The sequence below is a fragment of the Gemmatimonadaceae bacterium genome (assembly GCA_020851035.1).
Taxonomy (GTDB): Bacteria; Gemmatimonadota; Gemmatimonadetes; order Gemmatimonadales; family Gemmatimonadaceae; genus JACMLX01.
Genome location: JADZDM010000003.1, coordinates 1 through 57,671, shown reverse-complemented (window position 1 = coordinate 57,671; position 57,671 = coordinate 1). Strand labels below are relative to the sequence as shown.

The following is a 57,671-nucleotide window of genomic DNA, read 5'->3' as shown; positions in this document are numbered from 1 at the left end:
CCGGTTGATCGCCGTCTCCGGCCGGATCAGGTTGCTGCGGTACTTCTCCGCCCAGACGCTCAGGAACCCGTCGGCCAGCGCCACCGACGTCATCGCGTACACCTCGGCCGAGCGCACGATGTCGGCCTTCGCCTTGTGCGAGGCCAGCCGGGCGATGCCAAGCCAGTGCCCGCCGGGCGACATCTTCTTGGTGGCGAACATGGTGTGCCCCTGCACGTGCATCACGAACGGGTTGCAGTCCCAGAACGCCGCGATGGCCCGCTGCTCCTCGGTGAGCGTGCGGCCCACGTCGTACACCTCCTTCATCTCACGGTAGAAGGGGCTCGACTTCGTGGTGTCGAACGGGTGCGGCGGGGCCGGCTTGAACTGGTTCGAGGTGTCCATCACGAACGGCCGCAGCGTGCCCCAGTTCGGCTCCACCGCATCCATGTAGGCCGGCGGCGTCGGGATCCAGCGAGCGGCATCGCGGAGCACGCTGTACTTCGGCAGCCCGCTGCGCTGCTTGAACCCGTCGCGGCCGGCCCAGGCCAGCACATGTGCCGCCACGCTGTCGCCATAGGCAATGGACAGGGCGAACACGTCGTCGGGCACGCCGGAAGCCAGCCGCGTGTCCATTGCCTTGCGCAGCGAATCCATGCGCGCCTGCGAGAAGGTCAGCGCACGCCCCACCACCATGTACGCGTGCACGCCAGCCACCGGCAGCGACACGCCCTGTGGCGCAGCCGGCACGGCAGCCAGCCCGTTGAGCTGGCCCGCCATGGTGTGATAGCTCGTGTCGGACTGCCGCAGCACTTCATAGGCGGCCACGCCCGCATAGGCGTACACGCGGGCGGCCTGCGGCGGGCTGAAGATGTCGTAGACGATCACGTCGTTCACCTGCGACACCGCGTCATGCAGCGGCGTGGCGTCGGCGCCGGTGGCGGAGATCGTGGCCACGGCCACGGCCTTCGGTGCCGCCGGCGTGCAGCCGGCAAGGGCGATCATCCCGGACAGGAGCGCGAGACCCGCGGCTCGTCGTGCCATGGAGGTCATCATGGGTTGCGTCGGTTGGTGCGGAACAGCAGGGGTGTGTCGTTGTTGCGGGCCACGAACAGGATGTCGCCATCACGCGACCGGAGGCGCAGCACCTCGCGGGCCTGCCCCGGCACGAAGAAGCCGCTGGCCGGCCGCCGCACGGTGCTGTACGTGCCGCCGGTGCCACCACGCAGGAACACGCCGTACGAATCGCTGGTGCGCGCGATGTCGGGCTTGAAGCCGTCGAAGTTGCCGGCCAGCAGGAGGTCGCTCCGCCCGTCACCGTCCACGTCACCGGCGCTGATGCCGTACATCGGCGCCAGCTGCGCCTCGTCGGGCAGCGCGGTGAGCGTGAACGAGCCGTCGCCGTTGTTGCGCACCACCGACGACGCGAACCACTCGGCCCGCTTCTGCACCGCGCCCTCGAGGTCCGCCGGCGTGAAGATGTCGGTCACGCTGGCCTTCGCGTACTCGGTGTAGCTGAGGAAGCGCACCTTGAGCGGCGGCAGCGCGCGGATCATCTCGTCGCGCAGCACGACCGGGAAGCTGCGGCCCTGGTCGTAGCAGGCCAGCACCTGGTCGGTCCAGCCGTTGCCATCGAAGTCCTTCACGTACATCGTCGCCGGCTCGGCCGGCGTGCCGCGCAGCCGGCTGTTCAGCCCGAGGTTGCCGGCCACGAAGTCCATCCGCCCGTCGCCATCGACATCGGTGGCGATGATGCGGTTCCACCACCCGGCGCTCTTCTCGAGGCCGCGCGCGGCACCCTTCACGAGCCGGCCACCGCCCGCGTTCCGGAAGACCGTGATCGGCATCCACTCGCCCACCACCACCAGGTCCGGGCGGCGATCGCCGTCCACGTCCTGCCACACGCCGTCGGTGACCATCCCGATGTTCAGCAGGCCCGGGGCGAGTGTCGCCGTGACGTTCGTGAAGTGTCCCGTGCCATCGTTGCGCAACAGCATGCTGCTGGCATCCACGCCATAGCGCCACGGAATGCTGCGGCTGCCGACGAACAGGTCCAGGTCACCGTCGCCATCGTAGTCCGCCGCGGCGGCGCGTGACCCGCTGTTCGCCTCCGCGGGCAGCGCATCGGTGGCCTTGTGGAAGCGGCCGTTGCCGTCGTTCAGGTACAGCCTGTCCTGCAGCGCCGTGGAGCCATCCGAGTACTCGTTGCTGCCGCTCACCACGTAGAGGTCCGGGCGCCGGTCCCCATTGGCGTCGAAGAAGAGTGCGCCGACGTCCTCGGCCACCGCATCGGGGGCGAAGAGGGCGGCGTCGCCCGCCGTGAACGACCCGTCCGGCCGCTGGAGGAGGAGCGTGCCCGCCTGGTCCTTCGCGCCGCCGATGAAGACGTCGTCCAGGCCATCGCCGTTCACGTCGGCGCTGGCCGCGGCCGGCCCCTCCATCGAGAGCATCCGGGGACTGAGCCGCTCGCGATCGAAGTCCACGAACTCGTCCTCGCGATGCGCCCAGGCGATCGCGCCCTGTGCGGACACGTCACGCAGCACCGTGGCAGGCGCCGTCGCCGGACGGACAGCACCCGGCACCGCGTCCGCGGCCTTCAGCACGATCTTCGTGTTCACCGTCGTGGATGCGTGTGCCGAGTGGCGCCCGTCGGGCCAGTCCACCGTCACCGAGTCCACGGCCGCCAGCGCACCGAGCCCGAAGGTGAGCGTGTAGTCCACGCTCGACTGGAACCCGCGCACCGGGAACAGCTCCTGCACGTACTGCTGCGCACCGCCCCACACCACCACCCGCGCGCCGACGGCGAAGCGATTCAGCCCCGTGCCCTCGAGCTGCACCTGCAGGAAGTGGTTGGCGGGCGTGAGCGTGCGCGCGTTGTTGCGATAGACGAACGCCTCGAGGTTGGCGTTGTTCACCACCAGGTCCAGCGCACCGTCGCCATCGAGGTCGCCGTACGCCGTGCCGCTGGAGATGTTCGGCTGCGCCAGGCCCCAGGCGGCCGCCTGGTTGCTGAAGTGCAGGCCGCCGTCGTTGCGGAAGGCGTAGTCGGGGATCGGCGTGGTGGACATGGCGTTGGTCAGTGCCATGAAGTCCACCGTGCCGCCGCTGGTCATGTTCTTCGCCGTCTCGGTGTTGTTGGCGATGAACGACAGGTACTCCTGCGACGTCACGTCACGCATCAGGCCATTGGTGACGTAGATGTCCTTGCGGCCATCGAGGTCGAGGTCCGCGATCAGCGCGCTCCAGCTCCAGTCGGTGCGCGAGACACCAGCCATCTGTCCCACGTCGCTGAAGGTGCCGTCGGCGTTGTTGCGCTGCAGCATGTTGCGCATGAACTGGTGGCCATAGTCGTTGCGCAGCTTGGCCTGGTACACGTCCCAGCCGTCGAACGAGCTGGTGGTCCGGAGCCGGTACTGATCCTCGGGCAGCATGTCGGTGGTGTAGATGTCCGGCTGCCCGTCGTTGTCGGCATCGGCGATGTCCATGCCCATCGAGAAGTAGCTGCCGTTCGCCACCCGCTGGAGCATCTGCTCGCTGAACGTGCCGTCGTGCCGGTTGACGTAGAGGTAGTCGTGCTCGAAGAAGTCGTTGGAGACGTAGATGTCGGGCCAGCCGTCGCCGGTGAGGTCCGAGGTGCCGAGGCCGAGGGCGAACCCCACCTCGCTGCCGTAGATGCCGGCCTTCACGCTCACGTCGGTGAACCGGCCACCGTCGTTGCGGTAGAGCCGGTCACCGCCGTCGTGGTTGCGCTCCGCGCGCGTGTTGCGCAGGCCGAAGCTGGCAGCGGGGCGCGGCGAGTTGTTGACGACCATCAGGTCCAGGTCGCCGTCGCGGTCGTAGTCGAGGAACGCCGCCTGGGTCGTGTACCCGTCGTCGTCCAGGCCGTACTCGCGGGCATGCTCGCTGAAGTGCGGGAGGCTGTCGGCGCCGACCCCGTCGTTGATCCAGAGCTCGTTGCGCCGCGCATCGGCGTCCACCTTGCCGGCATGGCTCACGTACACGTCCAGGCGGCCGTCGCCGTTCACGTCGGCGATGGCGATGCCAGTGGTCCAGGGCTTCGTGGTGACCAGGCCGGACGCGGTGGTGATGTCGCGGAACCGGAACCCGCCCTCGTTGAGGAAGGTGCGCGGCCCCTGCTGGTTGCTGCCGAGGATCACCTCGGGCCGGCCGTCGCCGTTCAGGTCCCCGATGCCGACGCCGCCGCCGTTGTAGAAGTTGCGGTAGACGAAGACGTTCATCGCATTCGTCTCGACGATGCGGTTCTCGAACCGGATGCCGGTGAAGCCCGCAGGCATCGTCGTGAACAGCGTGGTGCCGACCCCAGGGGCGGCAGCCGTGCGCGGGGCGTCGGGCGTGGCGGCGGGAGCAGTCTCCTTCCCGCAGGCGGCGGCGAGGCAGCCCATCGCCACCAGGAGGGTGCGCAGGACGGTCGATCCGGAGCTCATGCCACGATCTTCGCTTCGGGAATGATGAATGCCGCGCGGGCGTCAGCGGCAGCAGCGTGCTGAAAGCAGTCAGGGCCTGCATCGATGCTCCGATGCAGGCCCTGCAAAGTTACACCCGAAACCGGGCTGAGGCAGTCCTCAGTAACCGGGGTTCTGCACCAGCTTCGAGTTCGTGTTCAGCTGCGCCTGCGGGATCGGCATCACGACCTTGTGGGCCGGGGTGGGATCGTGGGCGAACCAGGTGCCGGAGGTGTAGGTGCCCTCGCGGATCTGGTCCTGGCGACGCTTGCCCTCGCCGGTGAGCTCGAACACGCGCTCGGCGAAGATGGCGGCGCGCATCTGCGCCTGGGTCAGGCCGGACGGGATCAACTTGGCGTTGTCCCCCGGGAAGGCACGGGCCCGGACCACGTTGAGCGCCGTGCGGGCCGCCTCGACGTTGTTCAGTTCGTTCTGCGCTTCGGCCTTGATCAGGTACATCTCGGCGAGGCGGTAGAGCGTGAAGTCGTTGCCGCTGGCGTTGCCGGCGCGACCCGGGTCGAGCGGGAACTTGTACAGGCGCACACCCTCGCCCTCGTTGGCCGCGAGCACGTCTGCGATCGTGGCCGTGAAGATCAGGCGCGAACCCTGGCGGTTGTTGACCGGCGCGCCGGTGAACAGGTCCACCTGCGGGCCGGCGAGGATCGTCGTCCGGCGCGGGTCATCCGCCTCGAACATGTTGTACGTCTGCTCGACGATCGCCCAGCCGTTCCAGCCGCCGCCACCTGCGAACGAGTTGTAGTGCAGGGCGTTGTACTGGCGGTTGAAGCCGAGGCCGTCAACTGCCTTGCCGCGCACGACGAACACGTTCTCCGGCGACGTCTGGTTGTCGTAGCAGAAGTTCGCCTTGAAGCCCGAGCCGCACGAGTTCGTGTACGACGCGGTCGCCAGCGAGTAGCTGCCGTTGTTGATCACGCTGTCGGCGAAGGCCGAGGCCTCCGTCCACTTGGCCGTCCCGAGCGTGATGCCCGAGGCGGTCGGCGTGCCGCCCCAGACGCGGGCGTTCAGGTACAGGCTGGCGAGCATGGCATCCGCCGCGCCGCGCGTGAGCCGGCCCTGCTGGTCCGGCCAGGTCTTCGGCAGGTCGGCCCGGGCTGCCTTCAGCTCGGTCTCGACGAACGTGAACACCTCGGCACGGGTCTTCGGGGCGCGCTCCTCGACCTTGGTGTCGGTCGCGATCGGCACACCGCCGTAGACGTCCATGAGCTGCATGTAGTACAGCGCACGGAGGGCACGCACCTCGGCGCGGATCGCGGCCTCGCCGGCGACGTCGACGGCATCGAGCGCCTCGAGCAGGATGTTGGCACGCGCGACGCCGGTGTACTGCTGGTTCCAGATCCCGGAGCCTTCGCGCAGGCCGACGACGCTGTTCGGCGTCCAGCCCTGACGGTGCAGCTCGAGCCAGGCACCGTTGTCGAACCAGTCACCACCACGCACCGGCACCACGCCCTCGGCGGACGAGACCGAGTTCAGGGCGTAGTAGTCCTCCATGTTGTTGCGGAGGTTGGCATACACCGACGCGAGGCCGGCGAACACCTCGTTCGAGTTCTTGTAGAACGTGTCCTTCGTGATCAGGCTCGTCGGGGTCTCCTTCAGGTCGGTACAACCGACCATCAGGCCGACAGGGACCAGCAGCAGCGCGCCAAGGCGCGCCGTGCGGACCGGGTTTCGAAACAGAGACATTCGCATTCGCCTCAAAGAGACAGGTAGGAATTCACGATCAACTCAGAAACACCGGGGACCGACTCAGAACGCAATGCGCAGACCGGTGGTAAAGGTCCGGGCGCGGGGATACGACAGGTAGTCGATGCCGCGCGATGCCAGGCCGGAGTCAATGAACACTTCCGGGTCATAGCCCGAGTACGGGGTGAACAGGAGCAGGTTGTCGCCCGAGACGTAGACGCGCGTGCTCTTGCTGCCACCGCCGAACGGCAGGTTGAACGTGTACCCGATGGTGACGTTCTGGAGGCGGACGAACGAGCCGTCCTCGATCCAGCGCGAGGAGTACAGGGCCGGCTCCGAGATCGGCTCCGGGGTGTCCAGCGCGGACGACAGCAGGTTGCGCTGGGCGGTGATCGCCTGCTTGGTGGCGTAGACCAGGCCCGTGTTGTTGAACACGTCACGGCCCTGCTCGGCGCGCCACAGCCAGCTGGCATCGAAGCCGTGCCAGGTCAGGTTGCTGCGGAGGCCAAGGCTGAAGTTCGGGTTGGCGTTCCCGATGATGACCTTGTCATCCGCGCCGACGCTGGTGGTCGTGCCGGCCAGCACACGCGACGTCTCGTTGCCGGCGGCATCGCGGGTCACGGTGTACTTGTTGAACAGCTGGTTGCCGGCGGTGTTGTAGCCGGCGAACTCCGCGCCATAGAACGTGCCGATGGGCTGGCCCGGGATGATGCGCTGCGAGTTCACGCCCGTCTGGCCCTGGCCCGAGACGCCACCGGTCTCGATGAAGTCGGCGGCACCGAGGTCGAGGACCTTGTTGCGCTCGATCGAGGCGACGAGGCCGACGGTCAGGTTCATGCCGCGGCCGGAGCGCTCGATCATGCGACCGTCGAGTGAGAACTCGAGGCCGCGGTTCTGCACCGAGCCCACGTTCTGCAGCTGCGTGGAGACGAAGGCCGAGCCGCTCTGCGAGATCGGCACGGTCAGCAGCAGGTCGGTGGTCTTCTTGCTGTAGAACTCGAGCGAGCCGCTGTACTTGCCGTCGGAGAGGCCGTAATCGATGGCGAAGTTCGCCTGCGTCGACTGCTCCCACTTCAGGTTCGGGTTCGCGTTCACGTTCGGCACGATGCCCGTGAAGACCGTGCTGCCGAAGACGTAGCGTGCGCCGCCGTCCGGGGCCAGCGACGGGAGCGAGGCGTACGGCTGCACGGCCTGGTTGCCCTGGAGGCCGTAGCCGGCGCGGAGCTTGAGCTGCGAGAACGGCAGGCCCTTGGCGAACGACTCGTCGGAGACGAGCCACGAACCGGAGATGGCCGGGAACACCGCCCACTTGTTGGCATCGCCGAAGCGCGACGAACCGTCGCGGCGCAGCACGCCGGTCAGGAAGTACTTGTTCTTGTAGCCGAAGTTCGCGCGGCTGAAGAACGACACCAGCCGGCTCTGCTCCTGGTACGACTGCGGGATCTGCGGGTTCGCGCCGGCGCCGAGGTTGTTGAACGTGAAGGCGTCGGTCGTGAAGTTCCGGCTCTGGGCCGAGAAGTCCGTGTTGTCGAAGTCGGTGTACTCGTAGCCGCCGACGATGTCGAAGTCGATCTCATGGCCGACCGTCGGGGACCAGGTGAGCAGCGACTGCAGCGTCTGGTTGGACAGGGCGCGCTGCGACTGCTGCGCCAGGCCGCCGAACTCCGAACCCACCGAACCGGCGCGCGGCAGGTAGATGTTGCGCTGGCCGTTCGAGCGGTCGGTGCCGACGTTCAGCTGTGCGATGAGGCTCGGGAAGATCGAGAACGACGTGGTGACGTTCGCCAGCGTGCGCATGGTCTGGCCTTCGTCGAGCACCGTGTTCGCGAGCGCCACCGGGTTGCGCTTCTCCTGGCGGCCGAGGCCGGTCTCGTAGTACGACTGCGCCTGCGTGGTGGTGTTCGTCACGAACACCGGGTTCGTCGGCAGGTAGATGACGGAGTTCTGGAACACGCCGCCCTCGAAGCCGCCGGTGTTCTCGAACGGGAGGTAGTCGTTCTCGATGCGCGAGGAGCTCAGGTTGAGCCCGATGCGGAGGCGGCCGTTCAGGGCCTCATGGCTGCCGTTGAGGCGGGCCTGGAGGCGCTTGAAGCCGTTCGAGATCACGACGCCCTGCTGGTCCGCGAAGTTGAGCGAGGCGCGGAACGTGGTGGTCTGGTTGCCACCGGCGAACGACACGTTGTGGTTCTGGGTCAGCGCCGTGCGCTGCAGCTCCGACTCCCAGTTCGTGTTCGCCGTGCCGAGGCCGGCGAGCTGGGTCGAGAGCGCCGTGCGGGTCGCGGCCGGGTTGTTCGTGTTCGCGATTTCCTTGGTCAGGAGCGCGCGGTACTGCGCGGCCGAGAGCGGCTCGAGGGCGTTGGCGGCCTGCCCGAAGGCGGCGTACGTCTCGTACTCCATCGTCGCGGCGCCGGAGCGCCCCTTCTTGGTCTCGATCAGCACCACGCCGTTCGCACCGCGCGATCCGTAGATGGCGGTGGCCGCCGCGTCCTTCAGCACCGTCACCGACGAGATGTCGGACGGGTTGATGGCGTTGAGCGGGTTGCGGCCGAGGGCCGCCGAGCCGCCGATGCCGTAGCCGCGGGCCTCGGACTCGTTGTTCTGGAGCGGCACACCATCGACCACGTAGAGCGGGTCGTTGCTGGCGCTGATGGACGTGCCGCCACGGATGCGGATCTGTGCACCGGCACCCGGCTCACCGCTGTTCAGCGTGACGTTCACGCCCGGGGCACGCGCCGCGAGCAGCTGGGTCGGGTTGGCCACGACGCCGACGTTCGCCTCTTCGGCGTTGATCGTGGCGACCGAGCCGGTCACCGCTTCCTTGCGCTGCGAGCCGTAGCCCGTCACGACGACGGCACCGAGGTTCGCGGCCACAGCCTGCATGACGAACCGGACCGTCGCGGTCTGGCCCGGGATCACTGCAACATCCTTGACCTGCGGGGTGTATCCGATGCGGGTCACACGCAGGCGTGCCGTGCCGGCCGGCAGGTCGGCGAGCGTGAAACCACCATCCACCCGCGTAATGGCACCACGCTGGGTGCCCTCGATCGTCACCGTGACACTCTGCATCGGCAACTGGCTGGTCGAGTCGATGACTCGACCGGAAATCGCACCGCGGGCACCCTGTGCCTGCAGCGGATTTGCCAGAATCAGGCCGCCTACTGCCGCGGCCATCAGACCTCGGATCAACTTCATTCGTCTGCTCTCCTGAATCATGCGGAGGGTTTTGTCATACGGACGCGCCTGCGATGCACTCACCGCCACGCACCCGCCGAGACAGCACCTGCAACTGCTGACCGGACCAGCGGTCACCCTATTCCAGACTCCATACCGCGCATCAACTGCGCACCCACCAGGGGCCTTCCGTCCCCTGCGCGATGCCCCGCTGTCGGCATCGCCAGTCCCGCTTGCACTCCGACTCGCCGGGGTCATCGCGGGCCACGCCGCACGCGGAGACTCCCTCTCCCACTGCGCATCCGCCGGCCATCGCGCGGAACGCCGCGCGGGGCGTTACAGATCGCCGTGCTTCGTAGCCGCGCCGCGCGCGCTGCGCGCGTCCTCACCTCGGGGAAGGAGAAACCGTATGGCAAGCGGCACCCGGCCGGATCCTGCCGGCCAGACGCCAGTGTGCCCGGGAATTGTTGGGGCTATGCTCGCCGCCGGCACGAACCGTGTCAAGAGATCGTACCAAACCGGACCGTTGGCGCGTAAAGCCTGTCCCCTGAACGGCTTGCACGTCCGGGAGATTGTCGGCAAATCTCGGCAGGAGTCGGCAGTCGTCCGGGGCAAAGCGTGCACATTCCCCGCACCGGTCACCGGTTCCGGCACCGAGTCGTAGCATTCAGGAAGCCGGACGACACCGCCACCGCGCGTGCGCGGAGACCCACCGGCCAGCGCGCCCCGATTCCACGCCCCGGACCGCCAGGTCCGCGGAAACCGGCCCCGATTCCCCTTCCTGACACATCACCGTGCTCGCCCTCGCCCTGCTCGCACAACTCGCCGTCGCCCAGGCGCCGGTCCTGCCCGTCCTCTCCTTCCCGGACCCGGCGCTCGATGACACCAGCGCCTATCGCGGGTACCAGACGCGCCTCTTCCGCGACGCCGCACGCAACACACTGCAGCTCTACATCGATCAGCGCAGCGCACGCGTCGTGCACCTGCTCGCCGATGCCGACAATGCGAGCATCGGCTACACGGTCCGGGCACCGGATGGCACCGTCCCCGCCATCACCTGGGCGGCCGCTCCGTCCCGGGCGGGACGCAGTGGTCGCACGCGACACTTCACGCACACGCTCACCGCCGCCGGCAGCACCGTCAGCATCGGCTGGTTCCTGCTCGGCTCCATGCGCGTGGAACGTGACTTCCAGTATGACCAGCGCGCCCGCACGGCGTTCGCCGCGGCGCCGTACCGGCTCCCCGACCTCGACCGGCTGTTCGCCGCACTGGAGCGCCTGCCGGCCGGGGTCCGCACGCAGCACCTCGCGCGACTCAACGCACGGTCGGTGGCCCAGCTCCGCGCGCGCCTCCATCCGCACCCCACCCTCACCACCACGCCCACCACCTGGCGCGCCCGCGTGGTGCAGGCCACGCTCGACGGCCGCGACACCCTCACCGTCGAGCTGACGGGCCGCACCGCCGACGTGCTGCCGGCCCTTGGCGGCGACTCGGTCACGCTGCAGGCGCGGCGCGGTGATGCAGTGACCTTCACGAGCCGCATCACCACAACCGCCCGGACGCTCACGCCGCTCTCGCGGGAGCAGATCTTCACCCCCGACTTCCTCGCCTTCCTCGCCGAGACCGCCGCGCGCGGCGCGCGCGTGCCGGCGACCGACTCCGCGGCCATCCGCGCGCGACGGATGGAGCGGCAGGTGCGCGGCGTGGAGCTGCTCGTCTCGCGGGAGAAGCTGATGGCCGGCCTGCCGACGTACGCGACGTACTTCGGCCGCGACATGCTGATGACCGCGCTCATGATGCGGCCGATCTGGCGCCACGAGACGCTCGAGGCCGTCATATCGACCGCCCTCGGCAAGCTTGGCCCCGGTGGCGAGGTCTCGCACGAGGAGGCGCTCGGTGACCAGGCCGTGCGCGAATCGGCGGGGGCCTACGCGACCCTCGTCGAGGCGGCGCTGGGCGGGGGGAACGCCGCCGGCGCTGAACCGCCCGCGGTGCTGCTGGCCCGCGCCGACTCCGTCCTGCGCGCCCTCCGCACCACGCGCGAGAACTACCACATGATCGACGACGAGTACCAGTTGCCGATCGTCGTGGCGCGGTGGATCACCGACCCGGCCGTGCCCGCGTCGGCGAAGCGCGCATTCCTGAACACGCGCGGCGCCGGTGGTGCCACGCATGCACAGCAGCTCGTGCGCGAGCTGGACCTCGTGACCCGGCTCACGGCGGCCTATGCCGAGGACCCGGTCACGGCGAACCTCATCGCCTTCGCGCCACGCGCGCCCGCGGGGTGGGAGACGGCGAGCTGGCGCGACAGCGGCGCCGGGTACGCCGGTGGCCGCTACGCGATGGACATCAACGCCATCTGGGTGCCACACGCACTGGAGTCGGTGGGCCGCATCCTCGACGCGATGCGCGACCTCGGCATCGCGACCGGTGCGGCGACCGCGGGGGACACGCCGCTGGCGCGCTACGCCCGCGAGCCCGCCCGGCTCCAACAGGCGATCGCCACATGGAAGGGGGCGTCACGACACTTTCTCGTGCGCCGTGATGCGGCCCAGGCGCAGGCTGCGGTGACGGCACGGCTGGCCGCGATGCCCGCGGAGGAACGCGGATGGTGGCAGGCGCAGGCCGGCGCGCTGCCGACGGACGGCCTCGAGTTCCTGGCCGTCGCACTCGACGCCACCGGCGCGCCGATCCCGGTGATGAACACCGATGCCGCGACGCGCATCTTCCTCGGCGATGGCGACGGCCGCACCACGCCGCCGAGCGAGGCGGAACTCGCGCAGCTCGACCGCGATGCGCGCCTCTTCGCCCTGCCCTACCCGACCGGCCTGTTCGTGGCACGCATCGGCCCGGTCGTGGCCAACGACGCGTATGCGCCGCCGGCGGTGTGGTCTGCCTTCGTGAAGGACCCGTACCACGGACCGCGCGTGGTCTGGGGCCGCGAGGTGAACCTCTTCCTGCTCGGGGTCGCACAGCACCTCGCGCTGCGGACACCCGACGGCGCGCGCGACGCGGCGCGACGGTCGGCACTCGGTGCGATGCTCGAACAGGTGCGCCTGGCCGTGGAGCAGTCGGGCTTCCACGCGGAGCTGTGGAGCTACGGCGTGGAACGCGGGCGGCTGGGCGCGCAGCGATACGGGAGCGGTGGTGACATCCAGCTGTGGAGCACCACGGACCTCGCCGTGCAGTACGTGCTCGCGCGCCACGCCATCGCACGCTGACGCCGGAATCGGGACAGGATTCGCAAACGCTTGTTTGCAAGCACGATGCGCCCGTGTTGGCGTGCTGTGCTTTGGCACGCGGCGGCGTAGGTTGCGTCCCGACCCGGCACGATTGCCGGGCGGGACGTACGCCGCACCGGTTCCGCTTCACTGATGCCTTTCGAGACCCGCCTGTCGCAGGAGTCGCACACCGAGCGCGCGATGCTCGGTGCCATCATCGACACCGCCGGCAACATCATCCTCGGCCTGCGCCCGGATCATGCGATCTTCGCCTGGAATGCGGCGGCGGAGCGGCTGTACCAGACGCCGCGGCACAAGGCGATCGGCATGGATTACGTGACGACGTTCGTCGCGCCGGAGTCCCGTGACGCGGTGGCGATCGACATCGCCGAGGTGCTGGCCGGCAAGCGGACCCTGAACTATGAGAACGGCCTGCTGCTGCCCGATGGCACGCGGCGCACGCTGCTCTGGAACGTGGCGCGGCTGGTGGACGAACAGGGGACCGCGACCGGCATCGTGGCGACGGGACAGGACATCACGGCGCGCAAGGAGGCGGAGGAGCGGTTCCGCCTGGTGTTCGAGCATGCGCTGGACGGGTTGCTGCTGACCGACACCACCGGTGCGGTGATCGACTGCAACCCGGCGGCACTGCGCATGCTCGGACTGCGGTTCAAGGCCGAGCTGATCGGGCGCCGGCCGGCTGAGTTCTCGCCGGCCCGGCAGCCGGATGGCACGCCGTCGGAGCAGAAGTCCCGCGAGTTCGGCGCGATCACCCTCGAGCGCGGCGCGCACACCTTCGAGTGGCTCCACCAGCGTGCCGATGGCACGCCGGTGCCGGTGGAGGTGAGCGTGCGGCACGCCACGCTGTCGGGCCGCCGCGTGTCGGTGGTGTCGTGGCGCGACCACTCGCGGCGCGAGGAGCTCGCACGCGAGCGCAGCGAAATGGAGCAGCGGCTGAACCTGGCGCAGAAGATGGAGGCGGTGGGGCAGCTCGCCGGCGGTGTGGCGCACGACTTCAACAACCTGCTGGCGGCGATCCGCAACTCGATCCAACTGGCCGTGAACGAGATGCCGCCCGAGTTCTCGCTGCGCGGCGACCTGGAGCTCGCGCTGCAGACCACCGAGCGGGCAGCGGGCCTGACCGGCCAGTTGCTCGCGTTCAGCCGCCGCCAGACGCGGCCCACGGAGCCGGTGGACGTGGTGCGACTGGTGGCGGAGGTGCTGCCGCTGCTGCGGACGTCGCTGCCGCCCAGCATCGACGTGCAGGTGCATGCGGCCTCCACGCCCGCCATCGTGCTGGCCGACCGCAGCCAGCTGGAACAGGTGGTGCTGAACCTCGTGCTCAATGCGCGTGACGCGATGCCGGGCGGCGGCACGCTCTCGCTGGCGGTGACGCTGGACGCCGCCACCGCGCAGGTGCATCTGTCCGTCGCCGACACCGGGGTCGGCATGGACGCTGCCGTCTGTGCGCGGGTGTTCGAGCCGTTCTTCACCACCAAGCCGGTCGGCACGGGCACGGGGCTCGGGCTGGCGGTGGTGTATGGCGTGGTGACGCAGTCGGGCGGCACGGTGCGGGTGGAGAGTGCCCCCGGCCAGGGCACGACGTTTCACATCACCTTGCCGGCACGGCCTGGTGCAGCGGCGCCGACAGCACCCCCCGCGGCCATCGATGCCGGCCCGCTGCCCGCCACCGTGCTGCTGGTGGACGACGACACGGCGGTGCGCAGCACCACCCGGCGGCTGCTCTCGCGCCAGGAGTTCACGGTGATCGAGGCGCAGAACGGGCACGATGCGCTGGAGCGCTTCCGCGCCGAGGGCGAGCACATCGCGGTGGTGCTCACCGACATCCGCATGCCGGTGATGGACGGCGTGACGCTGGCGCAGGAGATCCGCCGCCTCTCGCCGGGGTTCCCGGTACTGTTCATCTCCGGATTCGACGAGATCGGCCCCTCCGACGTGCCGGGCCTGGAGGACATCCAGCTGCTGGCGAAGCCGTTCTCGGCGGCGAACCTGTTCGCGGCGTTGCGGGCGGCGATCAACGCGCGTCGGCCCCTCGCGTGATGGGCGCGCGGGAGGTCACCACCGTGTACCGCGGGCCGGTCAGCGCGGGCGGCGGGCCGGGAGGCGTGCGAGGCGCGCGGTGAGGTCGGCCACCATGCGGCCGGCGAGCACGTCGCGCGGATCGGCGCGCTGCAGCGAGTCGGCGATCGCGAGCGCGGGGGCATAGCTGCGGCGTGCCTCCTCCACCTGCCCGAGGCTCGCGAGCTGCGTGCCTTCATCGCGCATGGCCGAGGCGAGCTCGCGCAGGAGGATGCGGTCCGGGCGACCAGCGGTTGCCAGCGAGGCACGCATGCCCAGTGCGCGGCGACTGCTCGACAGCGCATCGCGGCGGTCGCCAGCAGCGGCCTGCAGCCTGGCGAGCTCCTGGTAGGCCACGGCGTAGCGACGTCGCACGGCCGGCGTGGCCTGCTGCGCCGGCGTGAGTGAGTCGAGCGCCGCGATTTCCGCGATGAATCGGCGGCGCGCACCAGTGTCACCGATCGGCACGTTGCCGACGGGTGTCGTCGCCGTCGGGCGGTTCGATGGCGCCGCACGCGAAACGGCACGCGGCGACACGGGCGCCGCGATGGCCCTGGGCCGGGACGCCGCCGCGGCTGACGGTGCGGAGTCCGGCGCACTGGCCACCGGTGCTGCGGCAGCCGGCGTCATGGCAGCCCCCGTCACGGCAGCGGGCGTCGCGGTGGCCGGCGTCGCGGTGGCCGGCGTCGCGGTGGCCGGCGTCACGGCGCCCGACTCGGGCACCGGCGGTGCGACCGTGTCGGGCAGCGCGGCCAGTGGGCGCACCGCGTGCGGCGCCGCCGGTGCAGCCTCCCGGGGACGATCGGCGGCAGGAATGGCCTCGGCGGCCCTGCCGCGCCGCGCCGCGACGACGATCGCCGCAATGGCGAGGGCGGCACCGATCGTGGCGGCGAAGACCATCGGTGCGTTCCGGGCAGCGGCGCGTCCCATCCGTCGTGGCAGGCCGAGTGGTCGCACCTGCACGGGAAACCCCGCAGCGTGCCGACGCAGGTCGTCGGCGAGGGCTTCGACGGTGGGGTAGCCGCCACCATCGCCAGGGGCGACGGCGGTGTGCACGATGGCATCGAGATCCCCCTCCAGGCGGTCCTCCCAGAGGCGCGCCTCGTTGCGCGCGGACCGGCGCATGCGCGGGGTTCCGCCGGGGTATGCCTCACAGGTGAGGAGCTCGAAGAGCACGATGCCGAGTGCCCTGATGTCGTCGCGGACAGTGGGCGCGGGCGCCGCGGCATCGAGCAGTGGAGCCGTGCCGATGTCGACGACACGCAGCTGCCGCTGTGGGTCCACGAGCAGTGTCTGCGACGTCAGCGCACCATGCGCGAGGAAGTGCCGGTGCGCGTGGGTGACCGCATCACAGCACTCGAGGAACAGCGACAGGCGGCTGTTGAGTTCCAGCGACTGCTGCGTGGCGGCGACGGTGATGGGTGCACCGACGGCGTGCTCGGTCACGACGAAGGGGCAGCCATCGGGGGTGACGCCGGCGTCGAGCAGGCGCGTGATCGCGGGATGCACCAGCGCGGCGGGGGCGTCCCGGCGGTCGCGGAGCAGGCGGCGCGCCGCGTCACCGGGCACCGGGGTGTCAGCCACCCGCACGACCACGCGGCGGCTGGCCGGATCTGGATCATCGTGGAACGGGTCGACGCGGGTCGCGAGATAGGCGACCGTGCGGGAATCGCGGGCGAGTTCGTGGTCGAGCCAGAAGGGGCCGAGCTGGTCCCCGATGCGGGAACGCGGCTGCGGTCGTGGCGGCGCCACCGGCATCGATGCTGCAGACGTGTGGTGCCGGTGCAGCGCCTCCCCGGTCGCCTGCACGGGGTGCCGCTCCAGCAAACGGTCGATTTCCGCGCGGAGATCGACATCGCCGGCCGTGGCGCCCTCGAGGTAGGCGGCGCGCTCGTCGGCGGGCAGCATGAGCGCGAGCGTGTAGATGGGCTCGATATCGTGCCAGCGGACGGGACTGTTGGGCACGAGGTCGTCGTGCGGGCTGGGACTGACTCGAGTCACCCCGGCTCCCGGTGCCTGCGGCACGCGCTGCTGCTGGTCCCTCCTCCGCTGCGCGGCGTCGCGCAACCCGCTCCGAACAGGCTCTCTGCCACCCACCTGCAGCAAGTGCCGTGCTCGTGAGTACGGCGGGGTCAGCCCGGGGGGCACTCCTGCAGTGCGCGGCGCTGCAGCCTGGCGATCTCATCGATTCTGAGCGAGTCGGGATGGCTGGCCTGACGCCGACGGAGCATGTCGCCGAGCACCGAGTCGGCGCGGGCCAGCTGCCTTCCGGCCGCCGTGCAGTCGCTGGCCGGCCCGCCGAGCGCCAGCCAGGAGGCACCCAGTCCAGTCCACGTCTCGGCGAAGAAGCTCCGGATGGTGGCATCGGCGGTGTCTACGACCGTGTGCAGCATGGCGGCCTCCACGGCCTGCAGGCGGGGCAGCGCGGCGCGCCGGTCGCGCAAACGGGCGTACCCCGCCGCGCCCTTGGCCTGCGCCTCGATCATGGCGGCCCGCTTCCAGATGTTGGTGGAGTCGGCGCGGACGTCCACGGCATGCATGGCGTAGGACGCATCGTAGTTGCGGATGGCGTCCTGGAGGCGGCCGGCATTGCCCAGCATGTCGCCGATGCGTGTGTAGGCATACTCCGCGTCACCGCGATAGAGGGCGTTGTCCGGGTCGGCGCGCAGGAGCGCGGACACGATGCGGAGATCGGACTCGTAGCTTGCCCGCGCCTCGCGGAAGCGCCCGAGCCGGCCCAGGTTCTCCCCTTCGTAGTAGTACGCCACCGAGAGCGCGCGCTGCAACTCGGCGTTCAGCGGCTCCTCTGCCGCCAGTGCACGCCGCAGGGCGAGCGCCCGCTGGCTGGTGGCGAGCGCCGCGGTGAGGTTCCCCTGGTCCGCGAGGAGCTCGCCGAGGTGCTGGAGGGTCACCGAGTAGCTCCGCCGCACCGACACGCTGCCCCGCTCTGCCGGCGAGATCGAGTCGAGCGAGGCCAGGGCAGCGTCGTACTCCGCGCGCGCCGCCACCGTCTCCCCCATCGCGAAGAGGATCTGGGCGAGGTAGTCGCGCCGGTGGTTCATGGAGTAGTGCAACGCGTCGTCGGCGGGCCGGTGCCGGAGCTGCGGGACCAGCAGGTCGCGCGCACGGCTCATCATCGCCCTGGCGGTCGCGAGGTCACCCGTCTCCCAGTAGAGCACCCCCAGCTCGCTGAGCACGACACTGCGGCGCGCATCGGCGGGCGCCGCCACGGAATCCGCCGCTGTCGCCGGTGCGGCGGCCAGGCGCTCGAGGAGTGCGAGTGACTTCCGGTAGCTGGCGATCGCACCGGCCGAGTTGCCGAGGTTCGCGCGCATGGAGCCGCCCTGCACGTCGCCCATGCGCTGGTAGGCCTCGGCCAGTTCCAGTTGCAGGGAGCGATCCTCGATCGAGTCGGCCGAGAGGCGATCGAGATACTCGAGCCCATCCTGGACCAGCCGGGCCCGCACCGGCGTGGCGCCCGGGAGCGATTGTATGGCGTCGTGGTAGTCGAACAGCACGTTGTGCGCGAGCGCACGCAGGTCGCTGAAGCGGCGCTCGGCGCTCACCGCCTGGTGCCGCGCGACTCGCGCCTGCCAGGCGAAGGCGACCGAGCCGGCCAGCATCGTCGCGAGCAGTGCGGCGCTGCCGGCCACCAGCAGGCGGTTGCGCTGCACGAACCGGGTCACCCGGTAGCCGACGGAGGCCGGACGTGCCAGCACCGGGATTCCCGCACGATGCCGGCGCAGGTCGGTGGCGAGCGCCTCCACGCTGGCGTAGCGTCGCGCGATCACCGGTTCGAGCGCGGTGCGGATGATCGTGTCGAGGTCACCGCGCAGCCGCTTCCGCCAGCCCGCGGCTTCCGCGCGTGCCACCTCACTCGGCCGTCGCGGCGGGGTGGAGCGCAGCTGCGTCGCGATCTCGGCGGGGCGACGGCTGGTGAACTCCTGCGGCAACGCACAGGTCACCAACTGGAAGAGCACCACACCCAGCGAGTACACGTCACTGGCGGTGCCCACGCGCTGGCCGTCGGCCTGCTCCGGGCTGGCGTACTCCGGTGTGAGTGCCCGCACGCCGGTGGCGGTGCCGCCGGTGCCATCGTCGTCGAGGAGGCTCGCGATGCCGAAGTCCAGCAGCCGGGGCGCGCCGTCGGCGGTCACGACTATGTTCGCGGGCTTGATGTCGCGGTGCACCACCAGCTGCTGGTGCGCGTAGCCGACGGCATCGCAGACGCGCAGGAAGAGGTCGAGCCGCGCACCGAGCCCCAGGTTCGCCTCGCGCGCATAGACATCGATGCGGCGCCCCTCGATGTGCTCCATCACGAAGTACGGGCGGCCATCGGCGGTGGTGCCGCCATCCAGCAGGCGCGCCACGTTGGGGTGCGAGAGCGAGGCGAGGATCTGGCGTTCGGCGCGGAAGCGCCGGAGCACGAAGTCCGTGTCCATCCCGCGCTTCACCAGCTTCAGCGCCACCCGCTGCGTGAACTGCTCGTCGGCGCGCTCGGCGAGGTACACGACGCCCATCCCCCCGCGCCCGATCTCCGAGACGAGGCGATACGGTCCCACCACCTGCCCAGCCGCCTGCGCCGGCTCCTCGCCGGCGATCAGCGCGTCGAAGCGGTCGGCGGCACAGCCGTCGATGAAGAGGTCCGGCGCGCGCGACGCGGCCAGGAGCCGGACCAGTTCGGCGCGGAGTGTCGTGTCGGCGCCGGTGACGGCATCGAGGTAGCCGGGCTGTTCCGCTGCGGTGAGCGCCAGCGCCTGCGTGAAGAGCGGCTCGATCTCGCGCCACCGGGCAGCGTCCATCGCGATGTCATGCTGCTGCATGGGTCCGCCTTCCGTCACACGGGCTCCTCCCGCCGAATGTGCGCCGTCGCCGTGCAACTTCGGCATGCGGCCTGCCGCTGTCCACTCAGGTCCTCGTTGACGCCTGTGCCGGCACGGGACAGCTTGCGCAGCACAGGCCCGCAGCGGCTGGCGGCGTCACTCTCTCCCCAGGCCATGACCGACGACGTCGCGCCGGACATCACTGAACTGCTGCACCAGCTCCGCGACGGCCACGCAGACTCCTTCGAGCGCCTCGTGCCGCTGGTGTATGCGGAACTGAGACGGATGGCGGGTCGCCGGCTGCACGGCGGTGAGCAGACCATCGGCCCCACGTCGCTGGTGCACGAGGTGTACCTCAAGCTGTCGCATTCCCCGGGATTCGACGCCACGACCCGAGGACACTTCTTCGCGCTGGCCGCCACGGCGATGCGGCAGATCATCGTCGACCGCGCCCGTGCACACCTGAGCCAGAAGCGCGGCGGCGGTCAGGTGCCGGTATCGCTGGACGAGGCGATGGTCGCGACGGACGAACAGGCCGGCCAGGCGATCGCGCTCGATGACGCGCTGCGGCGACTGGAGCAGGTGGACTCGCGCCTGCGGCAGGTGGTGGAATGCCGCTTCTTCGCCGGCCTCACGGAGGAGCAGACCGCGGACGCGATCGGCGTCACGTCGCGAACCGTCCGCTCCGACTGGGTGAAGGCGCGCGCACTGCTGGGGAGCTGGCTGCAGGACTGATCCTCCGCCGGGAGACATCCTGCATACGGCACGGCGCGGGAAATCCGGAAATCACCCACCGACAGCCGTGCCGCTCAGCGCCCGCGCCGGAGTGCGGCCAGTCGCTCGCCGGCAGCGTGCAGCACCGGCTCGGTCTTCGCGAAGTGGAACCGGATGAGGTGGTTCACCGGCTCACGGAAGAAGCTCGATCCCGCCACGCCGGCCACCCCGACCGTCTTGATGAACCACTCCGAGGCCTCGGTGTCGGTGGCGAACCCGAGCTCGCCGATGTCCACCATCACGTAGTACGCGCCCTGCGGCTCGCTGAACGGCAGCCCGGACTGGCGGAGGTAGTCGAGGAAGAGCGTGCGCTTGCGGGTGTAGAGCGCGGCGAGCCCGGTGTAGTAGCTGTGCGGCAGTTCCAGCCCGGCCACCGCCGCTTCCTGCAGCGGGGCGGCCGCGCCGACGGTCAGGAAGTCGTGCACCTTGCGCGCCTGGTCGATCACCTGCGGCGACGCATGGACGTAGCCAAGCCGCCAGCCGGTGATGGAGTACGTCTTGGAGAGCGAGTTGCAGGTGATGGTGCGTTCGGCCGCGCCGGGGAGCGACGCGAAGTAGGTGTGCACATGCGGCGCGAACACGATGTGCTCGTACGGCTCATCGGTGATGACGAAGCAGTCGTGCTCCTCGGCCAGCGCCAGGATCACCAGCAGCTCGGCGCGCGTGAACACCTTGCCGGTGGGGTTCGACGGGTTGCAGAGGACGATCGCCTTCGGCTTGCGGGCGAAGGCGCGTGCCAGCTCGTCGGGATCGAAGCCGAAGTGGGGTGGCCGGAGCGGGACGTAGATCGGCTCGGCGCCGGCCAGGATCGCATCGGCGGCGTAGTTCTCGTAGAACGGCGAGAACACGATCACGCGGTCGCCCGGGTTGCAGGCGGTCATCATCGCGACGGCCATCGCCTCGGTGCTGCCGCAGGTGACGACCAGGTTGCGATCCGGGTCCACGTCGAGGCCGGTGAAGTGCGTGATCTTGCGCGCCAGCGCACGCCGGAAGTTCGGTGCGCCCCACGTCACCGCGTACTGGTGGAACGGGCCGCGGGTGGCCCGCTCGAGGGCCGCGAGCATCTCCTCCGGCGGATCGAAGTCGGGAAACCCCTGCGAGAGGTTGATGGCACCATGCTGGTCCGCCATCCGGGTGGTGCCGCGGATGACGGATTCGGTGAAGACGTTGAGTCGCGCGGCGGTCGTCGGCATGCCGGAGGATGGACGGGCGCGCCGTCCGGCGGAAGTGCCGGCGCGCGGATCGCGCCCGCCCGGCGCGTGCCCGGCCGGCGACACTATCATTCGCGGCAGGCACGCAGCGGATGCTGCACGGCGCAGTGACACACCGGCGAGGTTCCGTGGAAATCGGCATTGACAGTTTTGCGGCATCCGTGGCCGATCCCGATTCCGGCGCCACCCTGGCACCGGTACCGCGGATGCAGGCGCTGCTCGACGAGATCGCACTCGCCGACGAAGTGGGACTCGACTTCTTCGGCATCGGCGAGCACCACCGCGCGGAGTTCCTGGACTCGGCACCGGCCGTGATCCTCGCCGCCGCGGCGGCGCGCACCACCCGGATCCGGCTCGGCAGCGCCGTGACCGTGCTGAGCGCCGCGGATCCGGTGCGGGTATTCCAGGAGTTCGCCACGCTCGACCTGATCTCGCATGGGCGTGCCGAGATCGTGGTGGGGCGCGGTTCGTTCATCGAGTCGTTCCCGCTCTTCGGCCTGCAGCTCGAGGACTACGATGCCCTCTTCGCCGAGAAGCTCGAGCTGCTGCTGGCGATCCGTGCGAATCCACGCCCGCACTGGTCCGGGCGCTTCCGTCCCGCACTGACGGGCCAGCCGGTCTATCCCCGCCCTGCGCAGGCGCTGCTGCCGATCTGGCTTGGCGTCGGTGGCACGCCGGCGAGTTTCGTGCGCGCGGGGACACTCGGCCTGCCACTGATGGTCGCCATCATCGGTGGCGAGCACCGCCGGTTCCGTCCATTGATCGACCTCTATCGGCACGCGGGGCGTACGGCCGGCCATGCGCCGGAGTCGCTGCAGGTGGGCGTCCACTCGATCGGCTTCCTCGCAGACAGCGATGACGAGGCGGCGGAGCGGTTCTATCCCGGCTATGCGCGTACCTTCACGCAGATCGGGAAGGAACGGGGCTGGCCGCCCACGACGCGGGCCCAGTTCGATGCCCAGCGCGGCCCGACCGGTGCGCTGATGGTGGGAAGCGCGGACACGATCACCACCAAGCTGTTGCGTGTGCACGAGGACCTTGGCGGCATCACGCGCTTCACGTTCCAGATGGGGGTCTCGTCGGTGCCGGAGTCGCAGATGCGGCATGCGATCACGCTCCTGGGGCGGGACGTGGCGCCGCGCGTGCGGGCTGCGCTCGGCGCGCCGGCCGCCGGCGCCTGATGTCGCTGTCCCTGCTGCTGCTGTCTGAGGCCGCACCGTTCCAGCCGGTCTTCGCCGGTGTGGCGCTCGCGACGCTCGTCGTGGCGCTCACGGCGCTGGCGCGGAAGCTGCCGGTGCCGTCGCCGATCCTGCAGGTGCTCGCGGGCCTGGTGCTCGGGTTCATCCCGGGGCTGCGCGTGCCGGAGCTCGAGCCGGACCTGGTCTTCTTCTTCTTCCTGCCGCCGATCCTGTGGGCGGCCGCGTTCTTCACCTCGGTCCGCGAGTTCCGGCAGAACCTGCGACCGATCGGGCTGCTCGCCGTCGGCCTGGTGTTCGCGACATCGGCGGTGGTGGCGGTGACGGCGCACGCGCTGCTGCCCGGCGTGCCATGGGCGGTGGCGGTGGCGATTGGTGCGATCGTGTCACCCCCGGATGCCGTGGCCGCCGCGGCGATCGTGTCACGCCTCCCGGTGCCGCGACGCGTGGTGGTGATCCTCGAGGGCGAGAGCCTGGTGAACGATGCGGCGGCGCTCGTGCTCTACCGCACGGCGGTCGCCGCGGCGGTGACGGGGGTGTTCAGCCTCGGTGAGGCGGTGGTGCGGTTCTTCATCGACGCCGGCGTCGGTGTGCTGGTCGGCATCCTCGTGGGCTGGCTGGCGATCCGGATCATCCGCGTCACGCACGACGCGCTGGCCGAGACGCTGCTGACGATCGCCGCGCCCTACTTCTGCTGGGTGGTGGCGGAATCGCTGCACGTGTCGGCGGTGCTGGCCTGCGTGGCGGGGGGTGTCCATGTCCGCCAGCACTTCTCCACCGTGGTCTCGCCGATGTCGCGGCTGCAGTCCCGGGCAGTCTGGGACCTGCTCGTGTTCGTGATCAACGCGCTCATCTTCCTGATCCTCGGCCTGCAGTTCCACGCGTTGCTGGAGACGGTGACGGCCAGCACGCTGGTGTCCACGCTCGGCACCGGCGCGGTGATCAGCGTGGTCGCGATCCTGGTGCGGCTGGTGTGGGTGCCCGTGGCCACGATCCTGCCGCGACGGCTGAGCCGCCGGCTCCGGCGCGACGACCCGCTGCCGGATCGCCGCGCCGTGGCGCTGGTGGCCTGGACGGGGATGCGCGGGATCGTGTCGCTGGCGGCCGCACTGGCGCTGCCGCTCACGCTGGCCGGCGGCACCCCGTTTCCGTTCCGCGCCGAGATCATCCTCATCACGATGTGCGTGATCATGATCACGCTGGTTCTCCAGGGGCTGACGCTGACCCCCATCATCCGGGCGTTCGCGTTCGTGCCGGAGACGCACCACCGCGAGGAGGAGCGTCATGCGCGCCGCGAGGCGTTGCGCCGCGGCGCCGAGGCGCTGGAGGACCTGTCGCGAGAGCCATGGGCGGCCCCCGAGGAAGTGGCGCAGCTGCGACACGAGCTGCGCGACCGCATCCAGCTCCACGAGCGCCATGCCGGCGACGTGACCACGCAGCGCCGGCTCCGCCGCGGGATCCTCGCCGCCGAGCGACGCATGCTGGTGCGGCTGCGGAACGAGGGGGCGATCTCGGACGAGACGCTGCGCGAGCTGGAGGAGGAGCTCGACCACGAGTCGGTGCGCGTCGGCGTCGGGCTCACGAGCTGACGGTCGCGCTACTCTCCGGAAGCGCGACCGCGCTGGCGCACCGGCGCAACGGCCGTCACGAACGACCCGCCGGCGTCGGTCCCGGAGTGAGCTCGCCGGCAGCGGGGGCGGCGGTGGCGCCGTCGGGGAGGATGTCGAGCCGGTCGAGGCGCTCCACGTCGATGGCGACGATGCCGTCTGGGGCGCTGACGAAGACGCTCGCGAACCGGGCATCCCACCGGATGTCGTCGTGGCCGTACGAGCAGCGCGAGGTGACGCGCGTGGAGAAGGTGCCCTCGTGCGCGTTCACCGAGACCAGCAGCTCGGCCTCGGCCTCGCGCAGCATCGCAGGCGTGTAGCCCCGGAGCGGGCTGCGGTCGGTGATCGGGTGCACCACCGTCCAGTGGAGCGTGAAGAACTCCACCGAGTCCCGCTCCAGCTCGAGCTGGTGGAACGCGCGCTGGCGCCGTCCGTCGCGCGTCTCGTAGAGGATGAGGTTCACGCGCACCTGCACGTCACTCAGCTCGCTGGGCTGCGTGTTCACGAACCGGAACATCAGCCCGCGTCCGCCCTCGTACGGCGCCACCACCGCCGACTCGCTGTACTGCAGGCGCATGCGCGGCCGGATCAGCCGCGCGATCAGCAACCCGGCGATGACGACCAGCGTGAGCGGGCCGAGGAGTGACTCGAGGATCGTCAGCCAGTGCGCCGTGGCGCCCACGGCGAACATCGGCGACGCATCGGAGGTGGTGAACTTCGCCAGGCTGAAGCTGAACGTGGCCAGGAACGGGTCATCGATCCGCACCACGTCGCGCCCGCCGATCGCGGCAGGCCCGAGCGCGAGGAACGCCAGTGTGAAGCAGCCATTCAGCAGCATCACGGCGCCCAGTGACCAGCCGACGAAGGTCAGCCAGGTGGTGCCGAGCGCACCGAGGTAGAAGCGCTCCAGGCGCTGCGGCCCGAGGCCGTACTTGTGGCTCAGCGGGGTGCCGTCGCGCGAGAGAAACCGGCCGCGCACCGTCTCGGCGACGAGGCGCCCGAACCCGAGGTCCTCGCGCGCCTCGACCTCGGGCCGGCGCACATCAGGCTCCGCGCTCACGTGCGCGTGCCGCCGACGCGGCAGTGGAAAGATCGCTGTGGCATGCGCGGAGCATACTCACCACCGCCGGGAAACGGGAACCGCCGCCGCGGCGCGAGTGTGTGCCGGCTCAGCGCCCGGCGACCGGCGATTCCGCCTGTTGTGTCACGAGCGCCGACATGGCGTACGCCGGCATCGGGCGACCGATCAGGTACCCCTGCATCACGCGGCACCCCTTCGCCAGCAGGGCCTCGCGCTGGCTCGGTTCCTCGATGCCCTCCGCCACCGGCTCGATGCCGAGCCGGTGCGCGAGCGCGATCAGCGCCCCCACGATCTCCAGCTCGCGCGGTCCACTCAGCAGCTCGCGGATGAACGACCGGTCGATCTTGAGCGTGTCGAGCGCGAAGCGCCGCAGGTGGCTGAGTGACGAGTAGCCCGCCCCGAAGTCGTCGAGCGCCACCCGGAAGCCACGCTCGCGGAACATCGTCAGGATGCGCTCCGCATCGGCCGGGCTGTCCAGCAGCGTGGTCTCGGTGATCTCGAACTCCACGCACGACGGGTCCACGCCGTATTGCTCCGGGATGTCGGCGAGACGCTGCAGCACGTCGCGCTGCCGGAAGAGCTGGGTGGACAGGTTGACGGCCACGCGCATCCCGGTCCCGCCGAGGTCGTGCCAGTGGCGCAGCGACTTCGACGCGCTGTGCAGCACGTACTCCGTGAGCGGCGCGATCATGCCGATCCGCTCCGCCAGCGGGATGAACTGCGCCGGGCTCACGTGGCCGATGTCGGGGTGCGTCCAGCGCAGCAGCGCCTCCGCGGCGAGCAGCCGGCCGGTCTGCACGTCCACCTGCGGCTGGTAGTGCACCGAGAGCTCGTCCCGCTCGAGGCTGCGCCGCAGGCTCGTCTCGATGAGCATGCGGTACATCGCCGTCTCGTTCATGGCGGCGCTGAAGAACTCCGACGTGTTCCGGCCGGCGTCCTTGGCGTGGTAGAGCGCGACGTCGGCGTTGCGGAACACCGCCTCGAAGTCCGCACCATCATCGGGGAAGACGCTGATGCCGATGCTGGCGCCCACGAAGATCTCGTTCGAGCCCACCGTGAGTGGCAGCCGCAGCGCGCTGAGGATGCGTCGCGCCACGCCGGCCGCCTCGTCACCGGCCTCGAGGTCCGCCACCGCCACCAGGAACTCGTCGCCGCCAAGGCGCGACACCGGGAGGAAGCCGTCCCCCCCGATCTCGTGCGAGACGGCATCGGTGTCACGGACGATCGTGCGCAGGCGCGCCCCCACCTCCTGCAGCACCAGGTCACCGGCGCCGTGGCCGAGCGTGTCGTTGATGCTCTTGAAGTTGTCGAGGTCCACCAGCAGCAGCGCCAGCCGCGTGTTGTTGCGCCGCGCCAGCGACATCGCCGTCCGCACCCGCTCCGTGAACATCAGCCGGTTCGGCAGCCCCGTCAGGGCGTCGTAGTAGGCGAGGCTGCGGATCCGCTCCTCGGCCACCGTCCGCTCCGTGATGTCCTGGATGGTGCCGGCGATGCAGAGCTCCCGCGATGCGCCGCGACGCACGAGCTGGCCCATCAGGCAGATGTTGCGCGAGCTCGCCTCCGGCGGGGTCACGCGGCACTCGTGCTCGAAGCTGGCGTCGCCGCGGATCACGCGGTGCACGGCCGCATCCAGCGACTCCAGGTCACCGGGCGTGACCAGGGCACGCAGCGCCTCGATGCCGACCTCGCGCTGCGCCACGTCGAGGCCGAGGATCGCGAACGTCTCCGGCGACCCGCTGACCACGCGGCGCTTCAGGTCCAGTTCCCAGTTGCCCAGGCGCGCCAGGCGCTGTGCATTTCCCAGCCGCGCCTCACTCTCGCGCAGCTCGCTGACCATGTCCACCGAGCGCAGCATGAAGTGCACGCGATGGCTGAACAGCGCGGGGCTGAGCGGCTTGGTGGCGAAGTCGGTGGCCCCGATCTCGAAGGCGCGGCGGATGGCGTGCGTGTCCTCGAGGCCCGTGAGCATGAGCACCGGCACCTCCGCCATGCCGGCGACGGCGCGCAGCTGCTCGCACACCTGGAACCCGTCCAGCCCCGGCATCACGACATCCAGCACGATCAGGTCGGGACGCGCCGACAGCGCGCGCGACAGCGCCTCGCTGCCATCGGCGGCCTCGATCACCGTGAAGCCGGACTCGGCGAGCACGGCACTCATCATGCTGCGCATGACGAGGTCGTCATCGGCCACCAGGATCACCGGGGCATGCGCCGCAGCGCGGGGGTCAGTGCGCGACATGGGCCACCAGGCTGCGAAGGGCCACGTCACAGGCATGCTCGGCGGTCGCCACCAGGCGCTCCAGCTCCGCCGGCTCGAGCTCGAGGGCATGCACCTCCACGTCACGGAGGATGCCCGAGAGCGCACGGGCCCCCAGCATCGCACTGCTCGACTTCAGCGTGTGCGCGATCCGGCGCACGGCGTCACGGTCCCCCGACGCCACCGCGTCCCGCAGCGACCGCACCTGCAGCGGCGCCGAGGTGGCATACGCGCCCACCGAGGCTGCGAGGATGCGTGGCCCGCCGGGACAGGCGAGGATGCTGTCGATCGCACCCTGGTCGAGCGCGAAGTCGTCCTCCACCGGCGCGATCGCCTCGGGTACCATCGCCGCGCCGGTGCTCGCGGTCGCGTCGGCCGGCGCCGCCTCGCCGCTGTCGGCCCAGCGGTCCAGCAGCGCGAGGAGCGCCTCCTTCCGCATCGGCTTCGTGAGGTAGTCGTCCATCCCCGCCGCCAGGCAGCGTTGCCGCTCACCCGCCAGCGCCGACGCGGTGAGCGCCACGATCGGCGTCCGGAACGGGCCGTCGTCCTCGTGCGACCGGATGGTGGCCGTGGCCCCATACCCGTCCAGCTCCGGCATCATGCAGTCCATCAGGATCAGGTCGAACCGCTGCGTGGTGGCGAGCTGCACCGCCTCCAACCCGTTCGACGCCACCGTGACGATGCAGCCGGCACCTTCCAGCATGCCGGTGGCCACGAGCTGGTTCACCGGGTTGTCCTCCGCCAGCAGGATGCGGCGACCCTGCCGCGCCGGCTCGGCCGGCTCGGCGCTGTCCGGCGCCGGCTCGGCGCCACCGACATGGCTCTCGGTGCTGCCCTTGATGAGCGACGCGAGGCGCTCCGCCAGCTCGCGCTGGCGCACCGGCTTGGTGAGCATCGCATCCACCGGCGCTGCCGTCTCGAGCGCGTGCGCGGTGCCGCCGACGGAACTGAGGAGCAGGATCGGCATGCCGCGCCACGCCGGGTTCGCACGGACGCTGCGGGCCACCTCGCCGCCGTCCATGTTCGGCATGGTGAAATCGAGGATCATGACGTCGTACGGCGCGGCGCCGGCGAGGGTCTCGAGGCCGCCCGAGCCGCTGTCGGCCTCGTCGACGGTGGCGCCCCAGGCGCCGAGCTGCTCGCGCAGCACCTCGCGGTTGATGGCGTTGTCGTCGATCACGAGCACGCGGCTACCCTGCAGTGCGCGGGCCGGCGTGAGCGGTGCCGTGGTGTCCAGCGGGCGCAGGTCCAGCGCCACCGTGAACGAGAAGGTCGAGCCCTGGCCGGGTGCCGACTCGAGGACGATGGTGCCGCCCATCAGCTCCACAAGCTGGCGTGCGATGGCCAGGCCCAGGCCGGTGCCACCGTACTCACGCGTGGTCGAGGAATCCGCCTGCACGAACGGCATGAACAGGCGCGACGCGACCTCGGGGGTGATGCCGATGCCGGTGTCCTGCACGTCGAAGCGCAGCACCTGCCGCTGGTCGTCCTGTTCCACCTGCGACACGCGGAGCTGCACGTTGCCGCTGGTGGTGAACTTGATGGCGTTGCCGATGAGGTTCACCAGCACCTGGCGCAGCCGCATCACGTCGCCGAAGACGTTGCGGTGGACCGCCGGCGCGATGCGCACGATCAGGTCCAGCCCCTTTCCGTGGGCGCGCGGCGCGAGCATCTCGCACACGTCCTCCACCGACTGCTGCACGTCGAAGTCGGTGCGGTGGAGCTCGAGGTGGCCGGCCTCGATCTTCGAGAAGTCGAGGATGTCGTTGATCAGCTCCAGCAGCTCCTCGGCCGAGCGGTACGCCGTCTCGGCGAAGCGCTTCTGGCGCGGGGCGAGCTCGGTGGCGCCAAGCAGCTCGAGCATGCCCATCACGCCGTTCATCGGCGTGCGGATCTCATGGCTCATGTTGGCGAGGAACTGCGACTTGGCGCGGCTGGCCTCCTCCGCGCGCTGGGCATGCGCCTCGGCCGCGGCGCGCGACTCCTCGAGCGCCTGGGTGCGGCTCAGCACCTTGGCCTCGAGCGTCCGCTGGTGGTCCTCGAGGTCGCTCCACGAGGCGCGGAGCTTGCGCACCATCATCTCGAAGGCGCGCGCGAGCGTCCCGATCTCGTCGCTGCCGCCGATGTGGCCGATCGAGTCGAAGCGGCCCTCACCGGCCGCACGGGCGGCGTCGACGAGGGCGCGCACCGGCGCCGTCACGCGGCGGGTGAGCATGTGCGTGAGCGGCAGGCCCACGGCCAGCAGCACCAGTGTCCACAGGCCCACCTGCGTCAGCGCCTGCTGGCGGCGCACCAGGGTGGGCGTGAGCGTCATGCCGAGCTGCACATAGCCCAGCGTGCGCCCCTTCGCGGCCGTGCCGGTGGCACCGAGCGGGTCCGCCGTGAGGTCGCCCTCGTCACCGGAGAGCACCGGCACGATGATGTCGAGCACCGGCTCGTCGTGCGTGCGCCAGCGGTGCGTGGTGAGCGTGGTGGCGTCCGGTGCGAGCGGGACGAGGTCGATGTCGGTCCGCGCGAAGGCCGGTCGCACGCGCCGGTCGAACACGACCTCGTCAGGCAGGCGCACCACCCGCAGGAACGCGACATCGTCCATCGCCTCCAGCCGCTTGACGATCGGGCCGAGGGCATCGGTGGTGCCGGTGTAGATCGCGAACTCGCTGTTGGCGGCGACGAGCTGCGCCATGGCCGAGGCCCGGGAGAGCAGGTCGCGCTCGGACTGGCGCTGCTCGCGCGAGAGCAGCACGAAGGCGCTGATCGCGACGGTGATGCAGACGGCGCCCGAAACGAGCAGCGACATCTTCATCGCCAGCCCGGGACGGCGCGGGGCACGGGAGGGTGCAGTGGTCATCGGAAGATCTCGCTGGCGCCGCGCTGCAGGTTGTCCGGGATGGTCAGTCGCATCAGGGCGGCACTGCGGAGGTTGAGGGAGTACACGACCTTGCGCGGCGTCACGGCATCGCCGGCGCGCAGCGGGGCGCCGTCGAGGAGGCGGACGGCCAGGTCGGCGGTCTGCGCGCCCATGTCGGCGTAGTCACGGTCGAGGGCGTACACGGCACCGGCACGCACCCACTGCGACGAGAGGCCGACGAACGGCAGCCGCGTGCGCAGGGAGGAGAGCAACACGGCGCGCGCCGTCTCCGGCGTCAGCACCAGGTCGTCGGCCAGTCCCCACAGCACGTCGGCATCGCCGGCCATGCCATTGAGGGCCGCCGGGATCTCCGACGGGTTCGCGATGCGGCGCGCCACGATCTCGAGGCCCATGCTGCGGCCGATCTCGCGCGCCCGCGCCACCAGCCGCGCGTTCGCGTCGCTGCTGTAGAGCACCCCGATGCGCCGTGCCTGCGGCAGCATGCGGCGCACCCAGTCCAGTTCCACCTCGGGGGTGAACTCCAGCACCACCGACGGCGAGGCACCACCGGACGGCGCCGCCGATTCCCGGGTCACCAGCGCGCCGATGGCCGGCACGCCGCGATACTCGCGCGCGGCCACCGAGGCCGCGCGCGCGCCGAGGGCGATCACCAGGTCCGTCGAGGCGGCGGTCGAGCCGCCACCGCCATCCGCCGGCAGCACCGTGACGATGCTCCGCCGGCCCACCTGCTCGAACCGCCGCCGGAACCCCTCGACGAGCTGGTGCGAGGCGGGCGTGGCGCTGCCCTGCAGCACCGTGATGCGCACGGCATCCGGGGTCCGGCTGCCCTGGCCGACCAGGCCGGGCACCGTGAGGAAGTGCAGGCCCACGAGCGCCAGGCAGCGCAGGAGACCGACGCGCATCTAGAACGCCACTCCGAGGGCCAGGCGGAGCGTGCGACCGTCCTGCATGATGAACGCCTGCCGGTGCTCCTCGCCGACCGGGTCACCGAAGGCGGCGTCGAACAGGTTGAAGACACCGAGTGTGGCGTCCACGCCGCGCACGATGCGGCGGCTGCTCGCGACCAGGTTGGCAACGGTGTGGCCCGGCACCACCACGCCGCGCGGCGAGAGGCGCGCGCTCATCGCCCGCAGCTCCACCCCCAGCCGGGCACGGTCGTGGAGCAGCGGCAGCCACGCGTTGGCCGTGGCCAGGTGGCGGGGCGAGTTCGAGATCGCCGCCCAGTCGGAGGTGCTGCTGGCGCGCTGCAGCGTGTAGCTGGCACGCCCGTTCATGCCACCGAACTCCAGCTCCAGCTCGAGCTCCAGGCCCTGCCCGCGCACGCTGCCGATGTTCCCGTACTGCAACAGGCCGTCGCGCGGATCCTCGGCGGCATCGATCAGGCGCCGCGCGTGGTAGTTGTAGAGCGACGACGTCCACTTCAGGTGCGACGAGAACACATGCTCGAACAGCAGCTCGGTGGTGGTGATCCGCTCCGGCTGCAGCGCGATGTTCGCCTTCGAGGTGATCTCGCCATCATTGTAGAAGCGCTCGTAGTTCGTCGGGGCGCGGTAGGCGCTCCCCACCAGCAGCTTCACGTCCGAGCCGGCACCGATGGTGTAGATCAGCGCGGCGCGCGGGCTCAGGTTGCCGCGCAGCCATCGTGAATGGTCGAACCGCAGCCCGCCGTTGAGGATCAGGCGCGGCGTCAGGTGCACCTCGGCCACCGAGAACACGCCGATGGTGCTGGCCGTCGTGTTGTCCAGGAACTCCGGCGCCTGCGTTGCATCATAGGTCGCGCCCTGCTCCTGGCGCATGTGCCCGGTGACCTCGCCGCCCACCAGCAGGCGGTCGCGGGTGCGCAGGCGTCGCGAGTACTGCGCCTCGGCGATGGCCCAGGTGCCGTGGGACCACTCCACGAGCGCCTCGGTGCCGTAGGGGTAGACGCCGTCGTAGTCGTAGCGGTTGAGCGCGAGCGAGCCGCTCACGCTGGCCCGGTCGTCGCCGGACGGCGCATAGTGCAGGGCCAGGCTGGACTGCCGGTCACCGAACTCCAGGCGCCCGCGATTGAAGTCGGTGTCGAAGCTGGCGGTCGGCACCAGCTTCTCCCGCCGGTTCACGATGCCCTCGAGCGTGAACCGGCCCCAGCCGACCTTGCCGAACAGCCGCTCGCGGCGCTCACCGTCGCGGCCGACCGCCATCCCGCCGGCGCTGTCGAACTCCGCGAAGTGGAAGTCCTGTCCTGCAATGCGACGCAGGCCGGCCGACCCGAAGAACTCGATGCCGTTGCGCGCGCGGCCACCGCCGGAGAGGGCCAGTTCGCGCGAGCCGAAGCTGCCCAGTTCCACCGTCGCGCGCGTGCCGCCACTGGCGCGGCCGCGGTGCGTCACGACGTTGATCACGGCGAAGAACGCATTCGCACCGTACACCGACGACGCCGGCCCACGGATCACTTCCACCCGGTCCACCGCCGTCAGGTCGACCATGCTCTCCAGCCCCACGTACGCGGCGCCGAAGATGTTCTCGTTGACGGGGCTGCCGTCGATCAGCAGGAGGATGCGGGCGTTGTAGTCGCCCGGGCGCCCGAAGCCGCGCGTGCCGACGAAGCTGTAGGCCCGGTCATTCGTGACGTAGAAGCCGCGCACGCTCCGCAGCACGTCGGCCAGCGTCCGCCAGCCGTAGGTGCGGATGTCCTCGGCCGTCACGACGCTCACCGAGGCCGGTGCCTCGGTGACGGCCTGGTCGAAGCGCGATGCCCCGAAGACCGAGGGGATCTCGCCAAGCACCAGCGCCTCGCCGGCGTCCTTCGTGTCCGTGGCCTGCGCCGTGAGCAGCGCCGGCAGCAGCGCGATCACGCCGCTGCGGCGCGCCGCACGCCACCACGCCTGCGCGCGACCCCGTGTGCCGGTGGCGCACGTGTCGCGATGGTCCGTTCCGAGGGGTGGGCTCGTTCGTGACATGGTCCTTTCCTTGGGCGATCACCGGCGGTCCGCGTGGGCGGAGTACGCCGGCAACCGGGAGACAGCCCGGGACGCGAGCCCCGGGGCGATCTCCTGTGAGTCCTGCCGCCAGTTGTTCCTCCTATTGGACGGGACTCACGTTGATACGTCACAGTGTGCCACCACCTCGCCTACGGGCGGACGACCTCCGCCAGGCGCTGGTGCAGTCGGCTGGCGAACTCAGCCGGAAGTGCAGCCGGGGTGTGCAGGCCCGCCCGCAGGTCCGCGAGCAGGTGCGCCACGCTGCCCCCGAACCGGGAGCACCGGTCGCATCCCGCCAGGTGGGCCTGCAGGGCGGCCACCCGTTCCGCCGGCAGTTCCCCGTCCAGGAAGGCGGAGAGGTCGCCCAGCACCTCGCGGCAGCGGATGCCGGCCACCAGGGTCTCGAGGCCGTCGTCAGGCATTGGCGATGCTCCGGTCAGTGGTGGTGGTGTCGAGGGCTCGGACGGCGGCCGCGAGATGCACGCGGGCGCGGTGCAGCCGCGATTTCATGGCGGGGAGCGAGATGCCGATCAACGCGGCGGTCTCCTCTCCCGAGAAGCCGTCCAGTTCCCGGAGCACGAGCACCTCGCGTTCCTCGGCCGGCAGGCGCCGGAGGCCGGCATCGAGGAGCTCCCGGGCGATGGTCGCGCCGGCGTGGTCGTCCGTGGCCGGCGCCCCCCATCCAGCGGATTCCGCCAGTTCCTCGAGTGACTCGACGTGCTCCGGTTCGCCCACGCGACGGCGCACCTGGTGGTGCACCACATTGCGCGCGATGGCGTACAGCCAGCCCCGTGCCGCGCCGCGACCGGCGAACGAGCCGGCGCTGCGCCAGGCGTTGATGAAGGTCTCCTGCAACGCATCCTCCTCGTCGGCACCCGCCCCGATGAGCGAAAGCAGGTAGCGGTGGACCGCCGCCTCGTGCGTGCGCATGAACACGCCAAAGGCGGCGGCATCACCACCCGCCGCCGCCTGCAGCAGCGCGGCGTCGTCCATCAGGCGCGCTTCACCGGGCAGCTCGAGAACCCGAACAACGTGTACAGCGGGCAGCTGCCCATCGCGCCGGTGAGGAGCGGCACCAGGCCGAGGTACCCCCAGGCCGTCTGCGGTCCGATCACGGTCAGCGACAGGAGGCCGGCGCCGAGCACCAGCCGGCCGATGCGATCGATGGACCCGACGTTCTGCTTCAGGATGTTCGACATGGGAGCGCTCCGTGGATTGGGGTGAGTGGGGTGCCCGATGTCCGCACCCTGCCAGGAAGAGCCGGAAAGTCGCCCGGAGGATTCAGCGCCCTTGTCCGGCTCGCCGGTCACGGGAGGGCGAAGGCCACGTACGTGCCCCCGCTGGGCGCACCGTTCTTCCCGCCCCCGCAGGCGATCACGATGTACTGCCGGCCATCCACCATGTAGGTGGACGGCGTGGCGTTCCCGGCCGCCGGCAGCGTGGTCTCCCAGAGCAGGCGGCCGGTCGCCTTGTCGAAGGCGCGGAACTTGTTGTCGTAGGTCGTGGCCGCGATCAGGAGCAACCCGTTCTGCGTCACGATCGCCCCGCCGTAGCTGTCGGTGCCGGTGCCCGTCACGCCCTGCGCGGTGAGCTTGGGGTACTCGCCGAACGGAATCGACCAGGCGGTCCGTCCCGTGTTCAGGTCGATCGCGTTGAGCGTGCCCCACGGCGGCTTGATCCCCGGATAGCCCTCGTGATCGAGGAAGATGTCGAAGTACGCCGTGCGGTACTTCAGGAACTGCGGGCCGGTGGGCATCGCCACCGCGCGCATGTCCCGGCCGGTGGTGAGGTACTCGACGATCTCCGTCATCGCGGCCCGGTCCATCGCCCCGCCGAACGCCGGCATGCGCCCGGTGCCTTCGCTGATGATCGACAGCAGTTGCGCCGGCGTGCGCCGCCGCGCGACGTCGATGAGCGACGGTCCGCCGGCACTGCCCTGGCGGTTCTCGCCGTGGCAGCTGGCACAGGTTGCGGCGTACAGCGACTGGTCGCTCCGCGGCACGAGCTTCAGCAGCCACGCCATCTCGTTCGAGTTCACGTACAGCAGTCCCGTCACCGGGTCGAAAGCGGGGCCACCCCATTCACCACCGCCGTCCACACCGGGAAAGATGATGGTCCCCTTGGTGACGTTCGGCGCTTCCCACGGGTGGGTGGGGTTGTACTCGTCGAAGGTGCGCAGTGCGGCCGCATGCGCCGCCGGCGTGCGCTGTGTGAGGTCGTCGCGTGTGAGGGCCTGTCGCGCGAACGGTGCCGGCAGTGTCGGGAAGCGCTGCGTGGACGCCGGCTGCTCGCCATCGAGCGCCAGCGTCGGCATCGGCTTCTCCTCCACCGGGAACATCGGCGCGCCCGTCGCGCGGTCGAACAGCCAGACGTGGCCTGTCTTCGTGATCTGCGCGACGGCATCCACCGGCTTCCCGTCGCGCCGCACCGTCACCAGCATCGGCGCGGCCGGCAGGTCGCGGTCCCAGAGGTCGTGACGCAGCACCTGATAGTGCCACTTGTGCTGCCCGGTGCGCGCATCGAGCGCGATGACGCTGTTGGCGTAGAGATTGTCGCCGGTGCGATTCGCGCCGTAGAAGTCGTACGACGCCGAGCCCGTGGCGGCGAAGACCATCCCGCGAGCCGGGTCGATCGTCACACCCGCCCACGCGTTCGCGCCGCCGGCCACCTTCCACGCGTCGGGCGGCCATGTCTCGTAGCCGGGTTCACCCGGATGCGGAATCGTGTGGAAGCTCCAGCGCAGCCGGCCGGTCGCGATCTCGTAGGCGCGGATATCGCCCGGTGCGCTCGGCAGCTGCTCCGGCACCGTGCTGCCGATGATGAGCAGATCCTCGAACACCACGCCGGGTGTGCTGGCGCTGACGGAGATCTCCGTCGCCGGCCGGCCGAGACCCTCGCGCAGGTCCACCCACCCGCTGTCGTTGCCGAAGCCCCGGATCGGCCGCCCCGTCGTGCGATCGAGCGCGAAGAGCCGGTGGCGATAGTTGAAGATCACGCGGTCGCCGGTGACCACCACGCCGCGATGGCGGATGCGTGACGTGGGCGGCGCACCGTGGTTGGGATCGAAGCGCCAGAGTTCCTTCCCCGTCGCCGCGTCCAGCGCGAAGACATGCAGCTTCGGCGTGGTCGCGTACATCACGCCATCGACGATGATGGGATTGGCCTGCATCTCCGATCCCTTGAACTCATCCCCCGTCCGGTACGTCCACGCCACGCGCAGCGACGCGACGTTGGCGGGCGTGATCTGTCCGAGCGTGGAGTAGTGCGTGTGCTCGGTGTTGCCGCCGTAGACCGGCCAGTCGGCCGAGGCGCCCGCGGTGCCGGGGGCGGGGCGCGTGCACGCGCCCACGAGGCAGGCACACAGCGCGAGGCCCACGGCCGGCGCGGGTCGGACGTGACAGGACATCGATGTGGTCAGCGGAGGGGGGAGCCAGGGGCCTCTCCGGCAAATGTGCGACGGGGATGCGCGCCGCGGTATCGTCCGGCGGAACGCTCCGTCAGCCGGCACCGGTGCGCCTGGCCGCGTCCCGCTCCTCGTCCGCGACGGCCACCACACGCGCCAGCGCGGCCGTGGACGCCTGGATCTGGTCCGCGGCGCGATCGAGCATCCCGAGATACTTCTCCCGTGCGACGGGATCGTCGCCGGTGCGCCGCAACAGCTCCACCACGTTCCGCAGCCCGCCGAGCGGGCTCGCGATGTCGTGCGCGGCACGGCGCGCGGCACAAAGCACGGCGTCTCCGTGCGTCACCCCGGCATGGGCCTCGCTGGCGCCCGAGTCGGTCGCAGCCTGCGAATCAGGAGAACTCATCGTGCACGCGTCCCTGTCGAGTGTGGCGCCGCCCTGATCGCGACATAACTTCCCGTTCAGCCCCGCCCTTCCCCTGGCGCGCCCCCACGCCCGGATGCCCGCGACCAACGGCCCGGACAGGGCGCCCGTCTTCCTGAAGCTGCGACCTCCGTGACCGGACCAACAGGCGCACCGCGGGATGTGGCAGCCATCAGCGTCCTCTGCTTCGACGACAACGAACTGCTCACCGAGGCGCTCGGCATCCGGCTCACCCTCGATCCACGCATCACCTGGCTGCCGCCGCATCACCGGCTCGACGGTGCCGTCGCAACCATCACGGCACTGGCACCGGACATCGTCCTCCTCGACCTGAGCCTGCCGGGCACCGACCAGCCGCTCGACGTGATCGCCGCCCTCCGGCGACAGGGCGCCCCGTCCCGCGTGATCGTGATCACCGGGCATCCCGGCAGCGCCGCGCGGACCGCGGCTCTCGACGCCGGCGCCGCCGGGTTCGTGTCCAAGCTCATCACCCCCGACCGCCTGCTCGACGTCCTGCACCGCGTGCACGCCGGCGAGGTGGTGATGGACATCGCGTCGTGAGGCCTCCGCCACCCGCGCCTCCGACCGCGCGCAGGGACGCCCTACGTGCGCACCAGCCCGCGACGGATCGCCACCGTGATCGCCTGCGTCCGGTCCCGCGCGCCGAGCTTGTGCAGGATCGCCCGCACATGCGCCTTCACCGTGCCCTCGCTGATGAAGATCGTGTCAGCGATCTCGAGGTTGGTCTTCCCGAGCGCCACCAGTTGCAGCACCTCCTCCTGCCGCGGCGTGAGGGCGTCGGCCGCCACGTGCTCGGCGAGCTTCAGCGCGATGCCGGGCGCGATGATGCGATGGCCGGCGTGCACGCTCCGGATCGCCTGCAGCAGTCCCGCGCTGTCGATGTCCTTGAGCAGGTAGGTCGCGATCCCGGCACGGAACCCGCGGAAGATCTCGTCGTCGGTGTCGTACGTCGTCAGCAGGATCACCTTCGCGTCCGGCACCCGCTTCCGGATCTGCTCGGTGAGCTCCACGCCATCCATCGGTCGCATGCGCAGGTCGGCGATGCAGACGTCGGGACGGATCGCCTCGAACTGCGCGAGGGCCGTGGCGCCATCGAGGGCCTGCGCCACGACTTCCATGTCGCCACTGCCGGCGATCAGCAGGGCAAGGCCTTCGAGCATGATTCGGTGGTCATCCACCAGCAGGACACGGATCGGCGCGCTCATGGGGATACGAGGGTCGTCATGCTCCTGAGGGTTCGAGTGCAGTGGTCACCCGGAAGTGTAGTCTGCGCACCACGCGGCGCGGCCTGACATGTCGCGTCGCCCACCACGCGCGGCCTCCCATCCCGCCGTCCCGGACCTGCGCCGCACCTGCACCAGCCAGCGGATGGAGCTGCTGCTCCTCTGGTTCGGCGCGACGGCACATGAGCTTGGCAATCTCGCCAGCCCGCTCGGCCTCATCGCCAGCACGCTCGGCGCCGTCAGGCCCGCAGCGGATCGCGCGGAGGATGCCGATGCCGCCAGCGCGGCCGACGCCCGCACGGCCGCACTGGCCGGCTCACTGCACCGCGTGGGTGCCGGCATGCACGACCTCGCCACCGCCGCGCGTCACATCCGGGGTCTCGGTGCCGGAGACGCGTTCGCACCACCGGCGCACCGCGACCTCGCGCGCTGGTGGGCCAGCGTCGCCCCGCTCATGCACGACGTGCTGCCATGCGCCGCCGTCATCGACGGGCAGGTCTCCGCCGGCATCGTGCCCGCCACGACACTCACCACGCTCACCTGGCTCGTGCCCGCGCTCGTGCGCGCGACAGGACTGCAACACCCCGATGCACGACGCGTCACGCTGCGCCTGCAGCACGACGGCAGCGCCAGCGTGGTCGCAGGCAGCGTCACCGCCGCCCCCTGCCTGCCGGATCGTGCACTGCGTCGCGCGGCACGGCGCTGGATCGCGCTCGCCGACGCGGAACTCGCGCGCGCTGGTGGCACCTGTGCGGCGGTGAGTTCAGGTGACACGTTCGCCTGGGAGTTCCTCGTTCCGGTCGTCCCGGACGCGGCAGGGCAGGCGCCGTGATCCCATCGCCGATGCACCCCAGTGCATAGGCAACAATCGCTCCTGCGGCAACTCGACACCGCTTCCGCCCGCTGGCATTCTCCCGGTGCTGGCAGACCTACCGGGAGGCGACCGCGTGCTGGCGCCGCACTCCAGGATCGCACGGGCCCACGACGATGCACCGGGCATTCCGTCGGCACCGACACTTCCCCCCTCACCCGCGGCCGGCTCCATCGACCGCGTGACATCGAGTCGAGTCGAGACGCGGCGAGCAGCCCGGGCAGTCGTCCCGGACTCTCGCCGCGCTTTGTTCCGCCCGGCGCGCCAGGCGCACATGAGCGCGATCTCACCATGGCGCGCTGCAGCTCCAGCGCCGCCAGGCCGACACCAGCAGCAGGGATTCCTGCAGCGAGACACCCGGACCGGGCTGGCACACGCATCATGGCGACGGCACGACTGGACATCACGCGCTCCGGACGCGAACGCGTCTTCGGGGATGACGAGATCATCGTCAGCAAGACCGACGTGCGCGGGCGCATCACCTACGCGAACGGCGTCTTCGTGCGCGTCTCGGGATACCCGGAATCGGAGCTCCTGGGCGCGCCGCACAGCATCGTGCGCCATCCCGACATGCCGCGTGCCGTCTTCCGATTCCTGTGGGAACGCCTGATGGCCGGGCACGAGGTGTTCGCCTACGTGAACAACATGGCCAGCAACGGCGACAACTACTGGGTGCTCGCACACATCACGCCCAGCCACGCACCCGACGGTGCGATCATCGGCTTCCACTCCAACCGTCGCGTGCCGGATCGCGACAAGGTCGCCAGGGTCACCCCGTTGTACGCGGCCCTCCTGGCCGAGGAGCAGCGGCACGTCGACCGCAGCGCCGGCCTCGAGGCCTCGTGCGCCATGCTGGCTGACACGCTCCGGTCGGCCGGGATGACGTACGACGAATGGGTCTGGTCGCTGTGAAGGCGCCACCAACGGTGCGCGCGCCGCGCGCAGGCAGTCGCCCGATCGCACCCGCTGCCCCCGGCGATGGTGGCGCCGCGCTGCGTGCGGAGGTGGCCACGCTCCGCGCCGAGCTCGATGCGTACCGCACCGGCATCGCCTCGATCTGCACGGTGGCACGCGAGGCCGCCGCCGGCAACCTCGAACCACGCGTGCTCGGCATCGCGCACGACAGCCCGCTCGGCGAGCTGGCCACCTGCGTCAACCACCTGCTCGACCTTTCCGACGCCTTCGTGCGCGAGGCGAGCGCCTCGCTGCAGCACGCCTCCGAGGGCAAGTTCTACCGGCGCGTGCTGGTGCGCGGGCTGCTCGGCTCGTATCGCACCGCGGCGACGCTGATCAATGCCGCCACCGCGCAGATGCACGGGGCCACGCAGAAGCTCCGCGAGGCCCGGAACGCACGGTTGCGGCTGGCCGACGAGTTCGAGGCGGCCATCTCCGTCGTCGTGCACAGCGTCGCCGCCGCCGCCACCGAGGCGCGTGCCACGGCGCAGGGCCTCTCCGGCACCGTGGACGAGACGTCGCGCCAGAGCACCACCGTCGCGGCCGCCGCCGAGGAGGCGTCGCGCGGCATGGACACCGTCGCCGCCGCCGCCGAGCAGATCACCGCGACGTCGGGCGAGATCGAGCGGCAGGCCGTGGAATCGAGCGACCTCTCGCGCGAGGCCGTCGCGGCGGCGGTGCGCACCAGCGAGACCGTCTCGTCCCTGCTCGCCACCTCGGGCCAGATCTCGCGCGTGGTGAAGCTGATCAACGACATCTCGAGCCAGACCCGCCTGCTCGCACTGAACGCCAACATCGAGGCGGCACGCGCCGGCGCGGCGGGCCGCGGATTCGCGGTGGTCGCGGCGGAGGTGAAGAACCTCGCCACCAAGGCCGGCGCGGCGACGGCCGAGATCGAGCGGCAGGTCGATGCCATCCAGGGGGCCACCGGCGAGGTGGTGCTCGCCATCGACGGCATCGGCAGCACCATCACGCGGATGCACGACCTCTCGCGGTCGGTGACCGGCGCCGTGATGGAACAGCGCAGCGCGAATGGCGAGATCAACCGCAGCATCCACGAGGCGGCCCTCGGCACGCGCGACGTGACGCGGGCGATCAGCACCGTCTCCAACGCCGTGCGCGACAGCGGCGAGGCGGCCGGCCAGATGCTCGGCGCGGCGGATGAGCTCTCGCGCATGGCCGAGTCGCTCCGGACCGAGGTGGATCGGTTCCTGGTCGTGATCCGGGCGGGTAGCGACCGCGGCTGAGCATGGCGGCGTCCGCCGGTCCGCAACCCGCCGGTGCGGGCGGCCACCACCGGCGCGTCGGCCGCCCGCGCCGCAGTGCGCGAGGAGCGGAAGCCCGGCGCAAGCCGTATATTTCGGGGCGTGGGGACAGCAGAGCGTCCCGCACCACGGGCACTGCGGCACGATCAGCGCAGGTGGGTGTCTGACGGGCAGTCCCGTGGCCGCGGCCGGTCGCACGATGCCGTGCGCTCGTTCCCGTCCCGACCCGCCCTCCCGCCCGACATGTCCCAGACGCTCACCGCCACCTGCCCCGCCTGCAAGGCGCAGATCAGCGAGGACGATCTCACCTGCGCCCACTGCGGCGCCGGGGTGAACGAGGCGTGGCCGGAAAGCACCGGGCGGGCGCCGCTGATCCTGCCGGGCAACACCGGGCTCAGCGCGGACCTGTTCCAGGGGAAGGTGTCACCAGTCCGCGTCATCGCCGGCGTGGCCGTCGGTGTGGCCGTGCTCGCCGGCGGGTTGCTGCTCTCGTCGTCACTTGGCGACAAGGAGGACGACGGCGAGCCGGCCGCGGTCGCAGTGTCCGCCGGCAGCGCGTTCGCCGACTCGCTGCCGCCCGACACCGCCACCAGCCCCTACGCACGTGGGGCCGAGCCGGCGGTCACGGTGCCCGCAGCCGCACCGGCGCCACGCGACTCGGTGGTCGCCGCCGCCACGGTCGTGCCGGAGCCGGCACCTGCCCCGCCTGCGGTCGCACAGCCGTCCACGCCGCTCGCCAGCGACGCGCCGGCCACGCCGACGCCGGACGAGCCCACCGCCGCGAACGCCGTGCTCCGGTTGCAGCCGCTCGTGAGCGACACGCTGCGCCCCGGCGAGTTGCTGCAGCTCCGGTGGGCGGTGCGTGACCGTGAATCGGGTCGCACGGTGCGAGCGCCGGTGGAGTTCACGAGCACCAACGCCGACGTGTTGTTCGTGGATCGTCGCACGGGGGCCATCACTGCCGTCAATCCGGGCCGCGCGCGGATCATCGCCGACGCGGGCCGGCTCGGGCAGCGCAGCGTGACGCTCACCGTGTTCGCCCCGCCCCAGCCGGTGGTCGTCGCACCACGCGTGGCGCCAACCCGCACCGCCACGGTCGCCGAACCACCGCCGTCGGTCGCTGCCGCACCGGTGGCCATTCCCACGCCGCCGCCGGCCGCACGCGAGCCCGCACGACCGGAACTGCCGGGCAGCGACGACATCCGCAGCGTCGTCGACCGCTTCGTCGCCTCGGTGCGCGCGCGCAACGTGCGCAACTTCGAGCTGATGCAGTTCCTCGCCGACGGCGCCGATCACCGCGTCACGCTCGCCAGCGGGCCAAGCACGATCAGTTCGACCGCCTATGCCGTGCGCGTGACGTTCGAGATCCGCCTGTCGAAGTATGACGCCGCCGGCCGGCCGGTCTCGCGCGTGGCGTCGGTGTCGATGGACGTCGAGAAGCGCGAGTCCGGTGTCTCGAGCTCCGCGCTCGCCATCGGCGCACTCCGCCGCCCCTGACCACCGCGCGCCACCCCTCCCGCCCCTGAACCACCGCATGCACCACACCTCGCGCGGCCCCCGACGCCCCCGGCTCGCCGCGGCCCTCCTGCCGGCGGCGATGCTCCTCACCCTCCCGGGCATCGCCCGCGCACAGTCGGCGCAACCCTTCGCGGTGCAGCTCTCCGGGCTCGTGACCACGGCCGAGGCGGCGGGCAAGCGCGTCGCCGGATTCGGCGTCGAGCTGCAGCAGCGCTTCAACCGCGTCTATGCCAGCGAGACGTTCGGTGCTGCGTCGATCGGCATCGGCATGCAATACACCGTGCACACCCGTGCGCAGGACAAGCTCAAGATCACCGGCGTCTTCATCGAGCCCCGCTGGGTGCCGCCCACGGGCTCCAGCCAGGTCTTCCCGTACCTCTCCGCCCGCGTCGTCGTGCAGCGACTCCGCGGCGAGTTCCAGTTCGCGGAGGAAGGCAGCACCAACGGCAGCATGATCGGGCTCGGCGGCGGGCTGGCGGTGAAGCTGTCGCGGATCGCCAACGTCGACGCCGGCGTGCAGCTCGTGCGCCAGCAGTTCGGGTCGCTCGGCGTGCTGAACTTCACGCCGTACATGACCTACGCCGCCAAGGTGGGCATCAGCCTGGGCTACCCGCGATGACGGCACGGCGCGGGTGGCTGGCAGCGCTGGCCTGTGCCGCCCTGCCGCTGCTTCTCGCCGCCTGCTCGAGCGATGCCGATCCCGCGAGCTGCGGCGGGATCGTCGAGCCGCGCCGCGTGCTGGTGCCGTCGCCCCCCACGCTCACGATCGACGCCGGCACCGACAGCCTCCTCCGCGCGACACTCACCGGCGGCTGCAGCACCGACGACCGCACGCTGACCTGGGAGTCCAACAACACCAGCATCGCCACCGTGGACGCCGCCGGACGCCTGCGCGCGCTCAGCGCCGGTGACGTCACCATCGTCGCGACCATCGGCAACGGCCTCGCACGCGCGAGCGTGCTCGTCACCGTCAGGCCGCGCGTCGCCACCGTCCTCGCCGTCACGCCGGCGCTCGACACGCTCTCCCCCGCCGGATCCCGGCCGCTGGCCGCCACCGTGCGCGACCAGAACGGCGCGCTGCTCGCCGCCGGCGTCGCCTGGCGGTCGCTCACCCCCGAGCTCGCAACGGTGACCAGCGCGGGCGTCGTCACCGCCACCGCCAACGGCGTCGCGAGCATCGAGGCCGCCACCCAGCGCCTCGGCGCCGACTCGCTGCGCGACACGGTGGAGATCGTCATCGTCCCCGCGTGCAGCATCGTGCGCGCGGTGCCGCTCGGCACCACCGTCACCGGCACCTTCGATGCGTCCACCTGCCAGAACCTGCACGGCTTCAAGGCGGCGAACCAGTACTCGGTGACCACCACCGCGCAGGCCTATTACGCGCTCCGGCTCGTGCCCGCCTCGCCGCTCACGGCGGGCCTGGTGCCGATGAACATCGGCTCGGCGCTGTATGCCCTCCCCGCGGCCGACACCGCCGTCACCGCGCTGGCCGTCGTCCGCGCCGGCACGGTGGGCTTCCTCGTCACGGCGCCATCACTCGCGCCGGGCAGCTACTCGGTGGTGACCGAGCTCGATCCCGACCCGCGCCTCACCTGCGCCACCACCGATGTCACCACCGGCGTCAACTTCCGCACCGCGCTCACGCCGGCGTGCACGGCACGTGACCTCCGCATCCTGCCATCACTCGGCGTCGGGCAGCAGGTGCGCATCACTGCGTCGGCCGTGGGCTTCCCGGTCACCATCGAGCTGCGACACGCCACCACCAACGTCGTGATCCAGCGCGCCACCGCAGCCGGCGCCGCCGGCACGGCCACCATCGCCTTCACCAACGGCACCGTGCGTCCCGTGATCCTGCGGGTGAGCGGCGCTGCCGGTGCCAGCGACTTCGTGACCGTGGTGCTCGCGCTGTGACCAGCCAGGATGCGCCGCCGGCGCGGGTGATCCCGGCCGCGAGCATCCGCGAGGCGCTGGTGGGGCTGGACCTCCTCCCCGACATCGAGGCGGCGTTCGTCGCGTACTCGCAGGGACGTGCCACAGTTCCCCCTGTCGGTGAGCTGCTGTTCGACGCCCCCGAGGGTGACTGTCACATCAAGTACGGTCACCTCACCGACGGCGCGTCCTTCGTGGTGAAGGTCGCCACCGGCTTCCCCGGAAACCCGGCGCTCGGCCTGCCGGGATACTCGGGCGTGATGCTCGTCTTCAGCGCGCACACCGGCATGCTGCAGACCGTGCTGCTCGACGGCGGCCACCTCACCAACGTCCGCACCGCCGTCGCCGGCGCGATCGTCGCGAGGCACCTCGCACCGCAGCGGGTCGAGCGCATCGGAATCTTCGGCACCGGCGTGCAGGCGCGAATGCAGCTCGAGGCCATCGCCCCCGTCGTGCGCTGCCGACACGTCAGCATCTGGGGGCGGCATACCGAGGCGCTCGAGGCCATCCGCCGCGAGATGACCGACGCCGGATTCGACGTGACGACCACCCGCGATGTGCACGAGGCCGCACACGGCGCGCAGGTGCTCGTCACCACCACCGCCAGCCGCACGCCCTACCTGGACACCGTCGATGTCCGGGCCGGCGCACTCATCGTCGCGATGGGCTCGGACACCGAGACGAAGCAGGAGCTCAGCGCGGCGCTCTGCGGTCGCGCGGACCTCTTCGTGGTCGACAGTCGCTCCCAGTGCCTCACACGCGGTGAGCTGCATCATGCCATCGCCGCCGGCACCCGCACGGCGGCCTCCGCAGTCGAGCTGGGCGACGTGATCGCCGCGCGAGCAGCGGGGAGGCGCAACGACGGGGACCTGGTCATCGCGGACCTCACCGGCGTCGCCGTGCAGGACATCGCCATCGCCACCGCCGTCGCCCGCGCGCTGGCCTGACTGAGCGGCGTTCGCGCCGCCGGCACCCGCAGCGCCGCACCTTCCCGAGCCAGCCATGACCACACCACAGGTCGATCCCGCCCTCACCGACGCCATCGCGCAGGCAGACCGTCGCATCCGGCCCACCGTGATCGAGACGCCGGTGGTCGAGTGGCCGCAGTACGCGGAGCGCACGGGCGGCCCCGTGTTCGTGAAGGCCGAGCACCTGCAGCGCACCGGCTCATTCAAGCTGCGCGGTGCCACCAACGCGGTGCAGCAGGCCATCCCGCTCGGCCGCACCATCGCCACTGCCAGTTCGGGGAACCATGGCATCGCGGTGTCGAGCGCCCTGCGTGCGGCCGGTCACGACGGTGTTGTGTTCCTGCCCGAGAACGTGGCGCCGGCCAAGCTGGATGCGGTGCGACGCTCCGGCGTGCGCGTCGAGCTCTTCGGCACCGACAGCAACGACACCGAACAGGAGGCGCAGCGCGTGTCGAGGGCCGAGGGCTGGCACTACCTCTCGCCGTACAACGATCCCGATGTGGTGGCCGGCCAGGGCACGGTGGGAACGGAGCTGCTGCGACAGCTCGGCCGCATCGACGTCGTGTATGTAAGCGTTGGTGGCGGTGGGTTGATCAGCGGCGTGGCGGCCGCGCTCAAGGCTGCGAACCCCGGCGTGCACATCGTCGGCGTGTCACCCGCCAACTCGTGCGTCATGCACGCCTCGGTGGCAGCCGGCCGCATGCTCGTGCAGGAATCGCTGCCGACCTTCTCCGACGGCACCGCCGGCGGCGTGGACCTCGACAGCATCACCTTCCCGCTCTGCCAGGCGCTGGTGGACGACTGGCTGCTCGTGAGCGAGACGGCGATCGCGCGATCCATCCGCGACCACATCGACGACCTGCACCAGCTCGTCGAGGGGTCGGCCGGCGTGGCGTTCGCGGGACTCCTCCAGCACGCGGCGGCCGATGCCCGGTTCGCCGGCGCGACGCGCGTCGCCATCTCGTGCGGGCAGAACATCGGGCGGGCGCGGTTGCTGGAGGTGCTGGCCGCGGCCGATTGACGGTCGCCCGGTTCACCTGCCACCTCCCCGCCACGCGCGACCCGCGAGGCGGAACGCCATCCACAGCCACGACGGAGCAATCCCCATGCAGCAGCGCACCCTCGGCACGAGTTCCCTGCAGGTTTCCGCCCTTGGGCTCGGGTGCATGGGCATGAGCTTCGGGTACGGCCCTGCGTCGGACCGCGGCGAGATGATCGCCCTGCTCCGGGCCGCGGTGGACCGGGGCGTCACGTTCTTCGACACCGCGCAGGTCTATGGGCCGTTCACGAACGAGGACCTCGTCGGTGAGGCGCTGGCGCCGGTGCGCGACCAGGTCGTGATCGCCACCAAGTTCGGCTTCCGCTACGATGACGACGGCAATTCGGCGGGACTCTGCAGCCGGCCGGACTACATCCGCCAGACCACCGAGGCCTCGCTGCAGCGGCTGCGCGTGGACACGATCGACCTGCTCTACCAGCACCGCGTGGACCCCGCCGTGCCGATCGAGGATGTCGCCGGCACGGTCCGCGACCTGATCGCCGAGGGGAAGGTGAAGCACTTCGGCCTGTCGGAGGCGGGCGTCGGCGTGATCCGTCGCGCGCACGCGGTGCAACCGGTGACGGCGCTGCAGAGTGAGTACTCGCTCTGGTGGCGCGAGCCGGAGGCGGAGATCCTCCCGCTGCTCGAGGAACTCGGGATCGGCTTCGTGCCATTCAGCCCGCTCGGCCGCGGGTTCCTCACCGGTGCCATCGATGCCAGCACCACGTTCGACAGCACCGACTTCCGCATGACGGTGCCGCGGTTCACACCCGAGAACCGCGCCGCGAACCAGGCGGTGGTGGACCTGCTCGCCAGCATCGCCGCCGGACTCCATGCCACGCCGGCGCAGGTCGCACTGGCCTGGCTGCTCGCGCAGAAGCCGTGGATCGCGCCGATTCCCGGCACGCGCCGGCTCACGCGCCTGGACGAGAACCTCGGCGGCGCCACGCTGGCACTCACGCCGGACGACGTGCGCCGTATCACCGCGGCCGCGGACGCGATCGCCGTGCAGGGGGCGCGCTACTCGGACGCGGCGCAGTCCACCATCAATCGCTGAGCGGCACCGCGGCCTCCGGCCGGCACGGCGCCGGTGCCGTCCGTCAGCGCCGGTACAGCGGGAAGACCTGTTTCGTCACCCGGTCCACCAGGCCACCGATGATCACGTCGATGTGCGGCGTCGCGCCGGGGGACCCGGGTGGCACGCCGGCGTCGCCGCCTGGTGCGGTGTTGAACACCGCCACCACGCCCGCCCTGCTGGTGGGGTCGATGTAGAAGAAGGCGCGAAATCCCGCCTGGCTGCCCGTGTGGCCCACCAGCCGCAGCCCGTTCCGCTCCTCGAGAAAGAAGCCCAGACCGAGCGAGTCACGGCTCCCCGCACGCTGCGGCACCACACCGCGCCACATCTCCTCCAGCGAGGTCCGCGCCAGCACGCCACGTGCATCCGCCGACAGCCCCGGCGCGTCCGCGAGGAACTGCAGGTAGCGCACGATGTCGCCCACCGGCGCATTCAGGCCGCCGTTGGCCACGGTGATGCCGGTGTCGAAGTCCAGCCCCTGCGCCACCGGGGTGCCCGCGACGGTGAGGTAGTTGTTCGACCGGTGCGGCAGCAGGTGGTACGGCGTGCGGTCGAAGTAGCTCGACGCCATGCCGAGCGGGCGGAAGAGGTTCTTCTCCACGTACGTCTCGTACGCCTCGCCCGCGTGGTGTTCGAGGGCGCGCCCGAGGTAGACGTATCCGGGATTCGAGTATCCGTACTGCGTGCCCGGCGCGAACAGCACCTCGGTGTACGGCATCATCGCCACCAGCTGCGACCATTCGGTTGGCTCGAACGGCTCCCACGGCTTACCGTTGCCCCACGGCCAGGTGCCGTTCCGGAAGCCGGCGGAATGTGACAGCAGCTGCCGGATCGTGATCGCGTCCATCGGCCCGAACGCGTTGTGCACCGCCCGCAGCTCCGGCACCGTCCGCAGGATCGCGTCGTCGAGCGTGAGGCGACCGCGGTCACGTTGCTGCATGATGGCCACTGCCGTCAGCGTCTTCGTGACCGACCCCCAGTGGAAGATCGTGCGGTCGTCCACCCTCCGCTGCGTGGCGAGGTCCGCGAACCCGAAGTGCTCGCGCGCGAGCACCGTGTCACCGGGGAAGAAGGCCATCGACCCACCGACCATGCCCTCGGCGGCGAGCGTGGCGTGGAAGAACGCCCGAACCGGCGCCCAGGCGGCCGCGAAGCTGCGCGGCGCGGGCTGGGCGTCGAGCGACGCGGCGCCGAGGGCGAACGCGGTCGCGATGGCAGCGCGGCGCGGGATGGTCGACATCCGGCGAATATGCCAGCCGCCCCCCGTCCCCGCCACGTTCGAGGGAACTCCGGTGGCGGGAAATCCGGTGACAGACAGGGAATCCGGTGACAGTGCACGAATTCCCGGGAACCCGGTGACAGTGCACGAATTCCCCGGGAATCCGGTGACAGTGCACCAATTCCCGTCCCCGCCACGTTCGAGGGGAAATCCGGTGACAGGGGAGATCCGGTGACAGTGCACGAATTCCCTGGGGGATTTCGTGCACTGTCACCGGATTTCTCTGGGAATTGGTGCACTGTCACCGGATTTTGTCACCGGATCTTGGGGGAATTCGTGCACTGTCACCGGATTTCTGTCCGTGCACTGTCACCGAATTTCCGTCACCGAATTGCAGCGATTCAATACCCCCGCGCCAGGCCCCGTCCGCGCGGTTCGGTCACGCCGCTCCACCGCCCGCCTTCGCGATGGATGCTCTGCACATTCGCGAGGAACCCCCACGGCGACAGCTTCACGCCATGGCCGAGCGGACGCATGAATGCGGTGGCGCTGTCGGCCCATGCGGTGGCTTCCACCACCAGCGAATCGGGGATGTCCTGGTGATGGAACTGCGGGGCCGCCATCGCCTCGCCGAGGGTACGGTGGTGGTCCACCAGGCTCACGATCTGGTGCGCGACTGCCGTGATGATGTAGGCGCCCCCGGCGGCGCCCGTCACCAGCTCGACGCGGTTCGCGCTGTCGAGCATGATGGTCGGCGTCATGCTGGAGAGCATCCGCTTGCCAGGCGCGATCGCATTGGCGCTGCCCTGCACCAGTCCCATCGCATTCACCGCCCCCACCTTGGCGGTGAAGTCGTCCATCTCGTCGTTCAGCAGGAACTCGCCACCCGGCACCGTGAAGGCGGCGCCATAGCTCTCGTTGAGCGTGGTGGTGATGGCCACCGCGTTGCCTGCCGCGTCCACCACCGAGAGGTGCGTGGTGTGCCGGGGCTCGCGCGGGGCCGCCGCAGCACCGCCACCGGACGACACGCTGCCGATCTCCGCGCGCAACGCGGCCGCCGTGTCGGCGGACAGGAACGACTCCTCCTGGATCCGCATGAACGCCGGGTCACCGAGCAGCATGTTGCGGCGCGCAAAGGCACGACGCTCGGCCTCGGCCAGGAGGTGGATGGCTTCGGGCGTGCGCCAGCCGAGCGCGGCGACGTCCCGGCCCTCGAGGATTCCCAGGATGAGCGCGAGCGTGAGTCCGCCGGACGACACCGGCGGCATGGAGATGACCTGGTGGCCTCGATAGGTGAACGTGACCGGCTCGCGCCACACCGGCTGGTAGGTGAGCAGGTCGGCGAGCGAGATGATGCCGCCGCTGCGCCGCATCGCGGTGGTGATCAGCGCCGCCGTCTCACCCTTGTAGAATCCGTCCCGACCGCGATCGGCGATGCGCTGCAGCACCCGGGCGAGGCCGGGCGCGCGCCAGGTCTCGCCGAGCCGGCGGAACTTCCCGTCGCGCAGGAAGAGTGCGGCACTGGCCGAGTCCAGCGCGAGGCGGTGCGCGCCGCTCTCGTCGTCATCGCTGAATGCGGAATCGATCGCGAAGCCGTTCGCGGCCAGGGCGATCGCGGGGGCGACGAGTTCGGCCCACGGGCGGCGGCCATACTTCCGATGCGCCTCGTAGAGGCCGGCGACTGACCCTGGCACACCGGCGGCGAGCGCCCCGGTCACGCTGCGGTCGGTCACGTATCCGGCCGCGTCGAGGTACATGTCGCGCGTGGCAGCGCGCGGGGCCGTCTCGCGGAAGTCGAGTGCGACGTTGCGACCGTCGATGCGCGCGAGCAGGAACCCGCCGCCACCGATGTTGCCGGCAGCGGGGTAGGTGACGGCAAGGGTCATCGCGACGGTGACGGCTGCATCGATGGCGTTGCCGCCGTCGCGGAGCACTGCGAGGCCGGCCTCGGTGGCGTAGGGGGAGGCGGAGACCACCATGGCCGAGTCCGCGGTGGCGACGCGGGCCGGTCGCGAGGGGAGTCGGGCGGGCGCGGTTGCTGGCGGTGCGTCCGACGCCGGCCTGGCGGGCGCCTCCATCGGCTGGCAGGCGGCGGTGAGGGCGGTCGCGGCGAGCAGCGTGATCGAGCGCATGGGTGAGGGCATGGCGCGAAGATAGCGACGCGCGCGGCGGTGGCCGTGCCATGCGGGGGGGCGTGCCATGCGCGAGGGCGTGCCGGCTGCACCGCGCGTCCGCGAACGCGACGAGGGCGGTGCAACGGAACCGTTGCACCGCCCTCGTGACAGCCTCCCGGGAGTGGGCCTGCGAGGAGTTGAACCTCGGACCTCACGTTGATCAGGCGACAGGAGTGCCTGACAGCAGGGTGCAATGAACCGAACAGATACTGAATCAGGGGCGCCGGCGCACCGCGTACGACGAACTCAGCAAGACTGCGATGGGCGCCGTTGTTGCCAACTCCGTTACGGGTGGGCGGAGCTCCATCGAGGAATCGTGAGGTCCGTCGTGGTCTTGGGGAGAAATGACTCTGAGTCCTTGTCATCCTTTTGGTGCAAAGGACTCTGAGTCATTGTCATCCTTCTGGTCCAAAGGACTCTGAGCCCTTGTCATCCTTCTGGTCCAAAGGACTCTGAGTCCTTGTCATCCTTTTCACCTCAGCTGCCGACCGCGCCCCTCCCGCCAGCAGCTGGAGCTGGAGCTGGAGCCGGTGCCACTTCACTTGCCGCTCGCGACTCAGAGTCCGGTTGGCTCCCAGAGTCCGGTTGGCTCCGACTGCTCACTCACGGCGGCCCTCCGACTTGGCGCTTCGGTTGGGCGCGTGCGGCACCGCGACGCTGGGACTGCTTCGCCATCCACGGCCTGCAAGCCGGGGGGCCGTGACCAGCAGCACGGAGCCGTCGCGCCACGATTCGAGCCCGCCCAGACGCGGATGCTGCGGATCCTGCAGCCCGAAGTCGAGTGTGATGCCCGAGTGCCGCATTCCACCCGGCAGGCCGGATGTCCACGTCGGATCCGTCTCGCGTGAATGAGTCAACGGCACCACCTCCCCGCGCGCCGTGTTCAGCAGCGCATACGCGTTGAAGCCGAGCTCGGGGGAACGTGTGAAGTCATCGGTCACTCCCGACAGTCGTGCCCTGATGGTCACGCTCGAATCCCTGATCGCCTGCGAGATGATGCGGACGCGATTCCGTGGAGCCGCAGCCCCTGCCGCGTTGCGCAGCGGTACACGCATCACCTCGACACCGGTTTCCGTGACGACCCACGCCCGGATCGCGAGACGCTCGAGATGTCCGCACACGCGCCCGGAATCCGCAGGGGTCACCGCGAATTCGAGGGGAAACGTGACTGCGCCGGTGTCAGGACCCAGGCCCACGACGCGAAGCTGACTGCGCTGGCGATCGGTCAGGAGCAACGGCCCGTAACCATCCGGCAGTGGCACGAAACTCGACGTCGACAACGAGAGCTTCAGCGTCGAGCCATCATCGAGCGCGACGTCGAGCGTCGGACGACGCAGCCCCACGCGCAGGCCGACGGGCGGCCCCTTCAGTGACACGGGCACAGCGAGCCGCCCTCCCTCGCACACGGGCGGTGTCGTGAGCGGAAGCGTCAGCGAGACGGAATCGAGGGTGTGTGTCGGGTCATACTCGACCATGCCTTCCCCGGGCATCGAGCGCAAGCCGAAGACGGGAAAGAGCATCGCAAGTGCTCCGGTGCCCAGCGCCGCACCGCGTGTCAGCACCGTCGTCTCGCGCGTGTGATATCGCCGCACGAGGAAGGCCGTACATCCCACTACCAGCAGCGTCACCGCAGACCACCAGAGGGACGGAGCCATGCTCTTCTGCGGGAGATCGTAGATGGCGCGGCCGGCAAAGGCAAACCCCAGCGTGCCGGAGACAACGGCACCGATGCTCGTCATCGTCCCGAACACCGATGCCGCGAGCGCCATCCCGAGCAGCGTCAGCGTCAACACCGGATACATCGCGTGCGCGCCATCCCAGCCGATCGGCCCGAGCTGCCACGCCGCGCGAATCACGAGTGTCGCCGCGCCGTAGGCGGCGACGACTGACAGGACGTAGAGCAGCTTTGACGCCGCCACGGCGGATGACTGCAACGGCACGACCGCCCAGAAGGCGTCGGCCCGGGTCGTATCGTCTGCGTGCACGGCGCGCACCGTCGCAAGCACCGCGAGAACCGTGGCGATCAATCCCACCGGTGACAACGCAGTGTGCATCGCCGGCGGCCACTCCAGGGCGCGCGCCACCGCCAGGCACAGCACCGCGGCGTACAACGCCAGCAAGAACCACGTCCGGCGCAGGTCACGCCGGTGTACATGCCACACCTGGTGCATCCATGTCATGCAGCCTCCGACTGTGTCGCGTCACGCCGCGTGCCCCGTACCACCGACGAGTACAAGTCCCGCAATGACAGGTCCTCGACCGTGATCGAGTCGGCGCCGGCAAAGCGCCGCTGCAGCATCCCGGCATCCAGCGGGGTCCGTGCGCCGTCAGCCACGATGCTCAGCACGCGACCCGCACGCTGCGTCTCCAGCCAGCGTTGCTCACCAGCGAACGCATCCAGCAGGGCATCACCACCCACCATCGTCACCCGGCGATACCGCTCCCGCACCGACTCCATCGATCCCGCCACGCGCACACGCCCCGCCGTCATGATCACCACGTGGCTCAGCACCGACTCCACCTCGGCGATGTCATGTGACGCCAGCAGCATCGTCGTGCCGGATGACGACGCGATCGACAGCAGGACGCGCAGGATCTCATCCTTCGTCACCACATCGATGCCCGCGAGGGGCTCGTCCATGATCAGGACACGCGGCTGTGCCGCCAGCACACACAGCAGCGCGGCCTTCATGTACTCCCCCCGGGACAGCGTCGTGAGACTGCGCCCGGCGTCCAGCGCGAACCGCTCACGGAGCGATGTCGCAAGCGCCGCATCCCAGCGCCGGTGCAGTGGCGCAACCCACCGCTCCAGCGCCTGCAGCGTCATGTCCTTCGGCAGGCGCACCGACTCGGCCACGTAGCCGACCACACCGCTGACGATCAATGCGCGCCGGGCAGTGCTCGCACCATCAATGAGCACACGCCCCGACAGCGGTTCGCGCAGCCCGGCACAACACTGCAGCAGGGTCGTCTTCCCCGCGCCGTTCGTGCCAAGGAGCCCGAGGATCGCACCCGACGGCGCTTCGAGGGACACGTCGTGCAGCGCGTCACGAGTGTCGCGCCCGTAACGGTACGACGCGCCCTCCACCGTGACGGTCGTCATCGCGCCCTCCCGCTGCGGCGGTTTGGCCCGGTCACGTCACCGCCGTCCGTCCCCGTCAACCGAGGCGTGCCGAACACCGCCGTCCACGTCGTCTCGACGTCCGTCACCAGCGCATCGCACTGCATGCCAAGGCGTCGCGCCTCGACGACCAGCTGCTCGACGCTCGCGTGCAGGGCGCGCCTCCGGTCTTCGTCAGGCGCCCGTGGGCCAGCGGTCACCACCGTCCCCACGCCAGGCTTGACCGCCAGGAAGCCATCACGCACCAACTCCGCGATCACCTTCTGGACCGTGTTGGGATGGAGCTTGAGCGCCTCGCTCAGCTCGCGGACGGAGGGGAATGGGTCACCGGGCCGCATGACACCGGCGAGGATGGCCTTCGTGGCGGCGAAGACGACCTGCCTGACGGGCGACTCGCCGGGCTGGATCAGGATCGGGAAGGGAAGCATAGGTGTACCATGTATCCTGTTACACTTGGTGTCAAGCCCTGATCGACCAGCCCCACCCCGGCTTGCAACGTGCCCGGCGGCCACCCACCGCCGGCTACCGCTGGCTGACACGGTGGCATACGACGCTCGACACCGATCCCGCCCGCGTGCACGCCATCGGCCTCCGCGAGGTGGCGCGCATCGAGCGTGGGATGGCCGCGATCCGCTACGACTCGGCTTTCGCGGCAGCAGGGCGGAGTTTCACGCCCAGCTGGCGAAGGATCCGCACCTCTTCGCGACCACGCCCGAGCAGTTCGGCGAGCGCCTGATGATCCACCCGAACCGGCTGGACCCGCTGCCCGACAAGGCCTTCGCGACGCGACCACGCGCCCGAGGCGACGTGCGCCGCCTCGCGCCGGAACCGGAGCCCGCGATGACGTTCGTATACGACCAGGAGCCGACGCGCGCCGACTCGATGGGGCACTACTTCTGCAACGGCACCAAGCGGGCCGAGCACAGCCTGCTCACCGCGGCGCCGCTGATCGCGCACGAGCTCTCTTCCAGGTGAACCTGGTGCGCGAGAACCCCGAGCTTCCGGCGTTCCGGAAGCGCTCCTACACCGCGTATGGCGAGAGGTGGGGCGACTACGCGTCGATCGTGGCCCACATGCGGGCGCATGTGCTCGAGTCCGACACGCAGATCGCCAGCGAGTCGCTGCGCTACAGCACCGACATCCCCGGCCAGGCGCTGGCGCACAGGATTGGCAGCAACGGATTCGTCCGGCTGCGCGAACGGGCACGGGCGCAGCTTGGTGAGCGGTTCGACCTGCGTGCGTTCCACGACCGGGTGCTGGGCTGTGGCATGTTGCCGATGTCGGTGCTGGCGCAGCAGGTGGACGGCTGGATCGCGTCGCAGCGGTGAGCGGGCGCACCGGGACCGGGTGCGCATAGGGCGGCACGGGCTGGACCGGCCCGACGCACGAAGGCGCCACAGCGAGTTCCGCTGCGGCGCCTTCAGACTGTCCCGGGAGTGGGCCTGCGAGGAGTTGAACCTCGGACCTCACGCTTATCAGGCGTGCGCTCTAACCACCTGAGCTACAGGCCCCAAGAACCTCACAACCTATTCCCGATCGGCCCGTTGCGCAACGCGTGCGGCGGCCGGGCGCGGAGGTCACCGACCGGAGCTGCGTCGCCCCGTCCGGCCTCCCGCAACTCCCCGGACCGCCGCTGGCCCGCCTACGCTGGCCCGTGTACGCTGGCCTGTGTTTCGTCGACGACCTACGGCCGTGCCGTGCCCTGTGGCCACGCCGGGGCACCGGTCGCCTTGTCGCGCAGGACGACCTTCGCCTCGCCCTTCTTGATCTCACTGGCGATCAGCGCCGGCTTGCCCTCCATCATCACCTTCGAGCCGCTGATGTCGATCACGTCACCGGCAGCGAGGGTCACCGAGTTGGCGGTGAGGAACTCGGCCGGTGCGAGCCAGGCGGTGAGCGAGTCGTTGCCGGCGGCGAACACCGCGCTGAGCGACGAGCCGGTGCCCGAGGCGGCCTTGACCGTGTCCACGCGGACGACGGTCACGCCGGTGAAGGCGACGTGCTGTGTGGCGTCATACATGCCGGCGCGGCTGCGGGCTGCCGCGCTGTCGGTCTGGGCCGTCGCAACCGACATCGGCAGCACCACGGCTGTGACCAGCGCGAGGGCCGAACGAAGAAGTGACGTACGTGTCATGTGGGAACTCCTGCGAACAAAGGGAACTCTGGCGCAGGACACTCCTGCGCCCGTCGTGCGATGTCCCCCTGCAAGGCATGCGTCGTGCCTTGCATGCCACGTCGACCGGCACCATCCCTGCCGATCCTCACCGCGCGGTCAGCCCCGCGTGGATTCGGTGCACAATGCACGGAACCCGTCGAGACGGGCCGAGCGACGGCCGAGCCCGCACGGCGCGTCGCGCGGCAGCGCCGTGACCGGCAGCCCGCCGCTGCGCCTCCCGTTCGCACGACGGGGTGCCGCACGCCGTCCCGCATCGCGCCCCGCGTGCGGGGCCGGTTCTTCCCTGCCCCAACCCTCCGCGCCGCGTATTCGCCATCCGGTGCTCCCACCGCCCTGCAGTCCTCCGTCTCGCGTGCAGCAGTCTCGCGTGCAGCGTTCTTGCCTTCAGTAGTCTTGCGTGCAGCAGTCTCGTTTGCAGCTCTCTGGCGTTCAGCGGTCTTGCGTACAGCAGTCTTGCGTTCAGCAGTCTCGCGTGCAGCAGTCACGTGTGCAGCAGTCTTGCGTTCGGCAATTTTGCGTTCTTCAGTTTTGCGTTCTGCAGTTTTGCGTTCTGCCGTTCTGCCGTTCCATAGTTCCACAATTCCAGCGTTCCACAGTTCCGCAGGTCCGCAGGTCCGCGTCCTGCCGTCGCGCAGTGGACGCGGATCCAGCAGGGCCATGACGCACGACGCCCCCGGCACTCGAGAGAGCGCCGGGGGCGAGGTGTATATACTGGCAATTGAGAGAGGGCGCGTGGTGATGCGACTACTGAGTCACTTTCAGCCCGGCCGGTTGCCCGGCGGGTCTACTCGTGGACTCCGTTAAGGAGGTGATCCAGCCGCAGGTTCCCCTACGGCTACCTTGTTACGACTTCGCCCCAGTCATGATGCTCGCCTTCGGCCGCTTGGCCCCGTGAGGGT

The 57,671-nt window shown here is 70.5% G+C and carries 41 protein-coding genes, 1 tRNA gene and 1 rRNA gene (1 of these 43 running past the window's edge); 17 read left to right on the top strand and 26 right to left on the bottom strand.

Annotation, left to right across the window (positions count from 1 at the left end; genetic code table 11):
- The 4 genes from IT355_02795 to IT355_02780 form a co-directional block, all read right to left on the bottom strand.
- A protein-coding gene (locus tag IT355_02795; protein MCC7052166.1) for a vanadium-dependent haloperoxidase crosses the window boundary here: on the bottom strand, positions 1 to 1,023 show its 5' portion. Its footprint begins 351 nt before the window's first position; the window shows 1,023 of its 1,374 coding nt (coding positions 1-1,023); its start codon is at positions 1,021 to 1,023; its stop codon lies off the left edge, out of view.
- Between the two features lie 8 nt (positions 1,024 to 1,031).
- Entirely contained in the window at positions 1,032 to 4,424 is a 3,393-nt protein-coding gene (locus IT355_02790) for a VCBS repeat-containing protein (protein ID MCC7052165.1), read from the bottom strand.
- A 138-nt stretch (positions 4,425 to 4,562) separates the two neighbouring features.
- On the bottom strand, positions 4,563 to 6,143 hold the full coding sequence (locus IT355_02785; protein MCC7052164.1) for a RagB/SusD family nutrient uptake outer membrane protein: 1,581 nt from the start codon (positions 6,141 to 6,143) through the stop codon (positions 4,563 to 4,565).
- Positions 6,144 to 6,206: 63 nt separating this feature from the next.
- Entirely contained in the window at positions 6,207 to 9,314 is a 3,108-nt protein-coding gene (locus IT355_02780) for a SusC/RagA family TonB-linked outer membrane protein (GenBank protein MCC7052163.1), read from the bottom strand.
- Positions 9,315 to 10,108: 794 nt separating this feature from the next.
- On the opposite strand from IT355_02780, the gene IT355_02775 reads away from it, so the two are divergent.
- Together IT355_02775 and IT355_02770 are read left to right on the top strand one after the other, a co-directional pair.
- Complete coding sequence (locus IT355_02775) at positions 10,109 to 12,535, top strand: hypothetical protein (protein ID MCC7052162.1); 2,427 nt, start codon at positions 10,109 to 10,111, stop codon at positions 12,533 to 12,535.
- A 153-nt stretch (positions 12,536 to 12,688) separates the two neighbouring features.
- Positions 12,689 to 14,596, top strand: coding sequence for a PAS domain S-box protein (locus IT355_02770; protein MCC7052161.1), 1,908 nt, complete (start codon positions 12,689 to 12,691; stop codon positions 14,594 to 14,596).
- 39 nt (positions 14,597 to 14,635) lie between these two features.
- Here IT355_02770 and IT355_02765 read toward each other — a convergent pair whose 3' ends face one another.
- Together IT355_02765 and IT355_02760 are read right to left on the bottom strand one after the other, a co-directional pair.
- Positions 14,636 to 16,615: a hypothetical protein gene (locus IT355_02765; protein ID MCC7052160.1), complete on the bottom strand. Its 1,980-nt coding sequence runs from the start codon at positions 16,613 to 16,615 to the stop codon at positions 14,636 to 14,638.
- Between the two features lie 131 nt (positions 16,616 to 16,746).
- Entirely contained in the window at positions 16,747 to 19,437 is a 2,691-nt protein-coding gene (locus tag IT355_02760) for a serine/threonine protein kinase (protein MCC7052159.1), read from the bottom strand.
- A gap of 174 nt (positions 19,438 to 19,611) precedes the next feature.
- Between IT355_02760 and IT355_02755 the strand changes: the two genes are divergently transcribed.
- Positions 19,612 to 20,172 (top strand): sigma-70 family RNA polymerase sigma factor, encoded by a 561-nt coding sequence (locus tag IT355_02755; protein MCC7052158.1) that lies wholly within the window; start codon positions 19,612 to 19,614, stop codon positions 20,170 to 20,172.
- 74 nt (positions 20,173 to 20,246) lie between these two features.
- Here IT355_02755 and IT355_02750 read toward each other — a convergent pair whose 3' ends face one another.
- Positions 20,247 to 21,404, bottom strand: coding sequence for a pyridoxal phosphate-dependent aminotransferase (locus IT355_02750; protein MCC7052157.1), 1,158 nt, complete (start codon positions 21,402 to 21,404; stop codon positions 20,247 to 20,249).
- 146 nt (positions 21,405 to 21,550) lie between these two features.
- Between IT355_02750 and IT355_02745 the strand changes: the two genes are divergently transcribed.
- Positions 21,551 to 22,603, top strand: a complete 1,053-nt coding sequence (locus IT355_02745; protein ID MCC7052156.1) for an LLM class flavin-dependent oxidoreductase — start codon at positions 21,551 to 21,553, stop codon at positions 22,601 to 22,603.
- On the top strand, positions 22,603 to 24,207 hold the full coding sequence (locus IT355_02740; GenBank protein ID MCC7052155.1) for a Na+/H+ antiporter: 1,605 nt from the start codon (positions 22,603 to 22,605) through the stop codon (positions 24,205 to 24,207). The genes IT355_02745 and IT355_02740 overlap by 1 nt, the downstream gene beginning before the upstream one ends.
- A 55-nt stretch (positions 24,208 to 24,262) precedes the next feature.
- Here IT355_02740 and IT355_02735 read toward each other — a convergent pair whose 3' ends face one another.
- The 10 genes from IT355_02735 to IT355_02690 form a co-directional block, all read right to left on the bottom strand.
- Positions 24,263 to 25,267, bottom strand: a complete 1,005-nt coding sequence (locus IT355_02735) for a hypothetical protein (protein ID MCC7052154.1) — start codon at positions 25,265 to 25,267, stop codon at positions 24,263 to 24,265.
- Positions 25,268 to 25,394: 127 nt separating this feature from the next.
- Complete coding sequence (locus tag IT355_02730) at positions 25,395 to 27,545, bottom strand: EAL domain-containing protein (protein ID MCC7052153.1); 2,151 nt, start codon at positions 27,543 to 27,545, stop codon at positions 25,395 to 25,397.
- Complete coding sequence (locus IT355_02725) at positions 27,532 to 30,411, bottom strand: response regulator (protein MCC7052152.1); 2,880 nt, start codon at positions 30,409 to 30,411, stop codon at positions 27,532 to 27,534. The genes IT355_02730 and IT355_02725 overlap by 14 nt, the downstream gene beginning before the upstream one ends.
- The gene (locus tag IT355_02720) at positions 30,408 to 31,334 is read right to left on the bottom strand and encodes a hypothetical protein (protein ID MCC7052151.1); all 927 of its coding nucleotides are present in this window, start codon (positions 31,332 to 31,334) and stop codon (positions 30,408 to 30,410) included. The genes IT355_02725 and IT355_02720 overlap by 4 nt, the downstream gene beginning before the upstream one ends.
- Positions 31,335 to 33,371, bottom strand: a complete 2,037-nt coding sequence (locus IT355_02715) for a TonB-dependent receptor (GenBank protein ID MCC7052150.1) — start codon at positions 33,369 to 33,371, stop codon at positions 31,335 to 31,337. It abuts the gene before it with no gap.
- A gap of 170 nt (positions 33,372 to 33,541) precedes the next feature.
- Positions 33,542 to 33,814, bottom strand: coding sequence for a zf-HC2 domain-containing protein (locus tag IT355_02710; protein ID MCC7052149.1), 273 nt, complete (start codon positions 33,812 to 33,814; stop codon positions 33,542 to 33,544).
- Positions 33,807 to 34,385: an RNA polymerase sigma factor gene (locus tag IT355_02705; protein ID MCC7052148.1), complete on the bottom strand. Its 579-nt coding sequence runs from the start codon at positions 34,383 to 34,385 to the stop codon at positions 33,807 to 33,809. Before IT355_02705 ends, IT355_02710 begins: the two co-directional genes overlap by 8 nt.
- On the bottom strand, positions 34,385 to 34,591 hold the full coding sequence (locus IT355_02700) for a DUF2892 domain-containing protein (protein MCC7052147.1): 207 nt from the start codon (positions 34,589 to 34,591) through the stop codon (positions 34,385 to 34,387). Before IT355_02700 ends, IT355_02705 begins: the two co-directional genes overlap by 1 nt.
- 107 nt (positions 34,592 to 34,698) lie before the next feature.
- Entirely contained in the window at positions 34,699 to 36,798 is a 2,100-nt protein-coding gene (locus IT355_02695) for a pyrroloquinoline quinone-dependent dehydrogenase (GenBank protein MCC7052146.1), read from the bottom strand.
- A 91-nt stretch (positions 36,799 to 36,889) separates the two neighbouring features.
- Positions 36,890 to 37,201: a hypothetical protein gene (locus IT355_02690; protein MCC7052145.1), complete on the bottom strand. Its 312-nt coding sequence runs from the start codon at positions 37,199 to 37,201 to the stop codon at positions 36,890 to 36,892.
- Positions 37,202 to 37,381: 180 nt separating this feature from the next.
- Here IT355_02690 and IT355_02685 point away from each other — a divergent pair, with 180 nt between their 5' ends.
- Positions 37,382 to 37,780 (top strand): response regulator transcription factor, encoded by a 399-nt coding sequence (locus IT355_02685; protein ID MCC7052144.1) that lies wholly within the window; start codon positions 37,382 to 37,384, stop codon positions 37,778 to 37,780.
- A gap of 41 nt (positions 37,781 to 37,821) precedes the next feature.
- Here IT355_02685 and IT355_02680 read toward each other — a convergent pair whose 3' ends face one another.
- Entirely contained in the window at positions 37,822 to 38,445 is a 624-nt protein-coding gene (locus IT355_02680) for a response regulator transcription factor (protein MCC7052143.1), read from the bottom strand.
- An 88-nt stretch (positions 38,446 to 38,533) separates the two neighbouring features.
- Between IT355_02680 and IT355_02675 the strand changes: the two genes are divergently transcribed.
- The 9 genes from IT355_02675 (at position 38,534) to IT355_02635 (ending at position 48,064) form a co-directional block, all read left to right on the top strand.
- Complete coding sequence (locus IT355_02675) at positions 38,534 to 39,295, top strand: hypothetical protein (GenBank protein ID MCC7052142.1); 762 nt, start codon at positions 38,534 to 38,536, stop codon at positions 39,293 to 39,295.
- A 420-nt stretch (positions 39,296 to 39,715) separates the two neighbouring features.
- Positions 39,716 to 40,246, top strand: coding sequence for a PAS domain-containing protein (locus IT355_02670; GenBank protein ID MCC7052141.1), 531 nt, complete (start codon positions 39,716 to 39,718; stop codon positions 40,244 to 40,246).
- The gene (locus IT355_02665) at positions 40,228 to 41,535 is read left to right on the top strand and encodes a hypothetical protein (protein ID MCC7052140.1); all 1,308 of its coding nucleotides are present in this window, start codon (positions 40,228 to 40,230) and stop codon (positions 41,533 to 41,535) included. The genes IT355_02670 and IT355_02665 overlap by 19 nt, the downstream gene beginning before the upstream one ends.
- A gap of 261 nt (positions 41,536 to 41,796) precedes the next feature.
- Positions 41,797 to 43,050 carry a hypothetical protein gene (locus tag IT355_02660; protein MCC7052139.1) on the top strand — a complete coding sequence of 418 codons (1,254 nt, stop codon included), beginning with the start codon at positions 41,797 to 41,799 and terminating at the stop codon, positions 43,048 to 43,050.
- A 37-nt stretch (positions 43,051 to 43,087) separates the two neighbouring features.
- Positions 43,088 to 43,690 (top strand): hypothetical protein, encoded by a 603-nt coding sequence (locus IT355_02655; protein MCC7052138.1) that lies wholly within the window; start codon positions 43,088 to 43,090, stop codon positions 43,688 to 43,690.
- Positions 43,687 to 44,982 (top strand): Ig-like domain-containing protein, encoded by a 1,296-nt coding sequence (locus IT355_02650; protein MCC7052137.1) that lies wholly within the window; start codon positions 43,687 to 43,689, stop codon positions 44,980 to 44,982. Before IT355_02655 ends, IT355_02650 begins: the two co-directional genes overlap by 4 nt.
- Complete coding sequence (locus IT355_02645; protein MCC7052136.1) at positions 44,979 to 45,947, top strand: hypothetical protein; 969 nt, start codon at positions 44,979 to 44,981, stop codon at positions 45,945 to 45,947. Before IT355_02650 ends, IT355_02645 begins: the two co-directional genes overlap by 4 nt.
- A gap of 55 nt (positions 45,948 to 46,002) precedes the next feature.
- Positions 46,003 to 46,989, top strand: a complete 987-nt coding sequence (locus IT355_02640; protein MCC7052135.1) for a pyridoxal-phosphate dependent enzyme — start codon at positions 46,003 to 46,005, stop codon at positions 46,987 to 46,989.
- A gap of 85 nt (positions 46,990 to 47,074) precedes the next feature.
- Positions 47,075 to 48,064 carry an aldo/keto reductase gene (locus IT355_02635; protein MCC7052134.1) on the top strand — a complete coding sequence of 330 codons (990 nt, stop codon included), beginning with the start codon at positions 47,075 to 47,077 and terminating at the stop codon, positions 48,062 to 48,064.
- Between the two features lie 43 nt (positions 48,065 to 48,107).
- Here IT355_02635 and IT355_02630 read toward each other — a convergent pair whose 3' ends face one another.
- From IT355_02630 to IT355_02610, 5 genes are all read right to left on the bottom strand, one after another.
- Positions 48,108 to 49,322, bottom strand: coding sequence for a beta-lactamase family protein (locus IT355_02630; GenBank protein MCC7052133.1), 1,215 nt, complete (start codon positions 49,320 to 49,322; stop codon positions 48,108 to 48,110).
- 380 nt (positions 49,323 to 49,702) lie between these two features.
- Positions 49,703 to 51,445 (bottom strand): gamma-glutamyltransferase, encoded by a 1,743-nt coding sequence (gene ggt, locus IT355_02625; GenBank protein ID MCC7052132.1) that lies wholly within the window; start codon positions 51,443 to 51,445, stop codon positions 49,703 to 49,705.
- Positions 51,446 to 52,074: 629 nt separating this feature from the next.
- Positions 52,075 to 53,655 (bottom strand): hypothetical protein, encoded by a 1,581-nt coding sequence (locus IT355_02620; protein MCC7052131.1) that lies wholly within the window; start codon positions 53,653 to 53,655, stop codon positions 52,075 to 52,077.
- The gene (locus IT355_02615; GenBank protein MCC7052130.1) at positions 53,652 to 54,578 is read right to left on the bottom strand and encodes an ABC transporter ATP-binding protein; all 927 of its coding nucleotides are present in this window, start codon (positions 54,576 to 54,578) and stop codon (positions 53,652 to 53,654) included. The genes IT355_02620 and IT355_02615 overlap by 4 nt, the downstream gene beginning before the upstream one ends.
- A complete protein-coding gene (locus tag IT355_02610) occupies positions 54,575 to 55,024 on the bottom strand; it encodes a GntR family transcriptional regulator (GenBank protein MCC7052129.1) in 450 nt (149 codons plus the stop codon). Before IT355_02610 ends, IT355_02615 begins: the two co-directional genes overlap by 4 nt.
- Before the next feature lie 307 nt (positions 55,025 to 55,331).
- On the opposite strand from IT355_02610, the gene IT355_02605 reads away from it, so the two are divergent.
- Both IT355_02605 and IT355_02600 read left to right on the top strand, forming a co-directional pair.
- The gene (locus IT355_02605) at positions 55,332 to 55,571 is read left to right on the top strand and encodes a hypothetical protein (GenBank protein ID MCC7052128.1); all 240 of its coding nucleotides are present in this window, start codon (positions 55,332 to 55,334) and stop codon (positions 55,569 to 55,571) included.
- 5 nt (positions 55,572 to 55,576) lie between these two features.
- Positions 55,577 to 55,924, top strand: a complete 348-nt coding sequence (locus IT355_02600) for a DUF885 family protein (GenBank protein MCC7052127.1) — start codon at positions 55,577 to 55,579, stop codon at positions 55,922 to 55,924.
- A 109-nt stretch (positions 55,925 to 56,033) separates the two neighbouring features.
- On the opposite strand, the gene IT355_02595 is transcribed toward IT355_02600, so the two are convergent.
- The 3 genes from IT355_02595 to IT355_02585 all read right to left on the bottom strand — a co-directional run.
- A tRNA-Ile gene (locus IT355_02595) sits at positions 56,034 to 56,107 on the bottom strand.
- A 173-nt stretch (positions 56,108 to 56,280) separates the two neighbouring features.
- Positions 56,281 to 56,730 (bottom strand): hypothetical protein, encoded by a 450-nt coding sequence (locus IT355_02590; protein MCC7052126.1) that lies wholly within the window; start codon positions 56,728 to 56,730, stop codon positions 56,281 to 56,283.
- Positions 56,731 to 57,573: 843 nt separating this feature from the next.
- Positions 57,574 to 57,671: ribosomal RNA gene (locus IT355_02585) — 16S ribosomal RNA — on the bottom strand; the annotation flags it as partial.

Excerpts from the sequence above, each read along its gene's own strand:
- IT355_02680 (MCC7052143.1), bottom strand. The coding sequence starts at position 38,445 with ATGAGCGCGCCGATCCGTGTCCTGCTGGTGGATGACCACCGAATCATG.
- IT355_02790 (MCC7052165.1), bottom strand. The coding sequence starts at position 4,424 with ATGAGCTCCGGATCGACCGTCCTGCGCACCCTCCTGGTGGCGATGGGC.
- IT355_02670 (MCC7052141.1), top strand. The coding sequence starts at position 39,716 with ATGGCGACGGCACGACTGGACATCACGCGCTCCGGACGCGAACGCGTC.
- IT355_02605 (MCC7052128.1), top strand. The coding sequence starts at position 55,332 with ATGATCCACCCGAACCGGCTGGACCCGCTGCCCGACAAGGCCTTCGCG.
- IT355_02760 (MCC7052159.1), bottom strand. The coding sequence starts at position 19,437 with ATGCAGCAGCATGACATCGCGATGGACGCTGCCCGGTGGCGCGAGATC.
- IT355_02740 (MCC7052155.1), top strand. The coding sequence starts at position 22,603 with ATGTCGCTGTCCCTGCTGCTGCTGTCTGAGGCCGCACCGTTCCAGCCG.
- IT355_02730 (MCC7052153.1), bottom strand. The coding sequence starts at position 27,545 with ATGTCGCGCACTGACCCCCGCGCTGCGGCGCATGCCCCGGTGATCCTG.
- IT355_02750 (MCC7052157.1), bottom strand. The coding sequence starts at position 21,404 with ATGCCGACGACCGCCGCGCGACTCAACGTCTTCACCGAATCCGTCATC.
- IT355_02780 (MCC7052163.1), bottom strand. The coding sequence starts at position 9,314 with ATGGCCGCGGCAGTAGGCGGCCTGATTCTGGCAAATCCGCTGCAGGCA.
- IT355_02695 (MCC7052146.1), bottom strand. The coding sequence starts at position 36,798 with ATGTCCTGTCACGTCCGACCCGCGCCGGCCGTGGGCCTCGCGCTGTGT.
- IT355_02770 (MCC7052161.1), top strand. The coding sequence starts at position 12,689 with ATGCCTTTCGAGACCCGCCTGTCGCAGGAGTCGCACACCGAGCGCGCG.
- ggt (MCC7052132.1), bottom strand. The coding sequence starts at position 51,445 with ATGCCCTCACCCATGCGCTCGATCACGCTGCTCGCCGCGACCGCCCTC.
- IT355_02660 (MCC7052139.1), top strand. The coding sequence starts at position 41,797 with ATGTCCCAGACGCTCACCGCCACCTGCCCCGCCTGCAAGGCGCAGATC.
- IT355_02720 (MCC7052151.1), bottom strand. The coding sequence starts at position 31,334 with ATGCGCGTCGGTCTCCTGCGCTGCCTGGCGCTCGTGGGCCTGCACTTC.
- IT355_02700 (MCC7052147.1), bottom strand. The coding sequence starts at position 34,591 with ATGTCGAACATCCTGAAGCAGAACGTCGGGTCCATCGATCGCATCGGC.
- IT355_02665 (MCC7052140.1), top strand. The coding sequence starts at position 40,228 with ATGGGTCTGGTCGCTGTGAAGGCGCCACCAACGGTGCGCGCGCCGCGC.
- IT355_02590 (MCC7052126.1), bottom strand. The coding sequence starts at position 56,730 with ATGACACGTACGTCACTTCTTCGTTCGGCCCTCGCGCTGGTCACAGCC.
- IT355_02690 (MCC7052145.1), bottom strand. The coding sequence starts at position 37,201 with ATGAGTTCTCCTGATTCGCAGGCTGCGACCGACTCGGGCGCCAGCGAG.
- IT355_02630 (MCC7052133.1), bottom strand. The coding sequence starts at position 49,322 with ATGTCGACCATCCCGCGCCGCGCTGCCATCGCGACCGCGTTCGCCCTC.
- IT355_02640 (MCC7052135.1), top strand. The coding sequence starts at position 46,003 with ATGACCACACCACAGGTCGATCCCGCCCTCACCGACGCCATCGCGCAG.
- IT355_02615 (MCC7052130.1), bottom strand. The coding sequence starts at position 54,578 with ATGACGACCGTCACGGTGGAGGGCGCGTCGTACCGTTACGGGCGCGAC.
- IT355_02610 (MCC7052129.1), bottom strand. The coding sequence starts at position 55,024 with ATGCTTCCCTTCCCGATCCTGATCCAGCCCGGCGAGTCGCCCGTCAGG.
- IT355_02650 (MCC7052137.1), top strand. The coding sequence starts at position 43,687 with ATGACGGCACGGCGCGGGTGGCTGGCAGCGCTGGCCTGTGCCGCCCTG.
- IT355_02755 (MCC7052158.1), top strand. The coding sequence starts at position 19,612 with ATGACCGACGACGTCGCGCCGGACATCACTGAACTGCTGCACCAGCTC.
- IT355_02715 (MCC7052150.1), bottom strand. The coding sequence starts at position 33,371 with ATGTCACGAACGAGCCCACCCCTCGGAACGGACCATCGCGACACGTGC.
- IT355_02675 (MCC7052142.1), top strand. The coding sequence starts at position 38,534 with ATGTCGCGTCGCCCACCACGCGCGGCCTCCCATCCCGCCGTCCCGGAC.
- IT355_02710 (MCC7052149.1), bottom strand. The coding sequence starts at position 33,814 with ATGCCTGACGACGGCCTCGAGACCCTGGTGGCCGGCATCCGCTGCCGC.
- IT355_02725 (MCC7052152.1), bottom strand. The coding sequence starts at position 30,411 with ATGACCACTGCACCCTCCCGTGCCCCGCGCCGTCCCGGGCTGGCGATG.
- IT355_02635 (MCC7052134.1), top strand. The coding sequence starts at position 47,075 with ATGCAGCAGCGCACCCTCGGCACGAGTTCCCTGCAGGTTTCCGCCCTT.
- IT355_02620 (MCC7052131.1), bottom strand. The coding sequence starts at position 53,655 with ATGACATGGATGCACCAGGTGTGGCATGTACACCGGCGTGACCTGCGC.
- IT355_02705 (MCC7052148.1), bottom strand. The coding sequence starts at position 34,385 with ATGGACGACGCCGCGCTGCTGCAGGCGGCGGCGGGTGGTGATGCCGCC.
- IT355_02785 (MCC7052164.1), bottom strand. The coding sequence starts at position 6,143 with ATGTCTCTGTTTCGAAACCCGGTCCGCACGGCGCGCCTTGGCGCGCTG.
- IT355_02655 (MCC7052138.1), top strand. The coding sequence starts at position 43,088 with ATGCACCACACCTCGCGCGGCCCCCGACGCCCCCGGCTCGCCGCGGCC.